The following is a 54685-nucleotide window of genomic DNA, read 5'->3' on the forward strand; positions in this document are numbered from 1 at the left end:
GCGCTGTACTCAAGTTCGGAGAAGGTGGCTTGCATGGTCGGTCACGAGCGTGAGGCAGGGCGTCATTATCTCAAAGAGCGGCTGCCGACGGCAGGCGTCGGCTGGTTTCGATTAAATCAGTGCTTCCCTAACGGATAGGAAGATGTTCCGTAAGCCACTGTTTTAAATTAATTAAGCGCTCATTGCATTTTGAGAAGCGCGGATTCGCCGGTATCGCCGATGCGAATACCCAGTGCCGCGGCTTGATGCGATACGGCAACGATCAAAGCCGTTCTCATGTCATCAAAGTTTCCGGCATTCACCAATGCACACGCATCGCCAGTTCGGTTGCAGGTTTCGATATTGATATAGCCGCAGGCAAGAAAGCCGTTCGGGGCCTTCATGATCAACAGGGGACGCTTGAAGTCAACGCGGACGGTTTCAAGGTTCATGCTTACCTCCTTAGCTGAAAAATGGCATGGGCCGACGGCCTTCTTGCTTGCGCCGGCCAGTCAGTTTAGCTCTTGCAGCTGCCGGGCCAACGCGCCGAGACTGCGTCGAGCGCGCGCCAGACTGGGCGAGCGCTCGGCTGCGCGCGCGGGGGACCAACTCATTCGCACCAGATCGGTCAGGCGGGCGTTGTAGCCGAGCCCCTGACGCGAGACGCTTCCAGCTTCCTGGACAAGATCGAGTCGGACATCCCTCGGCGCCCGCTTGGCCAAACCCAGCAGGTGCTGTTTCGGGTCGGGCAAGGCGTCCGGTGCCGGCGGCAGGCGGGCGCGATCACCAAGCAGGCCCTGCATGGCCACATGATCGGCGAGCAGCCAGGCTTCCACTTCGCGCACGGCGACACGCAGCAATAGATTCTCGGGACGAGCCTGGCCGCCCAGCCAGTCGTTCAAGAGCGCAGGCGGGCAGGCGATCTGGTCCAGGTCGGTAATCAAGACGACCGGCTGACGTTGGGCGAGCTCACGCCAGCGTTTGACATTGCTGCGCAGATAGCCGAATCCGGACTTCCGCAAGCGCAGGCCGGGTTGCAAGTATTGTTCGTGCTCGGCGAGCAGGCGAACGCCGACCGCCTCGCTCAATTCGTCCTCGGTGCCCAAGGCCACCAGCGCCATCACCACAGACCCAACTGGTTGACCGTTTCCGGCCGCGTCTTGGGCAACACCACTTCGGCGACGGAAAAGCCGGCGAGCAGCGCATTCTCTTCGTCGGCTTCGAGCGTGCGCGCGCTCGATCCTTCCTGGCTGCTGGCGAGCAGGATCACGCCGCGACCGTCGATCCCTGGATTGCTCAGCAAGGCTTCGCTATGCGTGCTCAGGATGACCTGCCGCCGGGTCTTCCGGTCGCGCTGGATGCGATTGATGATCAGGGGTATTTCCTTGACGATCGCATCGTTCAGCGAGATCTCGGGTTCTTCGAGCAAGAGCAGGGAATTGCCTTCGAGCAAGGCCCACAACAGGCCCAGCAGTCTCAGGGTACCGTCCGAGAAATGCTCTTCCGACTGCCACCCCGCGTTCGGTCGGTAATGCGCATACAAGGCTTCGAGATGCGGGTGGCCGAGATCGTCCTTGGCGAAACGCAACTCCTTGAACTGTGGCAGCGCGTGCTTGAGCGCCGCGTTGATCTTGCTCAGGCGGGCCGTGCGCGTGCGCTCCGGCGTCTTGGCCAGGCGTTCGAGAAAACCCTGTCCGAACGGATCGTCTTCGAGGCGCTGCCCGCCGATCTTGTCGGCGAACTTCAGCAGTTGCGGAACGAGGTGCAGGTAACTGGTCGCGCCGAAGAAGTCCACCAGATCGCGAAACTTCGTGTTGGCCTGAATCTGTTCGAGATGGGTTTGCGTGAGCAGCAGCGTGTCGCGCTTGTCCGCTTCGCCCGGCCGATCGAGAATCAACTCGCCTTGATGCCAGACCTGTTCGGTCGACACCATGATGCGCTGCCCCCCTTTCCCTTCAGGCTTGAAGCCGAGGACGTAACGCCACAGCACGGGCCCGTCGACCTGGTCGGAGAGTTCGACATCGAGCAGGATTTCATTGTCCTTGCGCGCATGCAGGCAGCGCAGTTTGCTGATTCCTCCGCGCTCATCGACCGCCGTTTGCAGCCCCCCACCCTTCGGCTTGCTCACATCCCGCAGGAAACGCAGCGCGTCGAGCAGGTTCGACTTTCCCGATGCGTTGGGGCCGAGCAGGTAGGAGACTTCGCGCAGGGGTACGTCGAGCGTCCGAAAGTTCCGCCAGTTCTTGAGCTTGAGTCGGGTAACCAGCATTGTCTCGTTCCTTTACAGCGCGGGAAGCGCTGCCAGCAGTCTCTTCAGGTTGCATCTGGTCGTGGCAAGCAAAGGGTTGTACCCGTTTTCCTCAGTGGGCGGCCCAAAAATTACCCCGGGTAAGACGATGTCCTGATACTTCGCTGATTTTAAGCAACTTTCCATGTCACAGGGAGCGCTGTCACGCGTATTTCGACAGCAGCATAGACAGGCGCTCGGCAGGCTCGCGGCGAGTCAGTCTTGGCTCTCTCTCGCTGTCGTAGCAAGCTGCGAATCCGTTCTTGGGTAGTTTCTTGGCTAGTTTCTTGGGTAGCACGGCCAACGATGCAACAATACGAGACCTGACCCCCACTGCACCTGGCGAAGTCCGTCCGGGCTGAACTCGGCGTAATGCGCTTCCTTCTGGCGGCTAGCGGATAAAAAAATATTCGTAAGTCTATGTTTTAAAAAACAAAATACGGAATGCAGTTCTTTATCCTGGATAGAAGATAACACTCATGGCGAAGCAGCCACCCCAGGACATGAAACGCATCCCGTCGCCTCAATTCCGTCATTGCGAGGCGCGCAACGCCGTGGCAATCCAGTGCGTTTTCTATCTCGGCGAACGTACCCGCTTCCACGGGAAATCCGATACCAGCCCTACGCGCTGGATCGCCACGCCCTGCGGGCTCGCGATGACCGGCTGCTACTCCGCGACAGTGCCTTTGATTCAGCCCCTCGCAGCTTCACACCCATACAGTGCGTAACCCTGGAGTTGGCCGGTCAGTAGGCAAGTTGCCAGACACCGCGTGGACGCACCTTGCGCAAGGACGGTAGCCCGGAGAAGCGGCCGATCCCGCCCCACAAGACTCACACGTCGATATTCCTCGCCGCCAGCGCGTTCGATTCGATGAAGGCCCTTCTCGGTTCGACCAGTTCGCCCATCAGCGTCGTGAACACCTCGTCGGCGGCGATGGCGTCCTCGATCTGCACGCGCAGGAGGCGGCGGACGTTCGGGTCCATGGTCGTTTCCCAGAGCTGGTCGGGGTTCATCTCGCCGAGACCCTTGTAGCGCTGCTTGCTGATGCCGCGTTCGACCTCGTTCAAGAGCCAGCGCATCGTTTCGGCGAAGCTCTTCACCGGCTGCTTCTTCTCGCTGCGGCTGATCGTCGCGCCCGGTCCGAACAGGCCGGCGAGCAGTTCGGCGGTCTTGCGCAGTTGCGCGTAGTCACCGCTGCCCAAGAGGTCGTCGTCGATGACGCCGACCTTCAGGTTGCCGTGCAGGATCTTTTCGAGGCGAAGCTGCCAGCGCTCCTCGGCCTCGTCGAAGCGGGCGACGATATTCACCGCGAGCTTCTTGCCGACCGCTTCCATCAGCGCGGCCGCGCTCGCTTCGGCGGCAGCCTGGCTGGACAGGTCGATCGAGAGGTTGGCATCGACCAGCGCGTGCAGCACTTCCGGGTTGATCAGGTGCGCGATGCGGTTGATCACCGCTTCGGCGAGCAGGTACTCGCGCGCCAGCGTCTCCAGCGCGCTGCCGCTGATCGGCTCGGCGCCGCTGCGCGGCGTGAGCGTCGAATCGTCGAGCGCCATGCGCAGCAGGAACTGGTTGTACTCGTGGTCGTCTTTCAGGTAGCGCTCGGTCTTGCCGTGCTTGACCTTGTACAGCGGCGGCTGCGCGATGTAGATGTGGCCGCGCTCGACCAGCTCGGGCATCTGCCGGTAGAAGAAGGTCAGCAGCAGGGTGCGGATGTGCGCGCCGTCGACGTCCGCGTCGGTCATGATGATGATGCGGTGGTAGCGCAGCTTCTCGGGCTTGTACTCTTCCTTGCCGATGCCGGTACCGAGTGCGGTGATCAGCGTCGCGATTTCCTGCGACGAGATCAGCTTGTCGAAGCGTGCCTTCTCGACGTTGAGGATCTTGCCCTTGAGCGGCAGGATCGCCTGGAACTTGCGGTCGCGGCCCTGCTTGGCCGAGCCGCCGGCGGAGTCACCCTCGACCAGGTACAGTTCGCACAGCGCCGGGTCCTTCTCCTGGCAGTCGGCGAGCTTGCCGGGCAGGCCGACGCCGTCGAGGACGCCCTTGCGGCGGGTCATCTCGCGCGCCTTGCGTGCGGCTTCGCGGGCACGCGCCGCTTCGACGATCTTGCCGGTGATCACCTTGGCGTCGGCGGGACGTTCGAGCAGGAATTCGGCGAGTTTCGCGGCGACGACTTCCTCGACCGCCGGGCGCGCCTCGCTGGAGACCAGCTTCATCTTCGTCTGCGAGGCGAACTTCGGGTCGGGCATCTTCACCGAGAGCACGCAGGCGAGGCCTTCGCGCATGTCGTCGCCGGTGATGTCGACCTTCGCCTTCTTGGCGATCTCGTTTTCCTCGATGTACTTGTTGATCACCCGCGTCATCGCCGTACGCAGGCCGGTCAGGTGGGTGCCGCCGTCGGCCTGCGGGATGTTGTTAGTGAAGCAGAGCACCTGTTCGGCATAGGAGTCGTTCCACTGCATCGCCACTTCGACGGCGATGCTACCGCCGCCGGGCAGCGGCGACTCGCCGGTCGAGTGGAAGACATTCGGGTGCAGCACCGACTTGCTGCGGTTGATGTACTCGACGAAGCCCTGGACGCCGCCGGCGAAGGCGAAGTCCTCCTCCTTGCCGCTGCGCTGGTCGATCAGGCGAATCCTGACGCCGTTGTTGAGGAAGGACAGCTCGCGCAGGCGCTTGGCGAGGATCTCGTAATGCCACTCGATGTGCTCGAAGATCTCGTCGTCGACCATGAAATGCACGCGCGTGCCGCGCTTCTCGGTCTCGCCGACGACGCGCAGCGGCGACACCTCGACGCCCTGCTGCACCTCGACCAGGCGATCGACGACCGCGCCGCGCGCGAAGTCGAGCTGGTACTTCTTGCCTTCGCGCGCGATCGTCAGCCTGAGCCACTTCGACAGCGCGTTCACGCAGGAAACGCCGACGCCGTGCAGGCCGCCCGAGACCTTGTACGAGTTCTGGTTGAACTTGCCGCCCGCATGCAGCACGCACATGACGATCTCGGCCGCCGAGCGCTTCGGCTCGTGCTTGTCGTCGAACTTGATCCCGGTCGGGATGCCGCGGCCGTTGTCGGCCACCGAGATCGAGTTGTCGGCGTGGATGGTGATCACGATGTCGTCGCAGTGCCCGGCCAGCGCCTCGTCGATCGCGTTGTCGAGGACCTCGAACACCATGTGATGCAGGCCGGTGCCGTCCGAGGTGTCGCCGATGTACATGCCGGGACGCTTGCGCACGGCCTCCAGTCCTTCGAGTTGCTGGATGCTGGATTCGTCGTAGGCGACTTGCGGGTTCTGCTCGATCATGAGGTATCCAATGTTCTTTCAGTGCCGGAGGAGGACCGGCGGCAATGCGGGACAGCGGGCCGGCGCTGGCGCCGGCGGGTCTGGCCTGGCGCTAGATGCGCATCGGCATGACGACGTACTTGAAGCGGTCGTCGCCCGGAATCGACAGCAGCGCGCTCGAACTGGAGTCGTTGAAGCCCCACTGCACCATCTCGGCCGACATGTTGTTGAGCACGTCGACGAGGTAGCTGACGTTGAAGCCGACGTCGAGCGGCTCGCCGATGTAATCGACCTCGATCTCTTCCTGTGCCTCTTCCTGGTCGGCGTTGGCAGCGATGATGCGCATCGTCCCGTCGGCGAGGACGAGGCGGACGCCGCGGAACTTCTCGTTGGTCAGGATGGCTGCGCGCAGCATCGACTGCAGCAGCGCCGTGCGGCTGAGCGTCACCGAGTAGCGCAGCGAGGTCGGGATGACGCGGTCGAAGTCGGGAAACTTGCCGTCGATCAGCTTGGAAACGAGCACCGTCGAGCCGAAGCTGAAGCGGACCTGGTTGGCGGTCATGGCGACCGTCATCGGCTCCTCGCTGTCGGCAAGCAGGCGGTTGAGTTCGAGCACCGTCTTGCGCGGCAGGATCATTTCCTGGCGCGGCAGTTCGGTTTCCAGCGCGAGGCTGGCGTAGGCGAGGCGGTGACCGTCGGTGGCGACCGCGCGCAGTTCGCTGCCCTGCACCAGCAAGAGGAGGCCGTTCAGGTAGTAGCGCACGTCCTGCGCCGCCATCGAATATTGCGTCTGGCCGAGCAGGCGGCGGAAGGCCTTCTGCGTCACCGTGAAGCTCTTCGTCTCACCCTCGGCCAGTGCCATGCGCGGGAAATCCTCGGCCGGCAGCGTCTGCAGGCTGAAGCGGCTCTTGCCGGCGCGCACCTGCAGGCGGCGGTCGTCGAGCACCAGGCTCACTTCGGCGCTTTCCGGCAGCGAGCGCAGGATGTCCTGCAGCTTGCGCGCGCCGACGGTGACCGCGCCGTCGCCTTCACCGAGCCCGGCCTGCGTCGTCGTCGTGATCTGGATCTCGATGTCGGTGGCGAGCAGGGTCAGCGCCTCGCCGTGCTTTTCGAGCAGCACGTTGGACAGGATCGGCAGCGTGTGCCGCCTCTCGACGATCCCCGAAACCGACTGGAGCGGGGTGAGCAGTGCATCGCGTTGGCTTTTAATGAGTAGCATGAATTAAAACCCTATAAAGACAATAGCCGTAACAACTCTGTGGACGATTCAAAAAAGTTGCGAAGTTTCAGCGTCTTGACGAACTTTTCCGGCACTGCATAAACCTTGTATCGCGCTGTGGACAGCTTTGGACAACTTATCCACAGGGGACGCTTGGGTAACTTGTCCACAAGGCGCCCACATCTTTCAAGCGGACTTGTTCACCCCTTGAGCACCTGCTGCAGCACGTGCAGGTCGTGGTTCAGCGAATTGTCCTTGGCACGCAGGCTCTCGATCGTGCGCACCGCGTGCAGGACGGTGGTGTGGTCGCGACCGCCGAAGGCTTCGCCGATCGACGGGTAGCTCTGCGCGGTGAGGTCCTTGGCGAGCCACATCGCCACCTGGCGCGGTCGCGCGATGACGCGCGTGCGTTTCTTCGAGAACAGGTCGGCGACCTTGATCTTGTAGTAGTCGGCGACGGTCTTCTGGATGTTTTCGAGCGTGACCTGGCGGTTGAAGGCGCCGATCATGTCCTTCAGCGCTTCCTTCGCCAGCTCGAGGTCGATCGGGCGGCCGTGGAACGAGGCGTAGGCGAGCACCTTCTTCAGCGCGCCTTCGAGCTCGCGCACGTTCGAGCGCAGGTGCTTGGCGATGATGAAGGCGACCTCGTCGTCGAGCGCGACGCCCTCGCTCTCGGCCTTCTTCTTGAGGATGGCGACGCGCATCTCGGTTTCCGGCGGCTCGATCTGCACCGTCAGCCCCCAGTCGAAGCGCGTGATCAGCCGGTCCTCGAGCCCGGAGATGTCCTTCGGGTAGGTATCGCAGCTGATGACGATCTGCTTCCTGGCTTCGATCAACGCGTTGAATACGTAGAAGAACTCCTCCTGCGTGCGGTTCTTGTTGTTGAAGAACTGCACATCGTCGAGCAGCAGCACGTCGAGCGAGCGGTAGTAGCGCTTGAAGACGTCGAAGGACTTCTGCTGGTAGGCGCGCACCACGTCCGAGTAGTAATCCTCGGCATGCACGTAGCGGACGACCTTGTCCGGATAGTTGGCGAGGATCTCGTTGCCGATCGCGTGCACCAGGTGGGTCTTGCCGAGGCCGGCAGCGCCGTAGATGAACAGCGGGTTGTACTGGGCGCCGCCCGGATCGCTGGCGACGCGGGTCGCCGCCGCACGCGCGAGGTCGTTGGCCTTGCCGACGACCAGGTTGTCGAAGGTGAAGCCGGCGATCAGGCGCGATTTCTCGTAGGCATTCGCCGCGCGCTGGTTGCGCAGCGGCTCGGCCGGAGTGCGTTCGACGCTGCGCTCGGGCGCCGTCCTCATCGGGGCGGGGTCCGCGGACCTGGGCTGAGCTGCCGACGGGCGCGCTTCGGGGGCGGCGCTGCTGCCGCGCGGCGCGGTGGCGGGCGCACGCGGCGCCGCACCGACGCCGAACTCGATCGCGACCGGATGGCCGAAGAAGGCCAGTGCCATCTCCTCGATGCGTACGACGTAACGCTCGCGCACCCATTTCTGGATGAAGCCATTGGGCGCCAGGATGCGCACCGACGACACTTCGTCGGCAACGGCGTCCTCGCCGTCGACACGGAGGGGCTTGATCCAGGTGTTGAACTGCTGCGAAGGCAGTTCGCTTTCAAGCTGGGCCAGACAGGAATTCCAGAAACTGCTCATTCGGGCTCGATCGATGTACAACGGTGGAGGGCGCGGTGGCGGCGGACTGATGCGAGCAGCGCGGCAAGACGCCCCCGCAGCCTGCCGCTGGTCGCGGCCTTGTCCTTGTTTTCAACCGGAATTTCGTGCGGCTGCCGGCGGCCGAAGGTCGTCAATTTTAACCCTTCGCCCGAATGTTATCCACAGGCTGTTGAAAATTCACGGCCGCGCCGCCCGCCCGGGCCGCGCCGACGGCGGCCGTGCGACCCGCGCTGGCGATGGCGATCGCATGCACTCCCCGGATTCGGGTATCTATCGGAATCTTCGGCAATTTACCCGATTTTTCTTGACAAGACCGGCGCCCAGCTAGTCTAATTGCGCGTTTACTTTTGCTCTAATCCAAAAAGGCTCGATCATGAAACGCACCTACCAACCCTCCGTCATCCGTCGCAAGCGCACGCACGGCTTCCTCGTCCGCATGCGCACCCGCGGTGGCCGTGCCGTCATCCGTGCCCGTCGCGCCAAGGGCCGTCATCGTCTGGCGGTTTGAAGCCGACGCCCGCTGCCGACACTGACTTGAGCTTCGACTCGGCATCCGCCGGTCCCGGCGCAGGCAGGCAGGCAGCACCGCAGGCGGCCTTCCCGAAGCGTTATCGACTCACCAAAACGGATGAATTTTCATCCGTTTTTGGTTTCAGGCGGGCGCTTAAGAGTCGTCACTTCCTGCTACATTACCGTCTGCGCGGTGCCGAGGAAGTTGCCGGCGCCCGGCTCGGGCTGGTGGTCGCCAAGCGCCTGCTGAAGCGTTCGGTCGATCGTAACCTGATCCGCCGGCTGGGGCGCGAGCAATTTCGGCTGCTCCGTTCGCAACTGCCCTCACGCGACCTGATCCTGCGGTTGTCGACGAAACCGACGCTGCCGCTGGACCGGAAAGCGCTGGCGCAGGAAATCGACGGCCTGCTGCGCAAGCTCATTTCACCTCGATCTTGAGACGATGCAAGCACTGCTCCTGGCACTGATCCGCTTCTATCGCTACGCGGTCAGCCCTTTCCTCGGGCAGCGCTGTCGTTTCTACCCGAGTTGTTCCGAGTACGCCGCCGAAGCCGTGCAGCGCTACGGCGCAGCCAAGGGCGCCTGGCTCGGACTGCGCCGTCTGTTGCGTTGCCACCCGTTCAACGCGGGCGGTTACGATCCGGTTCCCTGAACATCGCGCTGCCGCCGCTGCCGGACCGACCCGTCTCCGCCAAATCCTCCTGATTCACTCCGATCAATTTCGCCTGGGCCGTTCATGGACAACCGTCGCCTGATCCTGCTCTTCGTCTTCTTCTTCTCGCTGATCCTGTTGTGGGGTGAGTGGACGAAATACAGCAACCCGCAGCCGCCCGCGAGCGTCGCGACTTCAACCACCGACCCGGCCGCTGCCGCACCGCAGCCTTCGGTCAGCCTGCAGAAGGACGCCACGGCCGTGCCGACGGCCGGTGAACCGGCAAGCGTGGCCAAGGCCGAAACGATCACGATCAAGACCGACCTCTACACGGCCGAAGTGTCGACGCTCGGCGGCGACATCGTCGGCCTCGAGCTCAACAATTACAAGGCGGTCGAGGACAAGGCGAGCAACTTCAAGCTGTTCGGCGCCAAGCACCGCTACGCCGCGCAGAGCGGCCTGATCGGCGACGGACTGCCGACGCACAAGTCGCTGTTCACCGCCGTTCCCGGCGCGCGCGAACTCGGCGCAGGCAGCGACAAGCTGCAGCTGCGCCTCGAAGCGGCGGCGGTCGATGGCGTCAAGGTCGCGCGCATCTACACCTTCCACCGCGACAGCTACCTGATCGACGTCACCTTCGAGATCGACAACGGCAGCGAGAAGACGCTGGCGCCGCACGCCTACTACCAGCTGCAGCGCGACGCACACGTGCCCGAGGGCGAGAACTGGGCGGTGTCGACCTTCACCGGACCGGCGGTCTACACGACGCAGGACAAGTTCCAGAAGGTCGAATTCGCCGACATCGACAAGGGCAAGGCCAAGTTCAATGCCAAGGCCGACAACGGCTGGCTGGCGATGGTGCAGCACTACTTCGTCGCTGCCTGGGCGCCGGTTCCGGGAACGCAGCGCGAGTACTACGTGCGCAAGGTCGAGGGCAGCGGCGATCCGCTCTACTCGGCCGGGCTGATCCTTCCGGTCGCCGCCGCCGAGCCGGGTGGAAAGACGCAGATCTCGACGCCGCTCTACGCCGGCCCGCAGATCCAGAAGACGCTCGAACAACTCGCGCAGCCGGTCGCCGGCGGCGGCATCGGTGCCGAAGGCCTGCCGCTGGTCGTCGATTACGGCTGGCTGACCATCCTCGCCGCGCCGATCTTCTGGGCGCTCGAGAAGATCCACGACCTCATCGGCAACTGGGGCTGGGCGATCATCCTGCTGACGATCGGCATCAAGGCGATGTTCTTCCCGCTCTCCGCCGCCAGCTACAAGTCGATGGCCAAGATGCGCGCGGTCGCCCCGCGCCTGCAGCAGCTCAAGGAGCGCTTCGGCGACGACAAGCAGCGCCTCAACCAGGAGATGATGAAGCTGTACAGCTCCGAGAAGATCAACCCGCTCGGCGGCTGCCTGCCGGTGCTGGTGCAGATTCCGGTCTTCATCGCACTCTACTGGGCCCTGCTCGGCGCGGTCGAAATGCGCGACGCGCCGTGGGCGCTGTGGATCACCGACCTGTCGTCGGCCGACCCGTACTACGTGCTGCCGGTGATCATGGTCGTCACCATGCTGGTGCAGACCAAGCTCAATCCGACGCCGCCGGACCCGATGCAGGCGAAGATCATGATGGCGATGCCGTTCATCTTCGGCGCCATGTTTTTCTTCTTCCCGTCGGGCCTCGTCCTCTACTGGACGGTCAATAACCTCCTGTCGATCGCCCAGCAGTGGAAGATCACGCGCGACATCGAGGGCGGCGGCAAGTCGGGCGGCAAGCCCATCGCCAAGGCGGCCAACGACGCCAAGGCGTGATGCGCAACACCATCGCCGCCATCGCCACCGCCCCCGGGCGCGGCGGTGTCGGCGTCGTCCGCGTTTCGGGTGGCGATCTCGCCGGCTTCGCCGCAGAGATCGCCGGCAAGACACCCGCAGCACGGCACGCGACCCTGGCGAGCTTCCGTGCTGCCGACGGCAGCGTCATCGACAGCGGCCTCGTTCTCTACTTTCCGGGGCCCGCGTCCTTCACCGGTGAGGACGTGCTCGAACTGCACGGCCACGGCGGCCCGGTCGTCCTGCAACTCCTGCTCGGGCGCTGCCTCGAACTCGGCGCGCGGCTTGCCGAACCCGGCGAATTCACGCGTCGCGCCTTCGAGAACGGCAAGATCGACCTGGCCCAGGCCGAAGCCGTCGCCGACCTGATCGACGCGGCCACCGCGGCTGCGGCAAGGAGCGCGGTGCGCTCGCTGCAGGGTGAGTTCTCGCACGAAGTGCGCGCCCTGGTCGCCGAACTCACCGAACTGCGCGCGCTCACCGAAGCGACCCTCGACTTTCCCGACGAGGAGATCGACTTCCTGCAGGCCGCCGACGCCTTCGGCCGCCTCCAACGCCTGCGCGAGCGCCTCGCTCGTGTCTTCGACCGCGCACAGCAGGGCCGGCTGCTGCAGGGCGGCATCTCGGTCGTCCTCATCGGCCAGCCCAACGTCGGCAAGTCGAGCCTCCTGAACCGACTCGCCGGCGACGAACTGGCCATCGTCACCCCGATCGCCGGCACCACGCGCGACGCGGTGAAGACCCGCCTGCAGATCGAAGGCGTGCCGCTGCACGTGATCGACACCGCCGGCCTGCGCGAAACCAGCGACGAGGTCGAGCGCATCGGCATCGAGCGCACCTGGCGCGAGATCGAGCGCGCCGACCTGGCCGTGCTGCTGATCGACGCGCAGCACGGTCTCGGCGAGGCCGAACAGGCGATCCTCGCGCGCCTGCCGGCGGCGCTGCCGCGCCTGCTGGTCTTCAACAAGATCGACCTGGCCGGCGTGCCCGCCGGACGCATCGAGACGCCGGCGGACGATCAGGCATCTGACGCAGCGGCGCCCGTCCGCATCAGCCTGTCGGCGAAGAGCGGCGAGGGCGTCGACTTCCTGCGCGCCGAACTGCTGCGCATCGTCGGCTGGCACCCCGCCGAGGACGTCTTCATCGCCCGCGAACGCCACCTGCGCGCGCTGCGCGAGGCCGGCCTGCACATCGACACGGCCCGGGCGCAGTTGCCGCGCCTCGAACTCTTCGCCGAGGAACTCCGCCTCGCCCAGTCCGAACTTTCCAGCATCACCGGCGAAGTGAGTGCCGACGACCTGCTCGGCGAGATCTTCGGGCGCTTCTGCATCGGCAAGTAGCTGTTCCTGCCCATTCAGGCAGCGTCCCGCGATCTTCGTCACGCCGCTGCTGAACGCGGCGGAATCGGCCAGTGCCGTTCACGCACATCTGCTCACAAGTCTTCACGCTTCCTTGCGCGGCGGACGTCTCCCGCAAGCCCGGGCGCCGCGTTATCCGGGATGAGCGCCGCCGGCCGGCGGCGCGCAGAGCGGAGGAAGCAATGCGCAAGACGATGCGAGCGGTGCTGGCCCTGGTTGCCGCCTGTGTAGGGAGCGGGGCCAAAGCGCATCCGGGGCAGGGCGGATGGAACGGCGGTCGCGGCGCCCTGCGCGCGCTGGCCCCGGCGCTGATCGCCTGCGGCACGCTGGCCGGCTGCGCGGTCGTTCCCGCCTACCCCGGCGGCTACACAGCGCCATCGGCGCAGGTGGTCTATTACGGCGGCAGCTACGCGCCGCCGCCGCCCCCGCGTTATTTCCACGTCCCACGGCCCGCACCGCACTTCCATCCGCAGCATCGCGGCTGGCGTGGCGAGCCGCACGGGGGAGGCCCGAGGCACTGGTAGCCGTCGCCTTGCGTTCGCCCCGTGGCGCCCCGGCCTGACTTCTTCCAGGGGACTGGAAGGGGCGCGCTGCGGGCGCTTCAGAAATTCACAGCGGCGGCGAAAGGCACGAAGATGTAGCCGCCTTCTGCGTCCCCGTAGGCCTTCGCCTGCCCGAGCGACAGGTACTGCGCAGTCAGGGCACAGACAGCGGCGTCAATGTCATCGATGGATTTCAGCGAATGCGTGTCGATACCTGCCTTTTCCAGCAAGTCACGCCGCTGCTCGCGCTTCTTCCTGGCCGACGCGACACCAGCGCCTAGCATGGCCCAGGTGACGGCATGCGGAAAGGTCTCGAAGCAGGCCCTGCCGCCGGAATATTCCTCGCCCTCGAGCAATGGATGCGTGGCAGCCAGCGCCTGATAGACGCGCTCGCCGTTGAACATCCAGCCATAGAAACCGGAAGTGGACGCCAGGGCGCGCTCGCGCGTGGGGGTCACGAAGCAGGAGATCCGCTCGCGGGCGAGCTCCCTTTCGGCCAGGCGCCCCATTCCTGGCGCCCACCGACACGGCGAGTCGATGCCGACCAGCGTCGCGCCAAGCTGATTGCACTGTCGCGCGAGCTCGTGCGGGTCACCGCTCTGGATATTGCAGATCACCTCCCGGCCACGCAGCACCACCAGATGGCATCCCTTCCTGAGACCGCCGATGTCGATGCCGGCAACGATTGCGGGGGATTCAGCAGGCGCCACGGTTCGAATCTTCCTGAGGGGAGGTTGGCGAAGCGCGAGCGCGCGCCGCTTCCAGGCAGCCGGCGCGTGCTTGCCGGGATGGGGAGGGCATTTTATGCGCGACAGCAGGCCGCCGGGGAGGAATGGCCTGATCAACAGCTTGGGATACCCCTGATTCGGGCCTTACGGCCCCCCCACGAAAAGCGCTCCCGCCACATGGCAATCGTGGGAGGGGCGGCAGCCGCGAATGCCTTCCATGGCATCGGCTGGCGGAACCAGCCAGCATCTTCAGCGCAGCCTAACCCCGGCTGCGGGATAAACTGCCGCGAGCGGTTCCCGCCCTCTCATTGAGTCCATCCGCCAATGCCCGATCTCTCGCTGCTTTTCGTCCTCGCCGCTGCCGCCTTCGTCGCCGGGCTGATCGATTCGGTGGTCGGCGGCGGCGGGTTGATCCAGATTCCGGCCTTGTTCACCGCCTTGCCAGGTGAATCGCCGGCGACCTTGTTCGGGACCAACAAGACGGCCAGCGTCTTCGGCACCGCCAACGCGGCCTGGCGTTACGCGCGCAGCGTGCGCATCCCGTGGCGGACGACGCTGCCGGCGGCGCTGGCGGCTTTCGCCTGCTCCTATCTCGGCGCGCTGGCGGTCGCCTGGTTGCCGCGCGAAGCCTTGCGCCCGCTGATCCTCGTCCTGCTGATCGGCGCGGCGATCCACACCTTCCGCCAGAAGCATTTCGGCAGCGAGCACCGGCCGCAGCACGCGGGGCAGCGCGAGCTGGTACTCGCGCTGCTGCTCGGCGGCGTCATCGGCTTCTACGACGGTTTCTTCGGACCTGGAACCGGCAGCTTCCTGATCTTCCTCTTCGTCCGCGTCTTCGGGTTCGACTTCCTGCACGCCTCGGCGGCGGCCAAGATCGTGAACGTCGCGACCAACCTCGCTGCGCTGGCCTATTTCGTCCCCAACGGCTACCTGCTGCCGCAACTGGCTTTGTGGATGGTGGTGGCCAACGTCGCCGGTTCGCAGCTCGGCACGCGGCTGGCGCTGAAGAACGGCAGCGCTTTCGTGCGCCGCGTCTTCCTCTTCGTCGTCAGCGTCCTGATCGTCAAGTTCGCGCTCGATACCTGGCAAAACACGGTTTTCTGAGCCCTCCGGATCACTTTTCGGGCTGTGGACAAGCTGCCGCAAAGTCTGTGGGCGAGAAGTGGACAAGGCTGGAAAACTCTTCCTGTGGATAACTTGTGCAAAAATATCCACAGCGCGATACACGCCTTCTACAGCTCGAAAAAAACTTTCAAAGTATTATTTTTAAAAAGCTTTTAAGGCTTATCCACAGACTTGTCGACACTATTATGTTTACAGTCTTTGAATTCAAAACCTTTTAAGAACAGACGACGCAAACGCTCGCTGGCTCACTCCCGGAGGTGAGCCACTGACGAAATTTCGCCAAAAAACTGAAGAGGCTCACCACTCTGGCTGAGCCTCGCCGCAGGATCGTGCCGAACCCGCCGCCGGTGAGCCTGCTGACATCGAGTGAGCCTGTGCAGCGCCGTGCACAAGCATCCGGTTCCCTGAATCCTGTTATTTTTCAGCCCGCTGCCGTAAAATCGCAGGCCCCATCTCCGGCCTGCGCCGCTCCCTATCCATGCAGTATCCTGAACGTTTCGACGTGATCGTCGTCGGTGGCGGCCATGCCGGTACCGAGGCTGCGCTGGCCAGCGCGCGCATCGGTGCGCGCACGCTCCTGCTCACGCACAACCTGGAAACGCTGGGCGCGATGAGTTGCAATCCGTCGATCGGCGGCATCGGCAAGGGCCACCTGGTACGCGAAGTCGACGCGCTCGGCGGCGCCATGGCCGCGGCCACCGACGAAGCGGGGATCCAGTTCCGCACGCTCAATTCGAGCAAGGGGCCCGCGGTGCGCGCGACGCGCGCGCAGGCCGACCGCGTGCTCTACCGCCAGGCGATCCGCCGCCGTCTCGAGAATCAGCCGAACCTGACCCTGTTCGCCGACGCCGTCGACGACCTGATCGTCGACGGCGATCGCGTCGCCGGCGTGGTGACCATGCTCGGACTGCGTTTTTCCGCGCGCAGCGTTGTCCTCACCGCGGGCACCTTCCTCAACGGTCTGATCCACGTCGGTCTGACCCAGGCGGCTGCCGGGCGCATGGGCGATCCGCCGGCGATTTCGCTCGCCGCCCGCCTGCGCGAGCTGGCGCTGCCGGCCGGCCGCCTGAAGACCGGGACGCCGCCACGGCTCGACGGCAAGACGATCGATTTCTCGCAGATGGTCGAGCAGCATTCCGACGACCCGCTGCCGGTGTTCTCCTTCCTCGGTTCCGCCTCGCAGCACCCGCGGCAGTTGCCGTGCTGGGTCACCGAGACCAATCCGCGCACGCACGAAATCATCCGTTCCAACCTCGACCGCTCGCCGCTCTATGCCGGGATCATCGAGGGTGTCGGGCCACGCTACTGCCCGTCGATCGAGGACAAGATCCATCGCTTCGCCGGCAAGGACAGCCACAACATCTTCCTCGAACCCGAAGGCCTCGACACGTACGAGATCTATCCGAACGGGATTTCGACCAGCCTGCCCTTCGACGTGCAGCTGGCGCTGGTGCGCTCGATCCGCGGCCTGGAGAACTGCCACATCCTGCGCCCCGGCTACGCGATCGAGTACGATTTTTACGATCCGCGTGCCCTGCGCGACACCCTGGAGACGCGGGCGATCGGCGGCCTCTTCTTCGCCGGCCAGATCAACGGCACGACCGGCTATGAGGAGGCGGCGGCACAGGGACTGCTCGCCGGCGCCAACGCGGCGCTCGCCGCGCTCGAGCGCGAGGGCTGGTCGCCGCGCCGCGACGAGGCCTACCTCGGTGTCCTCGTCGACGACCTGATCACGCGCGGCGTTTCCGAACCGTACCGGATGTTCACCAGCCGCGCCGAGTACCGGCTGTCCCTGCGCGAGGACAACGCCGACCTGCGCCTGACCGAGACCGGCCGCCGCCTGGGGCTCGTCGACGACCGGCGCTGGGCAGCCTTCTGCGCCAAGCGCGAGGCGATCGAGCGCGAGGAAGCACGGCTGAAGGCGACCTGGGTGCTGCCCGCGCGCGTCGACCAGGCGGCGGCGAGTTCGCTGTTCGGCAAGCCGCTCGAACGCGAATACAACCTCTACGAACTGCTGCGCCGCCCGGAAGTCAGCTACGCAGCGCTGATGCGCCTGCCGGTCGAAGGCGTCGCCGTCGATGCCGGGGTCGATGATGCGCAGGTGATCGAGCAGGTCGACATCCAGGCCAAGTACCGCGGCTACATCGACCGGCAGATCGAGGAAGTCGCCCAGCGCGCGCAGTTCGATGCGCTACGCATCCCCGAGGACCTCGATTTTTCCGGCGTCGCCGGGCTGTCGCGCGAAGTCTGCCAGCGGCTGGCTGCGGCGCGTCCGCGCACGCTCGGCGAGGCTTCGCGCCTGCAGGGAATCACGCCGGCGGCGATCAGCATGCTGCTGGTGCATGTCAAGCGACTGGGAGCTACGCATGGCTGAACTGCCCACCCGCCAACTTGCCGACGGCCTCGCCGCGATGGGCATCGAACTGCCGGCTGCCGCGCAGGAGACCCTGCTCGCCTACGCGGGGCTGCTCGACAAGTGGAACCGCGCTTTCAACCTGACCGCGCTGCGCGACCCGAAGAAGGCGGTCAGCCACCACCTGCTCGACTCGCTGGCGGTCCTGCCCTACCTGCGCGGTGACACCTTGCTCGACGTCGGCAGCGGTGGTGGCATGCCGGGGATTCCGCTGGCGATCGCGCGTCCCGACCTGGCGGTGACGCTGCTCGACAGCAATTCGAAGAAGACCGCCTTCCTGCGCCAGGCAGTGATCGAGCTGAAGCTCGCCAATGTCAGCGTGCACTGCGGGCGGATCGAGGAATTCCGGCCAGAGCAGCCGTTCGCGAGCATCGTCTCGCGCGCCTTCGCCGAACTGGCCGACTTCGTCCGCCCGACGCGGTCGCTGCTGGCGGCGGACGGCTGCTGGCTGGCGATGAAGGGGCTCATTCCGCACGACGAGATCGCGCGTCTGCCGAGTGGAATCGTCGTCGCCGAGACCCTGCCGCTCGCCGTTCCCGGCGTCGATGGCGAACGGCATCTCTTGATCCTCAAGGATGGCGAAACTGCAGCGAAAGAGGGAGTCTGAATTGGCGAGCCTGCATCCTGAAGCGCCCGAGAACGTGGAGAAAGCGTCCGTGCGCAAGCAGAAGATCTTCGCGGTTACCAACCAGAAGGGCGGCGTCGGCAAGACGACGACTGCGGTGAACCTCTCCGCCAGCCTCGCCGCGCTCGGCCAGCGCGTGCTCATGATCGACCTCGATCCGCAGGGCAACGCGACCACCGGCTGCGGCGTGCACAAGCGCGAGGCGCTGCCGACCGTCTATCAGCTGCTGATCGGCCGCTCGACCTTCGCCGAGGTGCGCCTGCACACCGAGTTCGGCTTCGACATCCTGCCCGCCAACCGTGAGCTGGCCGGCGCCGAGGTCGAACTGATCCAGATGGAGCGTCGTGAATACCGGCTGCGCGACGCGCTCGCACCGGCGCTCGCCGACTACGATTTCATCCTCATGGACTGCCCGCCGGCGCTCAACTTGCTCACCGTCAACGGGCTGGCTGCTGCCGATTCGGTGATCATCCCGATGCAGTGCGAGTACTACGCGCTCGAGGGCTTGAGTGACCTCGTCGCGACGCTGAAGAAGGTGCGTTCGCACCTCAATTCGCGCCTGCAGATCGAGGGCCTGTTGCGCACCATGTACGACCCGCGCTCGACCCTGACGCAACAGGTGTCCGCCGAACTCGACAGTCACTTCGGCGACAAGGTCTATCGCACGATCATCCCGCGCAACGTGCGCCTCGCCGAGGCGCCTTCCTACGCCAAGCCGGTGACCTTCTTCGATCGCAATTCGCGCGGCGCGCAGGCCTACATGGCGCTGGCGCAGGAGGTGCTCGACCGCCGCGCCGCCACAGGGGAAAGTCAGCAATGAAACTCAAGGGACTGGGACGCGGGCTCGACGCCCTGCTTGCCGGCGACAGCAGCGAGCGCCGCGAGGAGCAGCGCTCGCTGCCGCCTGCGCGGCTGTCACCGGGGCGCTACCAGCCGCGTACCCGCATGGATCCCGTCTCGCTCGAAGAGCTCGCCGCGTCGATCCGCGCCCAGGGCCTGATGCAGCCGATCCTCGTCCGCCCGCTGCCCGGCGACCTCGGCGAGGAGCGCTACGAGATCATCGCCGGCGAGCGCCGCTGGCGCGCGGCCCAGCTCGCCGGCCTCACCGAAGTGCCGACGCTGATCCGCGACATCCCCGACGAAGCGGCGATGGCGATGGCGCTGATCGAGAACATCCAGCGCGAGAACCTCAATCCGCTCGAGGAAGCGCAGGGCCTGCAGCGCCTGGTCGACGAGTTCGGCATGACCCACCAGCAGGCTGCCGACGCGGTCGGCCGCTCGCGCCCGGCGGCGTCGAACCTCCTGCGCCTGCTGCAGCTGGCACCACCGGTGCAGGAACTGCTGATGCGCGGCTCGATCGAGATGGGGCACGCGCGCGCGCTGCTGCCGCTCGCCGGGGCCCAGCAGGTCCAGCTCGCCCAGCGCGCGGCGGCACGCGGACTGTCGGTGCGCGAGGTCGAGCGCGCCGCCCAGCGCGCGCTGAAGCCGCCCGCCTCCCCGGCCGAGCAACGCCCCGACCGCGACCTCCTGCGCCTGCAGGAGGAACTGTCCGACCTCTTCGGCGCGCGCGTCGAGATCCGCGCCAACCGCAAGGGCGCCGGCAAGGTGCTGGTCGATTTCGGCGATCTCGACCAGCTCGAAGGCATCCTCGATCGCCTGCGCGGGACGGCATGACCCCGAGCGAAGGGACCGTCTCGCTGATGACACACCGGTAAGAAGTCTTGACTCTTATATAAGACATTTGTTACCTTTCACACGCCTTAGCAGCAGAGCCGCGAAAACCTTGATTTAAGGCGGCGATTCGCTTACCATACTGCGGCCTTATTGCGGTAAGCGGTTGCCGATGAGTCGAATCAAGCGAGTTCTGGTTGCGCAACTGCTGGTCGCCGTAGTTGGCGGGCTGGCCGTTCTGGCGGTCGCCGGGAAGGATGCAGCGCTGGCAGGCGTTTTTGGCTGCCTGACAGCGACAGCCAATGCAGCACTGCTCTTCGTCAGGATGCGCAGCGACTGGCGGAAGCAGGGGGCCGATGCGGATCGGCACCTGAAGTTTTTCATCCGCTCGTCGTTCGAGCGGTTTGCAGTGGTGGTCTCGCTGCTCATCGTCGGTCTGGTGGGGTTGAAGTTGATGCCCCTTCATGTGATCGCAGGTTTCATTGTGGGTCAGGCAGTTTTCCTGGCCGCGTCGATTGGTGTTAAAGAACGCGAGTAAAACGATGTCCAGCGAAGCGATTTCCTCTACTGAATACATCAAGCACCACCTCCAGAACCTGACCTGGGGCCGTCTGCACGACGGTACGCTCGGTTTTGCGCACACGCCTGAAGAAGCCAAGGAAATGGGCTTCTGGGCGCTCAACGTGGATAGCTTCCTCGTGGCGCTGGTTCTCGGCGGTCTGTTCGTCTTCCTCTTCTCCCGCGTCGCCGCCAAGGCGACCGCCGGCGTGCCGAGCGGAATGCAGAACTTCGTCGAGTGGATCCTCGAATTCATCGACAACAGCGTGCGCAGCTCCTTCACCGCACGCAACCCGATCGTCGCGCCGCTGGCCCTGACGCTGTTCGTCTGGATCTTCCTGATGAACCTGATGGACCTGCTCCCGATCGACTTCATCCCGATGGCCGCGCAGGCGATGGGCATCCACTACTTCAAGGTCGTGCCGACCACCGACCCGAACGTCACCTTCGGCATGTCGATCGTCGTCTTCGCGATGATCCTGTACTACAGCATCAAGATGAAGGGTGCCGGTGGCTTCTTCGCCGAGCTGGCCTTCCAGCCGCTGCCGAAGGCCGCGATGCCCTTCAACCTGGTCCTCGAAGGCGTCAACCTGATCGCCAAGCCCGTCTCGCTGGCACTGCGGTTGTTCGGCAACATGTACGCCGGCGAAATGATCTTCATCCTGATCGCACTGATGGGCGCTACCTGGGTTTCCGCCAGCGTCGGCAGCACGGTCATGTTCGGCTCGCAGATTCTCCTGTCGCTTGGCTGGGGTATCTTCCACATCCTGATCATCACGCTGCAGGCGTTCATCTTCATGACCCTGACCGTGGTGTATCTGGACATGGCTCACCAAGAGCACCACTAAGCCTGCGTCACCAAGCCGTTTCCGGGCCTTTTCGATTCACCTACCGCTTCACTTTTACCTCGTTTTTACTGGAGATTTTCGATGGAACTCGTCAAACCTCTGATGTTCATTGCCGCCGCTCTGATGATGGGTCTGGGCGCTCTGGGCGCTTCCGTCGGCATCGGCATTCTGGGCGGCCGCTTCCTGGAAGGCGCTGCACGTCAACCGGAAATGATCCCGATGCTGCGCACGCAGTTCTTCATCGTCATGGGTCTGGTCGATGCGGTGCCGATGATCGCCGTCGGTCTGGCTCTCTACGTCCTCTTCGCCGTCGCCGGTTAAGCGTCTTGCCGCAGAACCGCAATAGACGAAAGGTTCGTCCATGAACATCAATGCAACCCTGATTGCGCAGGCCATCATGTTCGGCCTGTTCGTCTGGTTCTGCATGCGCTTCGTCTGGCCGCCGATTACGGCGGCCCTCGCCGCGCGGCAGAAGCAGATCGCCGACGGGCTCGCCTCGAGCGAGCGCGGCCGCAACGAACTGGAACTGGCGACCAAGCGCGCGTCCACGATCCTGCACGAGGCCAAGCAGCAGGCTGCCGACCTCGTCGCCCAAGCTGAAAAGCGCGGCGTCGCGATCATCGAGGAAGCCAAGGAACAGGCCCGTGTCGAAGGCGATCGCATCATCGTCGGCGCCAAGGCCGAAATCGAACAGGAAGTCAGCCGTGCGAAGGAGCAACTGCGTGACCAAGTCGCGCACCTGGCCGTCGCCGGTGCCGAGCAGATCCTGCGCCGCGAAGTCGATGCCAAGGCGCACGCCGACATGCTCGCCTCGCTGAAGGGTGGTCTCTGAGCCATGGCTGAACTCGTCACCATCGCGCGCCCCTACGCCGAGGCGGTCTTCCGCCTGGCGAAGGAAAAGCAGGCGCTGACGGTCTGGTCGGAACGGCTGTCACTGCTCTCGGCCATCGCCGCCGACGAGCGTGTGCGTACTTGCCTCAGCGATCCCGAAACCAACGCTTCCCAGAAAGGGGAACTGGTTTCGTCGCTGGCAGGCAAGGCGCTCGGTGACGACGAGATCAACCTGATCCGCATCCTCGCCGAAAACGGCCGTCTGCTCCTGCTGCCTGAAATCGCCACCCTGTTCGAGGAGCTCAAGGGCGCCGAAGAGGGGGTCAAGGAAGCGACCATCCACAGCGCCTATCCGCTCGACGACGCGCAACTCGCCACCCTGCTGGTGGAACTCGAGGCGCGTTTCGCAAGCAAGCTCAAGGCCGAAGTAGTCGTCGATCAGTCCCTGATCGGCGGCGTCAAGATCGTGGTTGGCGACCAGGTGCTCGACATGTCCGTACGCGGCAAGCTCGAGGCCCTCGAGTCGGCGCTCAAGAATTAGGAGAACTCCATGCAGCAGTTGAACCCTTCCGAAATCAGCGAACTGATCAAGACGAAGATCCAGAATCTTCAGTCGGGCGCTGATCTGCGCACGCAGGGCACGGTCGTCTCCGTGACCGACGGCATCTGCCGTGTGCATGGCCTGACCGACGTCATGCAAGGTGAAATGCTCGAATTCCCGGGCAACACCTTCGGCATGGCGCTGAACCTCGAGCGCGACTCCGTCGGCGCCGTCGTTCTCGGTGAATACGAACACATCTCCGAAGGCGATACGGTCAAGACGACCGGTCGCATTCTCGAAGTCCCGGTCGGCCCCGAGCTGATCGGCCGCGTGGTCAACTCGCTCGGCCAGCCGATCGACGGCAAGGGCCCGCTCGGCAACAAGATCACCGACAAGATCGAGAAGGTCGCGCCTGGCGTCATCTGGCGTAAGTCGGTTTCGCAGCCGGTGCAGACCGGTCTGAAGTCGGTCGACTCGATGGTGCCGGTCGGCCGCGGCCAGCGCGAACTGATCATCGGCGACCGCCAGACCGGCAAGACCGCGGTGGCGATCGACACGATCATCAACCAGAAGGGTCAGAACATGACCTGTATCTACGTTGCCGTCGGTCAGAAGGCCTCGACCATCGCCAACGTGGTACGCAAGCTCGAAGAAAACGGCGCGATGGAATACACCATCGTCGTCGCTGCCTCGGCCTCCGAATCGGCTGCGCTGCAGTTCATCGCGCCGTACGCCGGCTGCACGATGGGCGAGTACTTCCGCGACCGCGGCCAGGACGCCCTGATCATTTACGACGATCTGACCAAGCAGGCCTGGGCCTACCGTCAGGTGTCGCTGCTGCTGCGCCGTCCGCCGGGCCGTGAAGCCTACCCGGGCGACGTCTTCTACCTGCACTCGCGTCTGCTCGAGCGCGCCGCGCGCGTCTCGGAAGAGTGGGTCGAGCGCTTCACCAACGGTGAAGTCAAGGGCAAGACCGGTTCGCTGACCGCGCTGCCGATCATCGAAACACAGGCCGGCGACGTTTCCGCGTTCGTTCCGACCAACGTCATCTCGATTACCGACGGCCAGATCTTCCTGGAAACCGACCTCTTCAACGCCGGCATCCGTCCCGCCATCAACGCGGGTATCTCGGTGTCCCGCGTCGGTGGTGCCGCGCAGACCAAGATCATCAAAAAGCTCGGCGGCGGTGTCCGTCTGGCGCTGGCGCAGTACCGCGAACTCGCGGCCTTCGCCCAGTTCGCTTCCGACCTCGACGAAGCCACGCGCAAGCAGCTCGAACGCGGCCGTCTGGTCACGGAACTGATGAAGCAGCCGCAGTACGCGCCGCTGTCGGTGTCCGAAATGGGCATCACGCTGCTGGCGGTGAACAAGGGCTTCTTCGACAGCGTCGAAGTCAAGCGCGCGCTCGACATCGAACGCCATCTGCACGCCTACGTGAAGCAGAAGCATCCGGACCTGATCACCAAGATCGAGACGAGCAAGGATCTTGACGCCGACGCCGAGCAGCAGCTCAGCAAGGCGCTCGAGGAGTTCAAGGCCACTCTGGTCTGACGGTCGGGAGAGCGCCATGCCGAGCGGCAAGGAAATTCGTAACAAGATCAAGAGCGTAGAAAACACGCGCAAGATCACCAAGGCCATGGAGATGGTGGCCGCATCCAAGATGCGCAAGGCGCAGGACCGGATGCGTGCTGCCCGTCCCTACGGCGAGAAGATCCGGCGAGTCGCCGGCCACCTGTCGCATGCCTTGTCCGAGTACCGCCACCCGTTCCTCAACGCACGCGAGTCGGTAAAGAACGTCGGCCTGATCTGCGTCACTTCCGACAAGGGTCTGTGCGGCGGTCTGAACAGCAACGTCCTGCGTCTCGCCCTGGCGAACATGAAGGACTGGCAGGCTGCCGGGCAGGGCCTGCAGGTGACGGCGATCGGCAACAAGGGTCTTGGCTTCATGCAGCGGGCCGGTGCCGACATCGTCTCGCAGGTCACCGGTCTCGGTGACCGTCCGCACCTGGAAAAGCTGATCGGTCCGGTGAAGGTCCAGCTCGACGCGTACATCAAGGGCGAGATCGACGTTCTGTACATCTGCTACACGCGCTTCGTCAATACGATGAAGCAGGAGCCGGTGATCGAGCAGTTGCTGCCGCTGTCGGACGACAAGATCGTCAAGGGCAGCAACAAGTGGGACTACATCTACGAGCCGGATGCCAAGTCCGTCGTCGATAACCTGCTGGTTCGTTACGTCGAAGCGTTGATCTACCAGTCGGTCGCCGAGAACATGGCGTCCGAGCAGAGCGCGCGGATGGTGGCGATGAAGTCGGCGTCCGACAACGCGAAGAACGTGATCGGCGAACTGAAGCTGGTGTACAACAAGGCTCGTCAGGCTGCGATCACCAAGGAACTCTCGGAAATCGTCAGCGGCGCCGCGGCAGTCTAAGCGCGCGGACAAGAATTTATTGATTGGGGAAACGACGATGAGTCAAGGAAGCATTGTTCAGTGCATCGGCGCCGTGGTGGACATCCAGTTCCCGCGCGACGCGATGCCCAAGGTCTACGACGCGCTCAAGCTCGACGCCGCCGAAGAGTCCGCGATGGTCGAGACTGGCCTCACCTTCGAGGTCCAGCAGCAGCTCGGTGACGGCGTGGTCCGTACCATTGCCATGGGTTCGTCCGACGGCCTGCGCCGCGGCATGAAGGTCAACAACACCGGCAAGGGCATCGCAGTCCCGGTCGGCCACGGCACGCTCGGCCGCATCATGGACGTCCTCGGCCGTCCGATCGACGAAGCCGGTCCGATCGAAACCGACGAAACGCGCGAAATTCACCAGAAGGCCCCGCGCTTCGACGAGCTGTCGCCTTCGGTCGACCTGCTCGAAACCGGCATCAAGGTTATCGACCTGGTCTGCCCGTTCGCCAAGGGCGGTAAGGTCGGTCTGTTCGGCGGTGCCGGCGTCGGCAAGACCGTCAACATGATGGAACTGATCAACAACATCGCCAAGGCCCACTCCGGCTTGTCGGTGTTCGCAGGCGTCGGTGAGCGTACCCGTGAGGGCAACGACTTCTACCACGAAATGAAGGACTCGAACGTTCTCGACAAGGTCGGCATGGTCTTCGGCCAGATGAACGAGCCTCCCGGCAACCGTCTGCGCGTCGCGCTGACCGGTCTGACCATGGCCGAGCGCTTCCGTGACGAAGGTCGTGACATCCTCTTCTTCGTCGACAACATCTACCGCTACACGCTGGCCGGTACCGAAGTCTCGGCGCTGCTCGGCCGCATGCCTTCCGCGGTGGGCTACCAGCCGACGCTGGCCGAAGAAATGGGCCGTCTGCAGGAGCGCATCACCTCGACCAAGGTCGGCTCGATCACCTCGATCCAGGCCGTCTACGTTCCCGCGGATGACTTGACCGACCCGTCGCCGGCAACGACCTTCCTCCACCTCGACTCGACCGTCGTTCTCTCGCGTGACATCGCCGCGCTCGGTATCTACCCGGCCGTCGATCCGCTCGACTCGACCTCGCGTCAGCTCGACCCGCAGATCGTCGGCGAAGAGCACTACAGCGTCGCCCGCCAGGTGCAGATGACGCTGCAGCGCTACAAGGAATTGCGCGACATCATCGCGATTCTGGGCATGGACGAACTGTCGCCGGAAGACAAGCTGGCCGTGGCCCGTGCCCGCAAGCTGCAGCGCTTCCTGTCGCAGCCCTTCCACGTCGCCGAAGTGTTCACCGGCTCGCCCGGCAAGTACGTTTCGCTGAAGGACACGATCCGCGGCTTCAAGATGATCGTCAACGGCGAGTGCGACGCGCTCCCCGAGCAGGCCTTCTACATGGTCGGCGCGATCGAGGAAGCCTTCGAGAAGGCCAAGACGCTTTAAGTCTAGCCGCGCGCAAGCGCTACGCGCCGGCCCCGGAAGCACTCCGCAGGCCGGCGCGTTGTCAGCGAGCCTCAGCTAATTGCCAACGCGCTCCTGCGTCTCGCTCCCGGTCGGGAGCGACGGCATGGAGCGGCGGAGAAAGTCATGTCACTCAGAGTTCATGTCGACATCGTCAGCGCCGAAGAGGAAATCTTCTCGGGTGAAACCGAGTTCGGCGTATTCCCCGGCGAAGCCGGCGAGCTGGGCATCTATCCCCAGCATTCGCAACTGATCACTCGTCTCAAGCCCGGCACCGTTCGTCTGAAGGTGCCCGATTCGGACGATCACGAGATGATCTATGTCTCGGGTGGCATTCTCGAAGTGCAACCGAGCATGATCACCGTCCTCGCCGACACGGCGATCCGTGCCGCCGATCTCGACGAAGCCAAGGCTGTCGAAGCCAAGCGTTCCGCCGAGGAAGCGCTGAAGAACCGTAGTGCGCTGGCCGATTACGCCACCGCCGAAGCCGAACTGGCGCAGGCGATCGCGCAGCTGCAGGCGATCAAGAAGCTGCGCAACCGTGGCAGCATCGCCGCCTCGTAAGTCGAGTTGAAGATTGCGCCGTCCGCGGACGGATGATCTGCGAAAAGGCCGGACATCGAAAGATGCTCCGGCCTTTTTGCATCGAACGAAGGCCCGAATTGATCATGAAGAAGAAACTGCTCATTGCTAGCGCGCTCGCCCTGATCGCGAGCGGAGGCATTCAAGGCGCCGAGGAAAACCACGCTCACTGGAGCTATAGCGGCACGACCGACCCCCGCCACTGGGGTGAGTTGCAGCAAGGCTTCGCCACGTGCAAGATCGGCAAGGAGCAGTCGCCGATCGACATCCGTGACGCGAAGAAGGGCGACCTGCCGGCGATCGGCTTCGCCTACAAGCCCGGTCCAGCCGAGATCGTGAACAACGGCCACACGATCCAGGTCAATCCGGCCGCCGGCGGCACCCTGACGCTGGCCTCGGGCGAGTACGAGCTCTTGCAGTTCCACTTCCACGCGCCTGGCGAGGAAAGGATCAAAGGCAAGGCCTATCCGCTGGGGGCCCACCTCGTGCATCGTGACGAAGAGGGCAAGCTCGCGGTAGTCGGCATCCTCTTCAAGGTCGGCAAGGAAAACCCGGTCCTCGCGCGGATCTTCGACGCAATGCCGACGCAGCCCGGCAGCAAGGCGGTGCTGCCCGGCGATCTGAACGTCGCCGACTTGTTGCCCGCCAGCCGCGGCTACTATGCCTTCACCGGTTCGCTGACGACCCCCCCCTGCAGTGAAGGCGTCCGTTGGCAGATCCTGGGTCAGCCCCTTGAACTCTCCAAGGCACAGCTCGCTGCGTTCAGGAAGATCTATCCGATGAATGCGCGCCCGGTACAGCCGCTCAACGGACGCAGGGTCGAGAAGAGCTGAAGCGCCCCTTGAAGCGGGAGACGCCGGAAAATCGCTTCCGGCGCTCCGTCAGCGCTGCAGCGGGCGCGCCTGTTCGATCCGCTGCAGGCGCTTTTCCAGCCGCGCCAGATCGCCATCCAGGGCATCGATTTCGCTGCAGAATGCGCCGAAGGCCTCGCGTGAGGTGACGGCCTGCTTCTCGAACACGAGATACTCGCCGAGGTTGCGCGCACCACGGTTCATCGCCTCGCGCTGCCAGGCGCCGAAGCGGCGGGCGCCGTCGACGATGCGGCGGGCGGCGATGTCACCGAAGGTCGTCCCGCCGAAGATGCGTGCCAGATCGTCCTCGACGTCCCAGCGCAGGTTGCGCGCGATGAAACCGAGCGCCTCGGCGAACTCGATCGATCCCGAGATGCGCGTTGCGCCGACAATCGACGCACGGTCGCTGAGCGCGCGCGACAGGGTGTCGTCGGGCAGGCGCAGTGTCACCAGCGCTTCGGTGCCGGCCGGCGCCTCGACGAACAGTCCTTCCGGGGTAACCGCGACCGTCATCGACCAGTCGCGGAATTCGACGCGCGCCGCCTGCCCGGCGAAGGGCGTGAGCCGCGTCGTCGCCCAGCGCTCGTTGCCGAGCAGGCGATTGACGAAACGCAGGGCGGGGGCGGCGAGCAGCGACACGATCAGGCGACCTGCTGGATGCCGGCGACGGTCCAGCCGCGATCGCCGGTGACGGGCTTGGCGAGGTTCCACACCTCGCTGAAGGGCTCGGCGGCGGCACCGGCTTGCTCACGGATGGTCCCGGAGAAATGCACGCTGGCGATGTGGCGGTCGCCTTCGGTGACGACTTCGAGCAGTTGCGCTTCGAGCGTGACGACGTCGGTCTGCTGCGTCGCACCCTGGCGCTCGTCGAGCTGCATCTTGACCTCGGCGAAGACCTCGGGGCTCAGGAACTCGCGCAGGTCGGCGACATCGCCGCGGTCGTTGGCAGCCTGCAGGCGGACGAAGTTGAGCTTGGCGACGCGCAGGAAGCCCTCGGCGTCGAAGTCGGCCGGGATCGACGGCGCTGCCTTGAAGTCGGCGCCGAGCAGTTCGCCCGGAGTGCCGGCGGCCGGCGCGGCCTGGCTGCCCGTGGTATCGGCCAGCGAGGAGCGCAGCGAGCCGACCGAAGTGGCCGGAGTCGGTGCAGGAGTCGCCACGGAGTGTGCTGCAGCGCCAGTACCCGCGCCGGCGTAGCCGAGCTGCGGCGCCTTCGCCTTGCCGCGGTTCATGAGCATGCGCACGACGAAGATCGCGACCATCGCCAGCAGCGCGATGAGCAGGAAGTTGGCCAGTTCTTCACCGAAGCCGAAGTGCGAGGCGAGGGCGGCCAGTCCGAGACCGGCGGCAAGGCCGGCGAGCGGGCCCATCCAGTTGCGCTTGGGCGTTGCGGCAGCCGGGGTGGTGGGGGCGGGGGCGGCACGCTGTGCAGCCGGGGCCTGCGGTGCCGGCGTCGCCGAACGCTGCATGCCGACCGACTTGCCGCCGCCGACACGCGCGGCTTCGGCGTTGCCGACCAGCATGCCGAGGCTGAACACCGAGAGGCAAAGGGCGATCAGGAATTTACGCATGGGGACTCCTCCTCAGAACTTGAAACCACGGTGCAGGGCGACGACACCGAAGGTCATGTTGAAGTAATCGACACGCTCGAAGCCGACTTGTTCCATCATCGCCTTCAGCGTCTCCTGGTCCGGGTGCACGCGGATCGATTCGGACAGGTACTGGTAGCTCGCCGCATCCTGCGTCACCAGCTGGCCGATGCGCGGGATGATCTTGAACGAATAGAAATCGTAGAACGGCGCCAGCGGCTTCCACACCTGCGAGAACTCCAGCACCAGCAGGCGGCCGCCCGGACGCAGCACGCGGTACATCTCGGCCAGCGCGACGTCCTTGTGCGTCATGTTGCGCAGGCCGAAGGCGACGGTGACGCAGTCGAAGTGGTCGTCGGGGAAGGGCAGCTTCTCGGCGTCGCACTGTGCCGCGGCGATGGCCACGCCCTTGTCGATCAGGCGGTCGCGGCCGTGCGTCAGCATCGAGTTGTTGATGTCGGTGAGGATGACCTGGCCGGTCGGGCCGACCTTCCTGGCGAAGGCCAGCGACAGGTCGCCGGTACCGCCGGCGACGTCGAGGACGCGCGAGCCGGTGGTGACGCCGCTCTGCGCGATCGTGAAGTTTTTCCACAGCCGGTGCAGGCCGCCGGACATGAGGTCGTTCATCAGGTCGTAGCGGCTGGCGACTGAGTCGAAAACGTCGGCGACGCGACGGGCCTTCTCGGCTTCGGCGACGCTCTGGTAGCCGAAATGGGTGGTTTTCTGATCGTTCATCGTGCAGGAGTAAGTAGGGTCTCGAAAGTTCGCCGGATCGGTGGTCGAGCCGGGCTCAAGCCGGGTCGCGACTGGCGCCGGCGGCGGCAAGCTGGTCCAGATAGCTCTGCCACAGCTCGTCGTGGTGTTTGCCGAAGTTGTACAGCAAGTCCCAGGAGTAGATCCCGCTATCGTGCCCGTCCGAAAAGACCGGCCGGATCGCGTACTGGCCGACCGGCTCGATGGCGACGATATTGACCTCGCGCTTGCCGGTCTGCAGCGTTTCCTGCCCCGGGCCGTGGCCGCGCGCCTCCGCCGAGGGAGTCCATACCCTCAGGAATTCACAGGACAGCGAAAAACGTTCGCCGTTGTCGAAAGCGATTTCAAGCCGACGCGACTGCTGGTGCAGCGTGATCTCCGTCGGCAGCGGTGCTGCTCGGTCCAGACCGGCCATGCGACCCCCGGGAAGAATTTGGACGCGCTATCATAACAGAAGCGCTGGCGGCATCAGCCGCAGCGCGGCCGGGAAGCGCTGGCTTTCGGTGCGGGCGCGGCGGGCGCGCTGGCCGGAAAGTTCGCGAGCGGCGCCGACCACCAGCTTGCTGCCAAAATTCGTCATCAATTTGTAACGGCAGTTTCATAAAGTGGGCAACAGTGAGTGATTGCCAGGAGCTTCTCCATGCCCGCCAACATCCTCGTCGTCGAAGACGAGCCCGCCATCCAGGAACTGATCGCCGCCAACCTGCAGCACGGTGGACACCACGTGCTGCGCGCCAGCGACGTCGAGGAAGCGACACGCCTCGTGCGCGAGACGCTTCCCGACCTCGTCCTGCTCGACTGGATGCTGCCCGGAACGCCGGGAATCCAGTTCGCCCGCCGTCTGCGCGCCGATGAGCGCACGCGCCAGTTGCCGATCATCATGCTCACCGCGCGTGGCGAGGAGCAGGACAAGGTTTCCGGACTCGATGCCGGTGCCGACGACTATCTGACCAAGCCCTTCTCACCGCGCGAACTGATGGCGCGCATCAACGCCGTCCTGCGTCGGCGTGCGCCGCAGATGACCGACGAGGCGATCGAAGTCGGCGGCCTGCGCCTCGACCCGGCGACGCATCGTGTTTTCACCGACGGCAAGCCTGCCGACCTCGGGCCGACCGAGTTCCGCCTGCTGCACTTCTTCATGACCCACGCCGAGCGCGTGCACAGCCGCACGCAACTGCTCGACCAGGTGTGGGGCGACCACGTCTTCGTCGAGGAGCGCACGGTCGACGTGCATATCCGCCGTCTGCGCAGCGCGCTGGAGGCGAGCGGCCACGACCGCCTGATCCAGACGGTCCGCGGTGCCGGCTACCGCTTCTCGGCCTTGAGCGAGTAGGTTCGCCGTGAATCAGGTCTGGGGCTCGCTGGTCTGGGCGGTGCTGCTGGTGTCGCTACTGGCCGGCGCGCCGCTCGGGTTCTTCTGGGGACGCGAGGCGGCACTGGAGGGGATCATCGGTGGACTCGTCCTGCTGCTCGGCTGGCATCATTTCCAGCTCGGGCGACTGCTCGACTGGCTGGCCGGTCCGATGGAGGCACGGGTACCCGAGACCGTCGGGCTGTGGGACGCCGCCTTCGCCGGGCTGCATCGGCGTACCCGCATCCGCGTCGGCGAGCAGCAGACCCTGAGCGCGGCGCTGGCGAACTTCAGCCGTGCCGCGCAGGCGCTTCCCGACGGCATCATCGTCTTCGACCAGCACCGTCGCATCGACTGGATGAATCACTCGGCCATCAAGCATTTCTCGCTCAAGCCTGAAGACCGCGGGCAGGTGATGACACACCTGATCCGGCAGCCGGACTTCATCGCCTACCTCGACTCGGCCAGGTACGACGACCCGCTCGTCTATCGCAGCGAGCACTCGCCCGGATTGACGCTGCTGCTGAAGGTGATTCCCTACGGTGAAGACCGGACGCTGCTGCTCTCGCACGACATCGGCCATCAGGAGCGCCTCGAACGCGTGCGCAGCGACTTCATCGCCAACGTCTCGCACGAGCTGAAGACACCGCTGACTGTCGTCGCCGGCTTTGCCGAAATGCTCGCCGACGACCCCACCGGCTACAGCGACGAGGAAGTCAGGCGCTACCTGACGCTGATCAACGAACAGTCGCTGCGCATGCGCCGCCTGATCGAGGACCTGCTGACCCTGTCGGGTCTGGAAACCGACGGCCACAAAGCGGCCGAGGAGCCCGTCGAGGTCGAGCCGCTGTTGCAGACGATCCTGACCGAGGCACAGGCGCTTTCGGCGGGTCGGCATCAAATCTCGCTGTCGATCGACGCGCCGGCCGTCCTGCGCGGCTGCAGCAACGAATTGCGCAGCGCCTTCGGCAACCTCGCCAGCAATGCCGTCCGCTACACGCCGGAAGGCGGACGCATAGAACTCACCTGGCAGCGCACTGCCGATGGCGGCGCGCGTTTCGTCGTCGCCGACACCGGCATCGGCGTTTCGCCGCAGCACCTGCCGCGCCTGACCGAGCGCTTCTACCGCGTCGACCGCAGCCGTTCGCGCGAAACCGGCGGCACCGGACTCGGCCTGGCGATCGTCAAGCACGTGCTCACCCACCACCAGGCAACGCTCGAAATCAGCAGCGAACTCGGCAGCGGCAGCCGCTTCGCAGCCCGCTTCCCCGCGCAGCGGCTGATCGACTGAACACTTCTCTCGTGGGAGCGCCGCAAGGCCCGAACGGCTTGTTCACGATTCGTGGCTGACGCCACTCCCACAAGATGACCGACGCCGGGTGCTTCTCTTGTGGGAGGGCCGTGAGGCCCGAATGCATGGGCGTCGGCAGTCACAACCAGACCGCGTCCCAGTGCGGGTAGTCGCCGATCCGGCTGACTATTCCTGCGCGCAAAGGGTTGGCGACGATGTAGCGCGCGCTGGCAGCAAGATCCTCTTCCATGCGCAGCGCGTGGTCGAAAAAACCATCCTGCCAGCGTTTCATTCCTTTGGCTCCACAAACCTCGTTGATCAGTCTGGCGGCATTGGCCTTGACCGTCCCCACCAACTCGGAGAGCTCTGCGTCCTCGAGTTGCAACAGCCAGTGCAGGTGATCCGGCATCAGCACATAAGCGAGGGTTTTACAGCGACCGAGGCCGTCGGACTCGCGCAATTGCGAGATCACGAGGCGGGCGAGCTGGAAATCAACGAACAAGGGCTGACGGCCATGCGTTACCGTCGTCACGAGATAGATGCGACCAGGCTCGGAATGCCTGCCGCGACGCAAAGATGAAGAGTGGAACATGATGACCTGAGCGTAAATCGTCAGGCTTGAGAATGCACGGGTTCGTGGCTGACGCCACTCCCACCAGATGGCCGACAGCCGTGTGCTTCTCTTGTGGGAGGGTCGGAAGGCCCGAAGGCTTGTTCACGATTCGTGGCTGACGCCACTGCCACGAGATGCCCGACGCCGCGAGTTTCTCTCGTGGGAGGGCCGTGAGGCCCGAATGTCAGGCGCCGAGCGCCGTGGCCAGGCTGGCGCGCAGGCGCTCGCGGTCGACCGGCGCACGGGCGGCGCCGGCCCGCTGCCGTGGCGCCCAGATCGCCTCGGGGAAGTTGCAGTCGTCCTGCCAGCGCGGGATCACGTGCCAGTGCAGGTGCGGGACCATGTTGCCGAAGCTCGCCAGGTTGATCTTGTCGGCACCCGTGCATTCCCGGACCACCTGCTCGACGGCGCAGACGATGCGCATCAGCCGCAGCTGCTCGTCCTCAGGCAAGTCGCTCATCTCGCGCACGTGGCGCGCGAGGATGACGCGGCAGAAGCCCGGATAGTCGGCGTCGTCGACCGCGATCACGCGGCAGAAATCGTCCTGCCAGAGCAGGCTCGCGGCTGTCTGCGGCGCACAAAGCGGGCAGTCAGGGACAGTATGTTTCATGCTGTCCCCTTAAAGCAGCACGCGCTCGATGCCGCCGTCCTTGGCGCTGGCGACGTAGTCGCTCATCCAGTTTTCGCCGAGCAGGCGCTTGGCCATCTCGACGACGATGTAGTCGGCCTTGACGTCGGTGTCGCCCTCGTAGCGCGACAGGCCCTGCAGGCAGGACGGGCACGAGGTGAGCAGTTTCACCTCGCCGGCGAAGCGCGTTTCGCGGCCCTGCGCGTCGACGTCGCGGCGCAGGATCTCGTTGCCGCGGACGATTTCATCCTGCTTGCGGAAGCGCACCTGCGTCGACACGTCGGGGCGGGTCACGGCGAGCGTCCCCGATTCGCCACAGCAGCGGTCGGAGAGGTCGACGCGCTGGCCGAGCAGCTGATTCGCCGCCTTGACGCCGGAGATCGTCTTCATCGGCGTATGGCAGGGGTCGTGGTAGAGGTAGCGCGTTCCCGTGGTGCCTTCGAGGCGCACGCCCTTTTCGAGCAGGTATTCGTGGATGTCGAGCAGGCGGCAGCCCGGGAAGATGCGGTCGAACTCGTACTTGGCGAGCTGGTCGATGCAGGTGCCGCAGGAGACGATCACCGTCTTGATGTCGAGGTAGTTGAGCGTGTTGGCGACGCGGTGGAAGAGCACGCGGTTGTCGGTGACGATCTTCTGCGCTGCGTCGGCGTTGCCCGAAGCGTTCTGCGGGTAGCCGCAGCACAGGTAGCCGGGCGGGAGCACCGTCGTCGCGCCGACATGGTAAAGCATCGCCTGCGTCGCCAGTCCGACCTGCGAGAACAGCCGCTCCGAGCCGCAACCGGGGAAGTAGAAGACGGCATCGCTGTCCTCGCCGTTCTTCTTCGGGTCGTGGATGATCGGGACGATCGTGTTGTCCTCGATCTCGAGCAGCGCGCGCGACATGCGCTTGGGCAGCCCGCCGGGCATCGGCTTGTTGATGAAGTGGATCACCTGTTCCTTGATCTTCGGTGCTCCGAGCGTCGCCGGCGGGTGCTCGACCTGGCGCTGGATCAGCCCGAGCGACTTGGCCGTGCGGTGCGCGAGGCGCTGCGCCTGGTAGCCCCACTCGATCATTCCCTTGCGCGCGGCCTTGATCCGCGCCGGGTCCTTCATGGTCAGGAAGGCCATCGCCGCTGCCGAGGCCGGACGGAACTTCTTCTTGCCTTCGACGCGCAGGAAGTTGCGCATCGCCACCGAGACGTTGCCGAAGTCGATATCGACCGGGCAGGGGGTGACGCACTTGTGGCAGACCGTGCAGTGGTCGGCGACGTCGTTGAACTCGTCGAAGTGCTTGAGCGAGATGCCGCGCCGCGTCTGCTCCTCGTAGAGGAAAGCCTCGATCAAGAGCGAGGTGGCGAGGATCTTGTTGCGCGGGCTGTAGAGCAGGTTGGCGCGCGGCACGTGCGTCGAGCACACCGGCTTGCACTTGCCGCAACGCAGGCAGTCCTTGATCGACGCGGAAATTCCGCCGATCTCGGACTGCTCCATGATCAGGCTCTCGGCGCCGAGCAGCGAGAACGAGGGCGTGTAGGCCTTGCTGAGGTCGCCGCCGGGAAGCAGCTTGCCCTTGTTGAAATGGCCCTTCGGGTCGATCCGTGCCTTGTAGTCGCGGAAGGGCTGCATCTCGGCGTCGGTGAGGAATTCGAGCTTGGTGATGCCGATCCCGTGCTCGCCCGAGATCACGCCGCCGAGCGAGCGCGCCAGTGCCATGATGCGTTCGACCGCGCGGTTGGCGGTCTGCAGCATCTCGTAGTTGTCCGAATTGACCGGGATGTTGGTATGCACGTTGCCGTCACCGGCGTGCATGTGCAGCGCGACGAAGACGCGGCCGCGCAGCACCTCGCGGTGGATCGCCTCGATGCGGTCGACGATCGGTACGTAGAAGTTGCCGTCGAAGACCGTTTCCAGGTCGGGCTTCAGTTCGCCCTTCCACGACACGCGCACCGAGTAGTCCTGCAGGCGGTGGAAGAGACGCGGGTCGGCGGCGCGGTTGGAGAGCGGGCCGGCTGCGATGCCGTACTCGGCGAACTGCGCTTCGGCCTCGGCCAGCGGCAGGTCGAGGTTGTCGAGCAGCCACTGCCAGCGCCGGCGCACGTTGGCGACGATGTCGAGCCCGCTCTGGCGGCGATCGCCGATCATCACTTCCTTGTCGAGCGCGGCGTCGCCACGGTGCAGCGGCAGGTCGCCGGCGAGGAACTCGGCGAGCGCGTCGCACAGCGCCAGCTTGTTCCTGATCGACAGCTCGATGTTGATGCGCTCTATGCCGTCGCAGTAGTCACCCATGCGCGGCAGCGGGATGACCACGTCCTCGTTGACCTTGAACGCGTTGGTGTGGCGCGAGATCGCCGCGGTGCGCGAGCGGTCGAGCCAGAACTTCTTGCGCAGCTCGGGAGCGACAGCGATGAAGCCTTCGGCGCTGCGCGCGTGGCACATGCGCACCACGGCCTCGGCCGCAGCCGCGACCGCGTCCTCGTCGTGGCCGACGATGTCGCCGACCAGCACCATCTTCGGCCGGCCGTGGCGCGTCGTCTTGGTCGCGTAGCCGACCGCCTTGACGTAGCGTTCGTCGAGGTGTTCGAGGCCGGCCAGCAGCACGCCGGCCGCGTGGCCTGCGCCGCCCGGCTTGAAGTAGTCGGTGATCTCGACGATCGCCGGCACCGCCTCGCGCACCTGGCCGAAGAATTCGAGGCAGACGGTGCGCGTGTGCGGCGGCATCTTGTGCAGCACCCAGCGCGCGGCGACGATCAGCCCGTCGCAGCCTTCCTTCTGCACGCCGGGGATGCCGGCGAGGAACTTGTCGGTGACGTCCTTGCCGAGTCCGACCTTGCGGAAGGTCGTGCCGGGAACGTCGATCCGTTCCTCGTCGAGCAACTGGTAGGTTCCCGGGCTGTAGCGGCGCAGGCGGAACGACACCGTTTCCTGTTCGTGGATCTTGCCCAAGTTGTGGTTGAGGCGTTCGATCTCCAGCCAGTCGCCGTCCGGCGTGACCATCTTCCACCAAGCCAGGTTGTCGAGCGCGGTTCCCCAGAGCACGGCCTTCTTGCCACCGGCGTTCATCGCCACGTTGCCGCCGACGCAGGACGAGTCGGCCGAGGTCGGGTCGACCGCGAAGACGAGTCCCTTCGCCTCGGCCGCTTCGGCGACGCGCCGTGTGACGACGCCGGAACCGGTGCGGATCGTCGCCACGCGCCGGTCGACCCCGGGTAGTTCGCTTTCCTCGACCGGTCCGATGTCGATCAGCTTTTCCGTGTTGATCACGGCCGACATCGCCGTCAGCGGCACGGCGCCGCCGGTGTAGCCGGTGCCGCCGCTACGCGGGATGATTGTCAGCCCGAGTTCGATGCAGCCCTTCACCAGCGGCGCGATTTCCTCCTCGGTGTCGGGGGTGAGCACGACGAAGGGGTATTCGACGCGCCAGTCGGTAGCGTCGGTGACGTGGGCGACGCGGGCCAGTCCGTCGAAGGCGATGTTGTCGCGGTTGGTGTGCCGCGCCAGCAGCTTGAGCGCGCGTGCGCGCAACTGCGCGGTCTGCTCGAAGTGGCGGGCGAAGGCGTCGACCGCCTGATGCCCCGCCGAGACCAGGCGGGCAACCGAGGCGTTGCCGTCGCGCCGCTTGTCGACCTCGGTCAGCCGGTGGCGCAGCGCGCCGATCAGCGCCTCGCGCCGCTGCGGGCTGGCGAGCAGGTCGTCCTCGAGGTAGGGGTTGCGCTGGACGACCCAGATGTCGCCGAGCACCTCGTAGAGCATCCGCGCCGAGCGACCGGTGACGCGTTGCGTACGCAGTTGGTCGAGCAGCGCCCAGTTGTCTTCGCCGAGCAGGCGGATGGCGATCTCGCGGTCGGAGAACGAGGTGTAGTTGTAGGGGATTTCGCGCAGGCGAGCGGACATGGTGGATCCGGGATGCACTAAAGGCAGGATTCTAGCGTAGAAAGGACACCCTCGCGGGGCAGCGCACGCCCGTGATGACGCGGTCGTCATGTCGTACGCGTTCCCGGGGCGGCGCTCGGCGGGCGGCGGCGACCATCGCTGTCGCCGCAATCGCGACTCAGACCCGAAAATCCCCTCCCGGTTCCGGGTGCTAGAATCCTCCTTTGCCGACCGAAAGAAGCTTGCCATGCACCCGGATTATCTGCAGAAGATCCTCAACGCCCACGTGTACGACGTCGCCGTCGAGACGCCGCTCGACCCGGCGCCGACGCTCTCGGCGCGCATCGGCAACCGCATCCTGTTGAAGCGCGAGGACATGCAGCCGGTGTTCTCGTTCAAGCTGCGTGGTGCCTACAACAAGATCGCCAAACTCTCGCCCGAGAAGCTGAAGCGCGGTGTCATCTGCGCCTCGGCCGGCAACCACGCGCAGGGGGTGGCGCTGTCGGCGGCGAAGATCGGTTGCCGCGCGGTGATCGTGATGCCGACGACGACGCCGCAGATCAAGGTGCAGGCGGTCGCCGCGCGCGGCGGCGAGGTGGTGCTCGCCGGCGACTCCTACGACGAGGCCTACGCGCACTCGCTGCTGCTGGAGAAGGAGCAGAAGCTGACCTTCGTCCATCCCTTCGACGATCCGGACGTGATCGCCGGGCAGGGGACGATCGGCATGGAAATCCTGCACCAGCACCCGAAGCCGATCCACGCGGTGTTCGTCGCCATCGGCGGCGGCGGGCTGGCGGCCGGGGTCGGTGCCTACATCAAGCGCGTCCGTCCCGAGGTCAAGGTGATCGGCGTCGAGACCTTCGACGCTGACGCGATGGACCGCTCGCTGAAGGCCGGCCACCGCGTCCGCCTCGACACGGTCGGCCTCTTTGCCGACGGCACCGCGGTCAAGTACGTCGGCGAGGAAACCTTCCGCGTCTGCAGGGAAGTCGTCGATGAGGTGATCCTCGTCGATACCGACGCCATCTGCGCGGCGATCAAGGATGTCTTCGAGGACACGCGCTCGATCCTCGAGCCCTCGGGCGCGCTGGCCATCGCCGGTGCCAAGGAATACGCGCGCCAGCACAAGCTGAAGGACAAGACGCTCGTCGCCGTCGCTTCCGGTGCCAACACCAACTTCGACCGCCTGCGCTTCGTCGCCGAGCGCGCCGAAATCGGCGAACGGCGCGAGGCGGTGCTTGCGGTGACGCTGCCCGAGAAGCCTGGTGCCTACAAGAAGTTCGTCTCGCTGATCGGCTCGCGCAGCATCACCGAGTTCAACTACCGTTACAACGACCAGCGGGAAGCGCACGTCTATGTCGGCGTCCAGGTCGCCTCGCGCGCCGAGTCGCTGAAGCTGGTCGAGCAGTTGAGGAAGCACGGTTACGCGACGCTCGACCTGACCGACGACGAGATGGCCAAGCTGCACATCCGCCACATGGTCGGCGGCCACGCGCCGCAGATCGACAACGAGCTCGTCTATCGTTTCGAGTTTCCCGAGCGCCCCGGCGCGCTGATGAACTTCCTCAACCACATGAGTGCCGGCTGGAACATCAGCCTCTTCCACTACCGCAACCACGGTGCCGACTACGGCCGCGTCCTCGTCGGCATGCAGGTGCCGCCTGACGAGATGGGCAAGTTCGAGGAATTCCTCGAAAGCCTCGGCTACGCGCACTGGAACGAGACCGCCAATCCGGCTTACCGGCTATTTCTCGGCTAGTCTTGGCAGCGATCATGCTCCGTTCCGCTGCTCCATGCCATGAAACGCCAGCATTCGCCTTGATTCCGTCATTGCGAGGCGTGCAGCGCCGTGGCAATCCAGTTCGTGCTTCCATTTTCGCCCCGTCACCCGATGTCCGCGGGCACACCAGCCCTACGCGCTGGATCGCCACGCCCCGCGGGCTCGCGATGACCGGCTGCTGCTCAGGGACAGCGTCTTTGCGCAATCCCTTCGCCGTTTCACGCTGACTCTTCTTGCCTTTCACTGGCGCGTGGCTCAGGGCCGCGCCGCTTGACCCTTTTCAGGATGCTCCGATGCAGCAGAACGATCCCGTCTTCGATTTCGACCGTGTCATCGAGCGCCGCGACGGCGACTCGCTCAAGTGGAACCGCTACGCCGGCCGCGACGTGCTGCCGCTGTGGGTCGCCGACATGGATTTTGCTTCGCCGCCGGCGGTGCTCGCCGCGGTGCAGCAGCGGCTCGACCACGGCATCCTCGGCTACAGCGTGCCGACGCAGGAAGTCACGGACGCGGTCGTCGCCTATCTCGACCGCCGCTACGGCTGGCAGATCGAGTCCGACTGGATCGTCTGGCTGCCGGGGCTGGTCACCGGGCTCAACGTCGCCTGCCGCGCGGTCGACGGCGGCGTGCTGACGGCGACGCCGGTCTATCCGCCCTTCCTGTCGGCGCCGAAGCTTTCCGGGCGCGCGCTGACGACGGTGCCGCTGGTCGAGCGCAATGGCCGCTGGGTGTTCGACTTCGCCGCCATGGCCGCTGCCTGCGCTCAGGGCGGCGACAAGGCGCCGGCGCTCCTGCTGCTCTGCCACCCGCACAACCCGGTCGGCCGCGCCTGGAGCGCCGACGAACTCGCCGAACTGGCCGACTTCTGCCGCTGCCACGACCTCGTCGTCTGTTCCGACGAGATCCACTGCGACCTGGTCCTCGACGGCGGGGGCAGGCACCAGCCCTTCGCGACGATCGACGAGGACGCCGCAGCGCGCAGCATCACGCTGATGGCGCCGTCGAAGACCTACAACATCCCCGGTCTCGGCTGCGCCTGGGCGGTGATCCCCGACGCGAGCCTGCGCCGGCGCTTCAGCGGGGTCATGAACGGCATCGTCCCGCACGTGAACCTCTTCGGCTACGTCGCCTGCGCGGCCGCGCTGCGCGACTGCGAGGACTGGCGGCTGGCGCTGCTCGACTACCTGCGCGGTAACCGCGACCGCGTCGAGGCGGCGGTGGCAGAGATGCCGGGCCTGTCGATGACCCACGTCGAGGCCGGCTACCTGGCCTGGATCGACGCGCGCGGCTTGCCCGGCGTGGCCGAGCCGGCGGCTTTCTTCGAGGCGGCCGGGGTCGGCCTCAACAACGGCGCCGACTTCGGTCTGCCGGGCTGGGTGCGCCTCAACTATGGCTGCCCGCGCGCGACGCTCGATGCGGCGCTGGCGCGCATGCAGGCAGCCTGCGCAGCGGTGGCGCAGTAACAAACCCTTACAGGGGTGCCGGCGGGCGGCGGCTATAATTTTCCGTTTGCCGTCGTCCTCGCGGGACTGCATCGCCATGGCCCCCCTGTACAGTTTCCGTCGCTTCCTTGCCGCTGTCCTCGTGCTGCTGACCTGCGCCTCGGCGCCGGCTGCTGCCGAGCCGGGCCCGGCGTCGCCTGCGCTGGCCGCCAAGGCCTGGCTGCTGATCGAGTTCGCTTCCGGACAGACGCTCTCCGAGCAGGGCGCCGACGAACGGCTCGAGCCGGCATCGCTGACCAAGCTGATGACCGCCTACCTCAGCTTCGCGGCGCTGAAGGACGGCACGCTCAAGCGCGATCAGGCGATCAAGGTGTCCGAGAATGCCTGGCGTGCTCCCGGATCGCGCATGTTCCTGCTGCCCGGCAAACCGGTCGTCGTCGAGGACCTGATCAAGGGCATGATCGTCCATTCCGGCAACGACGCGACCCTCGCGCTTGCCGAGCAGATCGGCGGCAGCGAGGAAGGCTTCGTGCAGATGATGAACCGCCAGGCGCAGCGACTGGGCATGAAGGCGTCGAGCTTCCGCAACCCGACCGGCCTGCCCGACCCGCAGCACTACTCGACGGCGCGTGACCTGGCGACGCTGACCAGCGCGCTGATCCGCGACTTCCCCGACGAGTACGCGCGCTACTACGCGCTCAAGGAATTCCGCCACAACGACATCACCCAGCCCAACCGCAACCGGCTCCTGTGGATGGACCCGAGCGTCGATGGCGTCAAGACCGGCCATACCCAGGCTGCCGGCTACTGCCTGATCTCGTCGGCCAAGCGCGGGCAGCGCCGGCTGCTGGCGGTGGTGCTCGGCACGGCCAGCGAAGCGGCGCGTGCACAGGAATCGCAGAAGCTGCTCGACCACGGTTTCCAGTCCTTCGATGCGGTGCAGCTCTACGCCAGGGGCCAGCCCGTTTCCCGACTGAAGGTGGCCGAGGGCGCCGAAGAGAGCGTCGGCGCCGGCTTCACCAGCGGCCTGGTCGTCGCCGTGCCGAAGGGCGCCGCGTCGCGCATCAAGGCCGAACTGGTCGCGCCGCAGTCGCTGACGGCGCCTGTCAGCCTCGGCCAGACGGTCGGCCGGGTGCGCCTGCAGGTGGACGGCAAGTCCTGGGGCGAATTCCCGGTACAGGCGCTCGAACCCGTCGCCGTCGCCGGGATGGTGGACAAGCTGCGCCACGCGGTGCGGCAGTGGTTCAATCGATAGCGAGCTTGGGGAGAAGACGATGACGGTCTATCTGAACGGGCAATACCTGCCACTGGCCGAGGCGAAGATTTCGCCGCTCGACCGCGGTTTCCTCTTCGGCGACGGTGCCTACGAGGTGATTCCGGTCTATTCGCGCCGGCCCTTCCGCCTCGACGAGCATCTGGCACGGCTGCAGAAGACGCTCGACGCGATCCGCCTGCCCAATCCGCTGGCCGACGCCGAATGGCGCGAGGTGATCGCGCGCATCGTCGCCGCCGGCGAGAGCGAGGACCAGTCGGTGCTCCTGCAGGTGACGCGCGGCGCCGACGTGATGCGTGACCACGCCTTCCCGGTCGGCGTGCCGCCGACGGTGTTCGTGTTCACCGCGCCGCTGGTGACGCCGGGACCCGTCCAGCGCGCTGCCGGCGCCGCCGCGATCACCGTCGCCGATGCGCGCTGGGCGCGCTGCGACCTGAAGGTGATCTCGCTGGTCGCCAACGTGCTGGCGCGGCAGCAGGCGGTCGATGTCGGCAGCGTCGAGGCGATCATGCTGCGCGACGGCCTTCTGAGCGAGGGCGCCGCGTCGAACATCTTCGTCGTCAAGGACGGGGTCCTGCTGGCGCCGCCGAAGGACTGGCGCATGCTGCCGGGGATCACCTACGACGTGGTGCTCGAACTCGCCGCCCGCCACGGCATGAAGTTCGAGGTACGCGACATCGCCGAGGCCGAGCTGCGCGCTGCCGACGAGCTGTGGATGACCTCGTCGACCAAGGAAGTGCTGGCGATCGTCACGCTCGACGGCCAGCCGGTCGGTGACGGCCGCCCCGGGCCGGCGGCCCAGCAGATGTACGCGTGGTACAGCGCCTTTCGTGACCAAGTGATGAGGAACAGCGATGCCTGATCGTCCCTCCCCCCTGCCTGCCGCGAACGCCACGTCGGGCGACGCGCTGTTCGACTTTCCCTGTGCGTTCCCGCTGAAGATCATGGGCCGTTCCGACGGCGCGCTGGCGCAGGCGGTGCTGGACATCGTGCTGCGCCACGACCCCGGTTTCGACGGCAGGACGATGGAAATGCGCGCTTCCAGCGGCGGCAAGTACGTGAGCCTCACCTGCACGGTGACGGCCGTCTCGCGCGCACAGCTCGACGCGCTCTACCGCGAGCTGACCGCGCACCCGCTGGTCAAGGTCGTGCTGTGAGTGGTGGCGTGGTGGCTGCCGCCTCTTCCGACTCTCCCGCGCAAAACGCTCCCGCAGCAAGCTGCTGTGGGAGGGCCGGCAGTCCCGAATCAACGCTATCCTGCGCTGCCGTCTCACACTGACGTGAATCCTCCCGCCCTTCCGCTGCTGCGCGAACTCGGCCGCGTCGACTACGAGCCGACCTGGCACGCGATGATGGCGTTCACCGCCGCGCGCGGTCCCGACACCGCCGACGAGCTGTGGCTGTGCGAGCATCCGCCGGTGTTCACACTCGGCCAGGCCGGCCGCCCCGAACACCTGCTCGCCGACATCGGCGTGCCGCTGGTGAAGATCGACCGCGGCGGGCAGATCACCTACCACGGCCCCGGGCAGGTGGTGGTCTACCTGCTCGTCGACCTCAACCGTCGCCGGCTGAAGGTGCGCGAACTGGTCACCCGCATCGAGCAGGCGGTGATCGACCTGCTCGCCGAGCACGGCGTCGCCGCCGGGCGGATCGACGGCGCGCCGGGAGTCTATGTCGGCCTGGCGGACGGCACGGGCAGGCCGGCGTCGCCGGCCAAGATCGCCGCGCTCGGGCTGCGCATCCGCAACGGCTGCAGCTACCACGGCGTCTCGCTCAACGTGGACATGGATCTATCGCCGTTCGCCGCGATCAATCCCTGCGGCTACGCCGGACTCGCCGTGACGCAGACGCGCGTGCTCGGCGTCCCGCTGACGCCGCACGCCGCCGGGCTGGCGCTGGTGCGGCACCTGTCCGCGCAACTGACGGCCGCCGGCCCGGCCGGTCTGGAACAATGAAAGGAAGCATGAGCATGTCCGAACCCGTCAGCGGCACCCCCGAGGCGAGCGCCGGGACCGATTCCATGACCGCCGGCGCTGCTGCATCTGCCGACGGCGCGGTCGCGGCCGCCCCGGTCCGGCTCGTTCCCGGCGAAAAGCAGAAGCGCGAGGCGAAGACCGCGCGCATCCCGATCAAGGTCGTTCCCGCCGAGCCGCTGCGCAAGCCGTCGTGGATCCGCGTCAAGCTCGGCGGCGACAGCACCCGCTTCAACGAGATCAAGCGCCTCTTGCGCGAGCAGCACCTGCACACCGTCTGCGAGGAAGCGACCTGCCCGAACATCGGCGAGTGCTTCAGCCGCGGCACCGCGACCTTCATGATCCTCGGCGACATCTGCACGCGCCGCTGCCCGTTCTGCGACGTCGGCCACGGCAAGCCGCTGCCCCCCGACGCGGCCGAACCGGCGAAGATCGCCGCCAGTGTCGCCGCGCTCAAGCTGCGCTACGTCGTCATCACTAGCGTCGACCGCGACGACCTGCGCGACGGCGGCGCCGCCCACTTCGTCGAGGTCATCCGTGCCGTGCGTGCCGCGTCGCCGACGACGGTGATCGAGGCGCTGGTCCCCGATTTCCGTGGCCGCCTCGACGTCGCGCTCGACATCCTCTGCGCCGATCCGCCCGACGTGCTCAACCACAACCTCGAAACGGTGCCGCGCCTGTACAAGCAGGCGCGTCCCGGTGCCGACTACGCGCACTCGCTGGCGCTCTTGAAGGCCTTCAAGGCGCGTTGTCCTGCGGTCGCGACCAAGTCCGGGCTGATGGTCGGTCTGGGCGAAACCGACGAGGAAATCCTCGAAGTGCTGCGCGACCTGCGCGAGCACGACACCGAGATGCTCACCATCGGCCAGTACCTCGCCCCCTCGGCACACCACCTGCCGGTAACGCGCTACGTGCACCCCGACGTCTTCGTCGACTACCAGCGCGCCGCGCTGCAGATGGGCTTCACCGCCGCCGCCTGCGGCCCGCTGGTGCGTTCGAGCTACTGGGCCGACCGGCAGGCGGGCGTCGAACTGCGGGAGTGAGTCGAAAGCCCCAGGTTTTCTGTTCCGATGCCGAACTCGCCAGACACGGTGGAGCGGGCGCCGGGTGCGACGACTTTTTGACAGCCATGAGGAGCGCCCGGCGCCCGCTCCGCCGTGCGCAATTGCGCTGACGGTAACGTCAATTGGCGTGAGGCAAGGGGGCTGCGGGGGACCTGCCACGATCCTGAAACAAGCCCTTGTTTTCGTTGCGCGCAACTGTTCTCGGTACCCGCCAAATCATTGAGAAATAATGGTTCAGTCGCTACCATTCGTTGCATGATTCGTTGCGCGCCATGACCAGTGTCCTTCCTGAAACCCTGCTGCGCATCCTGCGCGCGCACCCGCGTGCCGGCAGCGCCGAGCTTTGTCGCCTGCTCGGCGGCGTGAACCGCTCGACGCTGGCGCGCGCGCTGCGTTCGCTCGAAGGCCGCGTCGTCAGCCGCGGCGGCTCGCGGCGCATCCGCTACGCGCTGCGGCGCGAACTGCGCGGCAGCGCAGCGGGGCTGCCCGTCTATCGCATCGACGCTGCGGGGAGGGGACACGGGGAGTCGCCGGCTCTTCAGCGGGCGGCGAGTTTCCGAAATTCACCGTGCGCTGGATGCGCCAGGGGCAGGTCGTCGACCTGATCGTCAAGTTCTCGGGTGCCGACGGCTCGCCGGCGGTACAACGCTGGTCCGACCTGCTCGTCTGCGAGCATCTTGGCCTTGAATCCTTCAGCCAGCTGGGTGTTCTGGCGGCGACAAGCGCCATCGTCCGGGCTTGCGGTCGGACTTTTTTTGAAGTCGAGCGCTTCGACCGGCACGGCGAATCCGGGTGCTCGCCGGTGTGCACGCTGGCGAGCATCAACGCCGCACTGATCGGCAGCGCGGCTGCGCCGTGGCCGCGTACGGCGCGCCGCTTGCACGCGCGCGGCTGGCTGACGGCCGAAGACCTTGCCCGGATCGACCTGGTCTGGTCCTTCAGAAGGCTGATCGGCAACACCGACATGCACGAGGGCAATCTCGCTTTCCGTCCCGGTCTGCGCCTGGCGCCGGTTTACGACATGCTGCCGATGCTCTATGCGCCCTTGCGTGGCGGCGAACTGCCGGCCCGTGCCTTCTCCGTCGAGCCGCCGCTTCCCGGAGAAGCGGCGACCTGGCGGCGGGCGGCGCCTGCTGCTGCCGACTACTGGCGCAACTGCGCCGAAGACACGCGCATCAGCGACGATTTCCGGCGAATCTGCGCCGAAAACGCGGGCAGGATCGAGCGTTTTTTAGACAGCTGCCACGCCAGCTGCTGAAAATCGCCTATTGCTCGACGAAGGCGCGTTCGATCAGGTAGTCGCCGGCGACGCCGATGTGCGGCGAGATGTGGAAACCGTAGCCGTCGAGCAGCGCCGAGATTTCCTTGAGCATCGACGGGCTGCCGCAGATCATCGCGCGGTCGGTCGCCGGGTCGAGCGGCGTCTCGCCGATGTCAGCGAACAGCTTGCCCGAGCGGATCAGGTCAGTCTGCCGTCCCTGGTTGCGGAAGGCTTCGCGGGTGACGGTCGGGTAGTAGACCAGCTGTTCGCTGACCATCTCGCCGAGGAACTCGTGCTGCGGTAGTTCTTCTTCGATGTAGTCGTGATAGGCGAGCTCGTTCTGCCAGCGCACGCCGTGCACCAGGATGACCTTCTCGAAGCGCTCGTAGGTTTCCGGGTCGTGGATCAGGCTCATGAACGGCGCGAGGCCCGTGCCGGTGGCGAACAGGAACAGCCGGCGTCCCGGCTTCAGGTCGCGCAGGACCAGCGTCCCGGTCGGCTTGCGGCTCAGCAGCAGCGGGTCGCCCGGGCGCAGGTGCTGCAGGCGCGAGGTCAGCGGACCGTCGGGGACCTTGATGCTGAAGAATTCGAGATGTTCCTCGTGGTTGGCGCTGGCGATGCTGTACGCGCGCATCAGCGGCCGGCCATTCACCTCCAACCCGAGCATCACGAACTGGCCGTTGGTGAAGCGCAGGCCGGGGTTGCGCGTGGTGCGGAAGCTGAACAGGTTGTCGTTCCAGTGATGGACCGAGAGGACGGTTTCGGCGGCGATAGTGCTCATGAGCAAGGCTCTTGGGGAATTGACGATGGACGCAGTCTAGTCCTCGACACTCAATTGAAAAAGCGGATAATTTCTCTATCCGTTATCTGCTAAGCCGATATGCGAATCACCCTGCGCCAGCTCGAAATCTTCGCCGAGGTCGCCAAGACCGAGAACGTCTCGCGCGCCGCCGAACGCCTCGCCATGTCGCAATCGGCGGCGAGCAGTGCGCTGGTCGAACTCGAGCGACAGTTCGACAGCCCGCTGTTCGACCGCATCGGCAAGTCGCTGCACCTCAATGCGACCGGCGCCGGCTTGCTGCCGCTGGCCGAGTCGCTGCTCGGCCAGGCGCGCGACCTCGAGGCCTACCTCGCCGGCGGCAGGCTCGGGCCGCTCAACGTCGGCGCGACGCTGACCATCGGCAACTACTTGGCGACGCTGGTGCTCGCCGACTACCTGCGCCAGCACCCCGATGCACCGGCGCAGTTGCACGTCGCCAACACCGAACTCGTCATCGCGCGCCTCTTGCGCTTCGAGTGCGACTTGGCGCTGGTCGAGGGCGAGGTCAGCCACCCGGATCTACAGGTCGAACCCTGGCTCAAGGACGAGCTGGTGGTCTTCTGTGCGCCGCAGCATCCGCTCGCCGCGATCCGGACCGCCGACAACGCGCTGCTGGCGGCGCAGTCGTGGATCCTGCGCGAACGCGGCTCGGGGACGCGCGGCCTGTTCGACCGCGTCATCGCCTCGCAGCTTGCCCGCTTGAATCTGCGCCTCGAACTCGAGCATACCGAGGGTATCAAGCGCGCCGTCGAATCGGGGCTCGGTATCGGCTGCCTGTCGCGGCTGGCGCTGCGCGAAGCGTTCCGCCGTGGCAGCCTGGTCGAGGTCGCCACGCCGCAGTTCGACCTCGGCCGTAATTTCTACTTCGTCCGCCACCGTCAGCGCCACGAAAGCGCCGCGATGCGCCGGTTTCGCGATCTCTGCCAGGCGATCACGGAGGGCGCGAGCAGCGCAGCGACGGTGCGGACGCCGTTCATCCCGTAGCAGTGCGACGAAGCGTGATGCTCAGTCACGCATCGGATAAATTCCCGCCGTCGCGATGAGGTGACGCGGTTCGCCTTCCTGCCTGTCACGTTTCGTCTGCTGGACGAGGCACGCTTCACTCACTGTTGCATCGGCGCAACAGCCTGTCCCCCGCTACGCGCGTTTGCTGATTGCTGCTTATTGACTCGGGATAGCTCAAATGAATAGATTGGCGGTGCTGTTGCTGTGAATTGATGACAAACGCCAACCTCGGGAGTCCTGAACATGAAATTCAAGAAACTTGCAATGCTTGCCGCGCTGAGCGCTGCTTCGTCCTTCGCCGTCGCCGCCCCCGCCGCCTTCGACGGCCCCTTCGTGCAGGCCGGTGTCGGCTTCGCGAATTCGCAGTCGGATTACAGCGAGACTTGGAATGGCAATTCACTCAGCACCAAACTGAACGACACCAGCTTTGTCGGTCAGGTCGCCGGTGGCTGGTCGCAGTCCTTCGGCCAATGGAACTTGGCTGCAAGCGCTTATTACACGATCGGCGACCAGAAGGCCGGCAAGGTAACTTTCAATGGTGACAGCGCCGAGTTCAAACTCAAGGACACCTGGGGAGTCAGCATCGATCCGGGTTACTACATCAATCCTCAGACTCTCGCCTACTTGAAGCTCGGCTACGTTGCAACGAAGGGTGAGTTGAGCGCAACGGGGGCCGGTTCTGATAGCGAAACGTTCAACGGTTATACCTACGGAGTCGGCCTGAAGTATGCCTTCACCCCGAACCTCTACGGTGTCGCCGAAATCCAGCAGGCCAACTTCGAGAGTAAGAGCGCAACGGACGGTGCTGACCGCGTCTCCCTCAAGCCCAATTCGCTCACGGGTATCATCGGCGTCGGCTACAAGTTCTAAGCCAGCCGCAGATAAAAAACCCGCCGGAAGGCGGGTTTTTCATGAGCGGGCTTCCGGATCAGGCCACCGCAGCCTGCCGGACGACCGGTGCCTCCCGGATCGGCAGGTTCACCAGCGCCGCCAGGGCCGCCAGCACCATGTCGGCGTACCACATCCAGCCGTAGTCGCCGAAGCGGCTGATCGCCAGCCCGCCGAGCCAGGCGCCGAAGAAGGCGCCGATCTGGTGCGACAGGAGCGTCAGTCCGAACAGCGTGGCGAGGTAGCGCACTCCGAACAGCTTGCCGACGATGGCCGCGGTCGGCGGCACGGTCGCCAGCCAGGTGAAGCCGAGTCCGGCGGCGAACAGGTAGAAGGTCAGGTCGGTGCGCGGCGCCAGCAGGTAGGCGCCGATCAGGAGCGCACGCGACGCGTACATCGCCGCCAGCACGTACTTGCTGCGATAGCGCGCGACGCAGGAGCCCGCGTAGAGGCTGCCGAAGATGTTGGCGAGACCGATGATCGCCAGCGACCAGCTCGCGACCGAAGCCGGCAGTCCGCACAGGTTCACTTCGCCGGGCAGGTGCGTGACCAGGAAGGCGACGTGGAAGCCGCAGGTGAAGAAACCGGCGTGCAGCAGCAGGTAGCTGCGGTCGCGCATCGCACTGCGCACGGCCTGCATCAGTCCCTGCTCCTCGCCGGCGTGCCTCACCGGCGCCTGCTGTCCCTGCGTCAGCTTGCCGACCAGCGGTAGCGCGGCGAGCGTCATCACGGCCAGGGCCCACAGCGACCCCATCCAGCCGACCGTCTGGATCAGCTTCTGCAGGATCGGCGCGAAGACGAACTGGCCGAATGAGCCGCCGGCGTTGATCACGCCCGACGCCGGTCCGCGCGCCTCGAGCGGGAGGCGTTGCGCGGCGGCGCCGATCAGCACCGAGAAGCTGCCGGCGCCCGAGCCGATCGCGGTGAGCAGGCCGAAGCAGACGATCAGCCCGAGGCCTGAAGTCATCAGCGGCGTCAGCGCACAGCCGGCCGCCAGCACGAACAGTCCGCCGATCAGCACCGCGCGCGGCCCGAAGCGGTCGGCGACCGCGCCGACCAGCGGCTGCACCGCACCCCAGGCGAACTGACCGATCGCCAGCGCCAGGCTCAAGGTCGCGATGCCGACGCCGGTGTCGGCGTCGATCGGCGCGATGAACAACCCGAGCGCCTGCCGCGGCCCCATCGTGACCATGAAGATTCCGGCGGCCGCAAGGGTCGTGATCAGGACGTCGGGTCGGCGTAGCGAGGCGAACATGGGCGGTTTCCCGGAAAGTCGCGCCCGGGCGGGCAGCGTGGCGTCAGAGGCTGGACTATAGAGCGAGTTCGTCTTCGCGCGAAATCCTTGCGCGCCATCCTGTGGGAGCGGCGGCAGCCGCGAATGCATCGAATCGACAAGTTTCGGCCCTTCCGGTCCTCCCACGGGAGAACCGCCTGCCCGGGTGCCTTGCCTGGGAGCGTCAGCCGCCGCGAACTGGAGTGGGGTGACGTCGTTGCTCCCCCACAGTTCGCTGCGTTATGCTGAACGATAGTTGCAGCGCACGCTTCCCTGGAAACGGGTGACATGGCGTGCATGCGGCCAACCTCATCGACTCAAGCCAAGGAGCGATCATGTCGAAGAACTTCTTCTCCCGCCTCCACGCCCTGCTGGCGCCGGCCGTCTGCGCGCTCGCCTTCCTCGCCGCCGCACCGGCGCAAGCCGTCGGCCTCGCCGACCTCTCCAGCAAGGAGAGCGCGTCCGGCCTCAAGGAAGCGCTCTCGCGCGGCGCAGCAGTCGCCGTCGAGCAACTCGGCCAGCGCGACGGTTTCCTTGGCGACGCGCGCGTGAAGATTCCGCTGCCCGACTCGCTGCGTCAGGTCGAGGGCGCGATGCGCACCTTCGGCATGGGCAAGCAGGCCGACGAACTGGTCGAGGCGATGAACCGCGCCGCCGAGGCGGCGGTCGTCGAAGCCAAGCCGATCCTGCTCAATGCCGTCAAGTCGATGAGCATCGACGACGCCAAGGGAATCCTCGCCGGCGGCGACGACGCGGCGACGCAGTACTTCCGTCGCACGACCTCGACCCCGCTCGGCGAGAAGTTCCTGCCGATCGTCAGGAAGGCGACCGAGCGCGTCAAGCTCGCCGAATCCTACGACCGCTTCGCCGGCAAGGCCCAGCGTTTCGGCCTGGTCAGCGAGGAAGACGCCAAGCTCGACCAGTACGTCACGCGCAAGGCCCTGGACGGCCTCTACCTGATGATCGCGGAGCAGGAAAAGGCGATCCGCCAGGACCCGGTCGGCACCGGCTCGAAGCTCCTGTCCAGGGTCTTCGGCGCGATCAAATAACAAATACGGGGACGGTTCTCGAAATGTGGGAGGGGCGGTAGCCCCGAATTCGTAAGCCAAACGATTCGGGCCTGCCTGCCCTCCCACGAGACTCGCACCACGGCAGGAGCGGCAGCCGCGAAAACCCCGCGTGCTAGAATCCGGCCCCTTCCGTTGTCTGTCCGCCGCCGATGTCCGCTTCCCCTTCCGCCGGTCTCAATCCCCCGCAACGCGAGGCGATCCGTTATCTCGACGGTCCGCTGCTCGTGCTCGCCGGTGCCGGTTCCGGCAAGACGCGGGTGATCACGCAGAAGATCGCCTACCTGATCCAGGACTGCGGCTTCAACCCTGCCAACATCGCCGCGATCACCTTCACCAACAAGGCGGCGCGCGAGATGCAGGAGCGCATCGACAAGCTGCTCGGTGGTTCGGCGAAGGGTCTGTCGATCTCGACCTTCCACTCGCTCGGCGTGCGCATCCTGCGCGAGGAAGCCGCCGCGCTCGGCTACAAGCCGAAGTTCTCGATCTTCGACTCGACCGACTGCCAGAGCATCATCACCGACTTGGCCGGCACCGTCGACAAGCAGACCATCCGCCGCCTGCAGTCGATCATCTCGCGCTGGAAGAACGCGCGCGTCTCGCCCGACGCGGCCAAAAAGGATGCGCAGGACGAGCACGAGGTGCTCGCCGCGCGCGTTTTCGATAGCTACGCGGCGACCCTGCGTGCCTACCAGGCGGTCGACTTCGACGACCTGATCGCGCTGCCGGTCGAGCTGTTCGAGAAGCACCCGGAAATCCTCTCCAAATGGCAGAACCGGCTGCGCTACCTGCTCGTCGACGAGTACCAGGACACCAACGCCTGCCAGTACGCGATGCTCAAGCTGATCGCCGGCCCGCGCGCCGCCTTTACCGCGGTTGGCGACGACGACCAGGCGATCTACGGCTGGCGCGGCGCCGACATCGAGAACCTGCGCGGACTGCCGCGCGACTACCCGAACCTGAAGGTGATCATGCTCGAGCAGAACTACCGCTCGACCGTGCGCATCCTCAAGGCCGCCAACGCGCTGATCGCCAACAACGAAAAGCTGTTCGACAAGAAGCTGTGGTCCGACCTGGGCTACGGTGACCCGATCACGCTCACCGTCTGCCCGCACGAGGAAGCCGAGGCCGAGTCGGTGGTGATGAAGCTCCTGGCGCACAAGTTCGAGAACCGCGGCCAGTTCCGCGACTACGCGATCCTCTACCGCGGCAACTACCAGGCGCGTCTCCTCGAACAGCAGCTGCGCAACCACAAGGTTCCCTACCTGCTCTCGGGCGGCCAGTCCTTCTTCGACAAGGCCGAGATCAAGGACATCACCTCCTGGCTGCGCCTGCTGGCCAACAGCGACGACGACCCGGCCTTCATCCGCGCCGTGACCACGCCGAAGCGCGGCATCGGCGGGCAGACGCTCGCCGCGCTCGGCACCTACGCCGGCGAACGCCACCTCTCGCTTTTTGCCGCCGCTACCGAGGAAGGCTTCGCGCACCGCGTCCCGGCGCGCCAGGCGGCACCGCTGCACGAGTTCTGCACCTTCATCAACCGCTTCGAGTGGCGCGCGAACAAGGAGCCCCCGGCCCAGGTGCTGCCCGACCTGCTCACCGCGATCGGCTACGAAGCCTTCCTCTACGACCACGAGGAGCCGCGCGCCGCGCAGACGAAGTGGGGCAACGTGACGGAGTTGTGCAACTGGCTGTCGAGCAAGGGCGAGGAAGAGGGCAAGACGCTGATCGATCTGACGCAGACGATCGCGCTGATCAACCTGCTCGACAAGGGTGAGACCGACGTCGATGCCGTCCAGCTATCGACGCTGCACGCGGCCAAGGGCCTCGAATTCCCGCACGTCTTCCTGATCGGCGTCGAGGAAGGCATCCTGCCGCACCGTGAATCGCAGTCGCCGGAAAAGATCGAGGAAGAGCGCCGCCTGATGTACGTCGGCATCACCCGCGCGCAGCGCTCGCTGCACCTCTCGCACTGCGAGAAGCGCAAGCAGGCACGCGAACTGATCAGTTGCGAGCCGTCGCGCTTCATCCGCGAGATGAGCGACAGCGAGATGCGCATCTCCGGAGGCAAGGCCGCGACGCCGCCCGACAAGGCGACCGGGTCGGCCAGGCTGTCGGCGCTGAAGGCGATGCTCGGCAGCAAGCAGAAGTAGCCGCCGTCCCCAGTTCAGCCCTTTGTCGCCTTGAGCGCCTTCTTGAAGACCTTGAGGTCCGCCACTGCGAACATCTGATTGCGGCCGACGGTCGAACTCGATGTCAGCTTGCCGTTCGCGACAAAGCGGCGGAAGGTCGACATCGAGACCTCCAGATATTCGGCCGCTTCCTTGGCGGTGAACTCGTCGTCGGCCAAGTGGCCGAACAGTTGTTCATGGCTCAGATCCTCGTCACGGAATGCATTCGTGGATAGGATGGCGAAAAACCTCTGCCGCTCAGTGGCCGGCATTTGCCTGAGATTCTGATACAGATCGTCAGCAGTCAGCGCATGGCCCATCTTTCTATTCCTCCGATCTCAGGTAGCGCTTGAGTTCGTCATAGAAATTTTCGTGCGAACCCACTTTGTAGAAATCAATCAACAGCAATTCCACATCGGCTTCTTGCCGTTCGTCCTCCGGAGACGGTGGCCGATAGGCCATGAGGTATTCCTGGCGATTGAATTTGAACTTGTAGACCCAGATCCCGGCCAAGTCGCCGACCTTGGCTTCCCCGATCTCGGGCTTCTGGCAAACCTCCTCTGTGGCATCCTCGATCGCAAGTTGCAGAGGCTTGTGTGCCTTCTTCACAAACTTGCTGAACG

Annotated in this window: 55 protein-coding genes (1 of these 55 cut by a window edge); 36 read left to right on the top strand and 19 right to left on the bottom strand. The window is 65.6% G+C overall.

The genetic code is table 11. The annotated features are described in order from the left end of the window. Positions 1–179 precede the first annotated feature (179 nt). The 6 genes from CCR84_RS07435 to dnaA form a co-directional block, all read right to left on the bottom strand. Positions 180–431: a DUF1805 domain-containing protein gene (locus tag CCR84_RS07435; protein ID WP_201210997.1), complete on the bottom strand. Its 252-nt coding sequence runs from the start codon at positions 429–431 to the stop codon at positions 180–182. A 60-nt stretch (positions 432–491) separates the two neighbouring features. Next, positions 492–1100 (bottom strand): DUF4276 family protein, encoded by a 609-nt coding sequence (locus tag CCR84_RS07440; protein WP_201210998.1) that lies wholly within the window; start codon positions 1098–1100, stop codon positions 492–494. Continuing rightward, on the bottom strand, positions 1100–2248 hold the full coding sequence (locus tag CCR84_RS07445) for an AAA family ATPase (RefSeq protein ID WP_201210999.1): 1149 nt from the start codon (positions 2246–2248) through the stop codon (positions 1100–1102). Before CCR84_RS07445 ends, CCR84_RS07440 begins: the two co-directional genes overlap by 1 nt. A gap of 849 nt (positions 2249–3097) precedes the next feature. Beyond that, the gene (gene gyrB, locus CCR84_RS07450) at positions 3098–5569 is read right to left on the bottom strand and encodes a DNA topoisomerase (ATP-hydrolyzing) subunit B (protein ID WP_201211001.1); all 2472 of its coding nucleotides are present in this window, start codon (positions 5567–5569) and stop codon (positions 3098–3100) included. A 91-nt stretch (positions 5570–5660) separates the two neighbouring features. Beyond that, positions 5661–6767 carry a DNA polymerase III subunit beta gene (gene dnaN, locus CCR84_RS07455; protein ID WP_201211002.1) on the bottom strand — a complete coding sequence of 369 codons (1107 nt, stop codon included), beginning with the start codon at positions 6765–6767 and terminating at the stop codon, positions 5661–5663. Between the two features lie 200 nt (positions 6768–6967). Next, entirely contained in the window at positions 6968–8419 is a 1452-nt protein-coding gene (gene dnaA, locus CCR84_RS07460) for a chromosomal replication initiator protein DnaA (RefSeq protein ID WP_201211003.1), read from the bottom strand. Between the two features lie 394 nt (positions 8420–8813). Here dnaA and rpmH point away from each other — a divergent pair, with 394 nt between their 5' ends. From rpmH to CCR84_RS07490, 6 genes are all read left to right on the top strand, one after another. Beyond that, a complete protein-coding gene (gene rpmH, locus CCR84_RS07465; protein WP_153117784.1) occupies positions 8814–8948 on the top strand; it encodes a 50S ribosomal protein L34 in 135 nt (44 codons plus the stop codon). A 26-nt stretch (positions 8949–8974) separates the two neighbouring features. Further along, on the top strand, positions 8975–9388 hold the full coding sequence (gene rnpA, locus CCR84_RS07470; RefSeq protein WP_201211004.1) for a ribonuclease P protein component: 414 nt from the start codon (positions 8975–8977) through the stop codon (positions 9386–9388). Positions 9389–9392: 4 nt separating this feature from the next. Further along, positions 9393–9602 (top strand): membrane protein insertion efficiency factor YidD, encoded by a 210-nt coding sequence (gene yidD / locus CCR84_RS07475; protein ID WP_201211005.1) that lies wholly within the window; start codon positions 9393–9395, stop codon positions 9600–9602. Positions 9603–9686: 84 nt separating this feature from the next. Beyond that, the gene (yidC, locus tag CCR84_RS07480) at positions 9687–11399 is read left to right on the top strand and encodes a membrane protein insertase YidC (RefSeq protein WP_201211006.1); all 1713 of its coding nucleotides are present in this window, start codon (positions 9687–9689) and stop codon (positions 11397–11399) included. Next, the gene (gene mnmE, locus CCR84_RS07485) at positions 11399–12757 is read left to right on the top strand and encodes a tRNA uridine-5-carboxymethylaminomethyl(34) synthesis GTPase MnmE (protein ID WP_201211008.1); all 1359 of its coding nucleotides are present in this window, start codon (positions 11399–11401) and stop codon (positions 12755–12757) included. The genes yidC and mnmE overlap by 1 nt, the downstream gene beginning before the upstream one ends. A 200-nt stretch (positions 12758–12957) precedes the next feature. After that, positions 12958–13299: a hypothetical protein gene (locus CCR84_RS07490; protein ID WP_201211009.1), complete on the top strand. Its 342-nt coding sequence runs from the start codon at positions 12958–12960 to the stop codon at positions 13297–13299. Positions 13300–13376: 77 nt separating this feature from the next. Here CCR84_RS07490 and CCR84_RS07495 read toward each other — a convergent pair whose 3' ends face one another. Beyond that, positions 13377–14027: a DUF429 domain-containing protein gene (locus CCR84_RS07495; RefSeq protein WP_201211011.1), complete on the bottom strand. Its 651-nt coding sequence runs from the start codon at positions 14025–14027 to the stop codon at positions 13377–13379. 342 nt (positions 14028–14369) lie between these two features. Between CCR84_RS07495 and CCR84_RS07500 the strand changes: the two genes are divergently transcribed. The 15 genes from CCR84_RS07500 (at position 14370) to CCR84_RS07570 (ending at position 27959) form a co-directional block, all read left to right on the top strand. Continuing rightward, on the top strand, positions 14370–15149 hold the full coding sequence (locus CCR84_RS07500; RefSeq protein ID WP_201211013.1) for a sulfite exporter TauE/SafE family protein: 780 nt from the start codon (positions 14370–14372) through the stop codon (positions 15147–15149). 499 nt (positions 15150–15648) lie between these two features. Continuing rightward, positions 15649–17544, top strand: coding sequence for a tRNA uridine-5-carboxymethylaminomethyl(34) synthesis enzyme MnmG (mnmG, locus tag CCR84_RS07505; RefSeq protein WP_201211015.1), 1896 nt, complete (start codon positions 15649–15651; stop codon positions 17542–17544). Next, positions 17537–18190 carry a 16S rRNA (guanine(527)-N(7))-methyltransferase RsmG gene (gene rsmG / locus CCR84_RS07510; RefSeq protein ID WP_201211017.1) on the top strand — a complete coding sequence of 218 codons (654 nt, stop codon included), beginning with the start codon at positions 17537–17539 and terminating at the stop codon, positions 18188–18190. The genes mnmG and rsmG overlap by 8 nt, the downstream gene beginning before the upstream one ends. A 49-nt stretch (positions 18191–18239) precedes the next feature. Beyond that, the gene (locus tag CCR84_RS07515) at positions 18240–19028 is read left to right on the top strand and encodes a ParA family protein (RefSeq protein ID WP_338052583.1); all 789 of its coding nucleotides are present in this window, start codon (positions 18240–18242) and stop codon (positions 19026–19028) included. Continuing rightward, positions 19025–19882 carry a ParB/RepB/Spo0J family partition protein gene (locus CCR84_RS07520; protein WP_201211023.1) on the top strand — a complete coding sequence of 286 codons (858 nt, stop codon included), beginning with the start codon at positions 19025–19027 and terminating at the stop codon, positions 19880–19882. Before CCR84_RS07515 ends, CCR84_RS07520 begins: the two co-directional genes overlap by 4 nt. Positions 19883–20051: 169 nt before the next feature. Continuing rightward, entirely contained in the window at positions 20052–20417 is a 366-nt protein-coding gene (locus tag CCR84_RS07525) for an ATP synthase subunit I (RefSeq protein WP_201211027.1), read from the top strand. 4 nt (positions 20418–20421) lie between these two features. Continuing rightward, on the top strand, positions 20422–21285 hold the full coding sequence (gene atpB / locus CCR84_RS07530; protein WP_201211029.1) for a F0F1 ATP synthase subunit A: 864 nt from the start codon (positions 20422–20424) through the stop codon (positions 21283–21285). A gap of 81 nt (positions 21286–21366) precedes the next feature. Next, on the top strand, positions 21367–21606 hold the full coding sequence (gene atpE / locus CCR84_RS07535) for a F0F1 ATP synthase subunit C (protein ID WP_153117812.1): 240 nt from the start codon (positions 21367–21369) through the stop codon (positions 21604–21606). Between the two features lie 40 nt (positions 21607–21646). Beyond that, complete coding sequence (locus CCR84_RS07540) at positions 21647–22117, top strand: F0F1 ATP synthase subunit B (protein ID WP_201211030.1); 471 nt, start codon at positions 21647–21649, stop codon at positions 22115–22117. Positions 22118–22120: 3 nt separating this feature from the next. Further along, complete coding sequence (locus CCR84_RS07545; RefSeq protein WP_201211031.1) at positions 22121–22657, top strand: F0F1 ATP synthase subunit delta; 537 nt, start codon at positions 22121–22123, stop codon at positions 22655–22657. Positions 22658–22666: 9 nt separating this feature from the next. Then, on the top strand, positions 22667–24208 hold the full coding sequence (gene atpA, locus CCR84_RS07550; protein ID WP_201211032.1) for a F0F1 ATP synthase subunit alpha: 1542 nt from the start codon (positions 22667–22669) through the stop codon (positions 24206–24208). Between the two features lie 16 nt (positions 24209–24224). Continuing rightward, positions 24225–25088, top strand: coding sequence for a F0F1 ATP synthase subunit gamma (atpG, locus tag CCR84_RS07555; RefSeq protein WP_201211033.1), 864 nt, complete (start codon positions 24225–24227; stop codon positions 25086–25088). 37 nt (positions 25089–25125) lie between these two features. After that, the gene (gene atpD / locus CCR84_RS07560) at positions 25126–26526 is read left to right on the top strand and encodes a F0F1 ATP synthase subunit beta (RefSeq protein ID WP_201211034.1); all 1401 of its coding nucleotides are present in this window, start codon (positions 25126–25128) and stop codon (positions 26524–26526) included. A 144-nt stretch (positions 26527–26670) separates the two neighbouring features. Continuing rightward, positions 26671–27108, top strand: coding sequence for a F0F1 ATP synthase subunit epsilon (locus tag CCR84_RS07565; RefSeq protein ID WP_201211036.1), 438 nt, complete (start codon positions 26671–26673; stop codon positions 27106–27108). 104 nt (positions 27109–27212) lie between these two features. Beyond that, positions 27213–27959 (top strand): carbonic anhydrase, encoded by a 747-nt coding sequence (locus CCR84_RS07570; RefSeq protein WP_201211039.1) that lies wholly within the window; start codon positions 27213–27215, stop codon positions 27957–27959. 48 nt (positions 27960–28007) lie between these two features. On the opposite strand, the gene CCR84_RS07575 is transcribed toward CCR84_RS07570, so the two are convergent. From CCR84_RS07575 to CCR84_RS07595, 5 genes are read right to left on the bottom strand one after another with little or no spacing between them, the layout of a single operon-like run. After that, positions 28008–28616 (bottom strand): ubiquinone biosynthesis accessory factor UbiJ, encoded by a 609-nt coding sequence (locus tag CCR84_RS07575; RefSeq protein ID WP_201211042.1) that lies wholly within the window; start codon positions 28614–28616, stop codon positions 28008–28010. Between the two features lie 2 nt (positions 28617–28618). Further along, the gene (locus CCR84_RS07580; protein WP_201211043.1) at positions 28619–29545 is read right to left on the bottom strand and encodes a Tim44 domain-containing protein; all 927 of its coding nucleotides are present in this window, start codon (positions 29543–29545) and stop codon (positions 28619–28621) included. Positions 29546–29557: 12 nt separating this feature from the next. Continuing rightward, positions 29558–30298: a bifunctional demethylmenaquinone methyltransferase/2-methoxy-6-polyprenyl-1,4-benzoquinol methylase UbiE gene (gene ubiE / locus CCR84_RS07585; protein WP_201211045.1), complete on the bottom strand. Its 741-nt coding sequence runs from the start codon at positions 30296–30298 to the stop codon at positions 29558–29560. 55 nt (positions 30299–30353) lie between these two features. Then, positions 30354–30731, bottom strand: coding sequence for a gamma-butyrobetaine hydroxylase family protein (locus CCR84_RS07590; protein WP_201211047.1), 378 nt, complete (start codon positions 30729–30731; stop codon positions 30354–30356). Between the two features lie 30 nt (positions 30732–30761). Beyond that, positions 30762–30899, bottom strand: a complete 138-nt coding sequence (locus CCR84_RS07595; RefSeq protein ID WP_201211049.1) for a hypothetical protein — start codon at positions 30897–30899, stop codon at positions 30762–30764. A gap of 57 nt (positions 30900–30956) precedes the next feature. Here CCR84_RS07595 and phoB point away from each other — a divergent pair, with 57 nt between their 5' ends. Together phoB and phoR are read left to right on the top strand one after the other, a co-directional pair. Continuing rightward, positions 30957–31649, top strand: a complete 693-nt coding sequence (gene phoB, locus CCR84_RS07600; protein ID WP_201211051.1) for a phosphate regulon transcriptional regulator PhoB — start codon at positions 30957–30959, stop codon at positions 31647–31649. Positions 31650–31656: 7 nt separating this feature from the next. Continuing rightward, on the top strand, positions 31657–32958 hold the full coding sequence (gene phoR, locus CCR84_RS07605; RefSeq protein ID WP_338052584.1) for a phosphate regulon sensor histidine kinase PhoR: 1302 nt from the start codon (positions 31657–31659) through the stop codon (positions 32956–32958). Between the two features lie 139 nt (positions 32959–33097). Here phoR and CCR84_RS07610 read toward each other — a convergent pair whose 3' ends face one another. From CCR84_RS07610 to CCR84_RS07620, 3 genes are all read right to left on the bottom strand, one after another. Continuing rightward, positions 33098–33550 (bottom strand): REP-associated tyrosine transposase, encoded by a 453-nt coding sequence (locus tag CCR84_RS07610; protein WP_207186251.1) that lies wholly within the window; start codon positions 33548–33550, stop codon positions 33098–33100. A 205-nt stretch (positions 33551–33755) separates the two neighbouring features. Next, positions 33756–34181 (bottom strand): HIT family protein, encoded by a 426-nt coding sequence (locus CCR84_RS07615; RefSeq protein WP_201211054.1) that lies wholly within the window; start codon positions 34179–34181, stop codon positions 33756–33758. Between the two features lie 9 nt (positions 34182–34190). After that, a complete protein-coding gene (locus tag CCR84_RS07620; RefSeq protein WP_201211058.1) occupies positions 34191–38066 on the bottom strand; it encodes a DUF3683 domain-containing protein in 3876 nt (1291 codons plus the stop codon). A 226-nt stretch (positions 38067–38292) separates the two neighbouring features. On the opposite strand from CCR84_RS07620, the gene ilvA reads away from it, so the two are divergent. The 9 genes from ilvA (at position 38293) to CCR84_RS07665 (ending at position 46835) form a co-directional block, all read left to right on the top strand. Further along, entirely contained in the window at positions 38293–39804 is a 1512-nt protein-coding gene (gene ilvA, locus CCR84_RS07625) for a threonine ammonia-lyase, biosynthetic (protein WP_201211060.1), read from the top strand. Positions 39805–40118: 314 nt separating this feature from the next. Continuing rightward, complete coding sequence (locus CCR84_RS07630; protein WP_201211075.1) at positions 40119–41288, top strand: MalY/PatB family protein; 1170 nt, start codon at positions 40119–40121, stop codon at positions 41286–41288. A gap of 76 nt (positions 41289–41364) precedes the next feature. Next, on the top strand, positions 41365–42522 hold the full coding sequence (locus CCR84_RS07635) for a D-alanyl-D-alanine carboxypeptidase family protein (RefSeq protein ID WP_201211078.1): 1158 nt from the start codon (positions 41365–41367) through the stop codon (positions 42520–42522). Positions 42523–42541: 19 nt separating this feature from the next. Continuing rightward, positions 42542–43402 carry a D-amino acid aminotransferase gene (locus tag CCR84_RS07640; RefSeq protein WP_201211081.1) on the top strand — a complete coding sequence of 287 codons (861 nt, stop codon included), beginning with the start codon at positions 42542–42544 and terminating at the stop codon, positions 43400–43402. Beyond that, positions 43395–43697 carry a YbeD family protein gene (locus tag CCR84_RS07645; protein ID WP_201211084.1) on the top strand — a complete coding sequence of 101 codons (303 nt, stop codon included), beginning with the start codon at positions 43395–43397 and terminating at the stop codon, positions 43695–43697. The genes CCR84_RS07640 and CCR84_RS07645 overlap by 8 nt, the downstream gene beginning before the upstream one ends. Positions 43698–43820: 123 nt before the next feature. Beyond that, positions 43821–44495, top strand: coding sequence for a lipoyl(octanoyl) transferase LipB (gene lipB, locus CCR84_RS07650; RefSeq protein WP_201211086.1), 675 nt, complete (start codon positions 43821–43823; stop codon positions 44493–44495). Positions 44496–44509: 14 nt separating this feature from the next. Next, the gene (gene lipA, locus CCR84_RS07655; protein WP_242508602.1) at positions 44510–45556 is read left to right on the top strand and encodes a lipoyl synthase; all 1047 of its coding nucleotides are present in this window, start codon (positions 44510–44512) and stop codon (positions 45554–45556) included. A 293-nt stretch (positions 45557–45849) separates the two neighbouring features. After that, positions 45850–46182 (top strand): hypothetical protein, encoded by a 333-nt coding sequence (locus CCR84_RS07660; protein ID WP_201211088.1) that lies wholly within the window; start codon positions 45850–45852, stop codon positions 46180–46182. Continuing rightward, positions 46155–46835 (top strand): HipA domain-containing protein, encoded by a 681-nt coding sequence (locus tag CCR84_RS07665; protein WP_242508612.1) that lies wholly within the window; start codon positions 46155–46157, stop codon positions 46833–46835. The genes CCR84_RS07660 and CCR84_RS07665 overlap by 28 nt, the downstream gene beginning before the upstream one ends. A 7-nt stretch (positions 46836–46842) precedes the next feature. Here the strand turns inward: CCR84_RS07665 and CCR84_RS07670 are convergent, their stop codons facing one another. Next, complete coding sequence (locus tag CCR84_RS07670; RefSeq protein WP_201211092.1) at positions 46843–47619, bottom strand: ferredoxin--NADP reductase; 777 nt, start codon at positions 47617–47619, stop codon at positions 46843–46845. A gap of 99 nt (positions 47620–47718) precedes the next feature. On the opposite strand from CCR84_RS07670, the gene CCR84_RS07675 reads away from it, so the two are divergent. Further along, on the top strand, positions 47719–48642 hold the full coding sequence (locus CCR84_RS07675; RefSeq protein WP_201211094.1) for a LysR family transcriptional regulator: 924 nt from the start codon (positions 47719–47721) through the stop codon (positions 48640–48642). Positions 48643–48906: 264 nt separating this feature from the next. Continuing rightward, a complete protein-coding gene (locus CCR84_RS07680) occupies positions 48907–49533 on the top strand; it encodes an outer membrane protein (protein WP_201211097.1) in 627 nt (208 codons plus the stop codon). A gap of 58 nt (positions 49534–49591) precedes the next feature. Here CCR84_RS07680 and CCR84_RS07685 read toward each other — a convergent pair whose 3' ends face one another. Next, positions 49592–50806: an MFS transporter gene (locus CCR84_RS07685; RefSeq protein ID WP_201211100.1), complete on the bottom strand. Its 1215-nt coding sequence runs from the start codon at positions 50804–50806 to the stop codon at positions 49592–49594. A gap of 353 nt (positions 50807–51159) precedes the next feature. On the opposite strand from CCR84_RS07685, the gene CCR84_RS07690 reads away from it, so the two are divergent. Both CCR84_RS07690 and CCR84_RS07695 read left to right on the top strand, forming a co-directional pair. Then, on the top strand, positions 51160–51873 hold the full coding sequence (locus CCR84_RS07690; protein WP_201211102.1) for a DUF4197 domain-containing protein: 714 nt from the start codon (positions 51160–51162) through the stop codon (positions 51871–51873). 170 nt (positions 51874–52043) lie between these two features. After that, the gene (locus CCR84_RS07695) at positions 52044–54044 is read left to right on the top strand and encodes a UvrD-helicase domain-containing protein (protein WP_201211104.1); all 2001 of its coding nucleotides are present in this window, start codon (positions 52044–52046) and stop codon (positions 54042–54044) included. Between the two features lie 14 nt (positions 54045–54058). Here the strand turns inward: CCR84_RS07695 and CCR84_RS07700 are convergent, their stop codons facing one another. Together CCR84_RS07700 and CCR84_RS07705 are read right to left on the bottom strand one after the other, a co-directional pair. Next, the gene (locus CCR84_RS07700; protein WP_201211106.1) at positions 54059–54382 is read right to left on the bottom strand and encodes an excisionase family DNA-binding protein; all 324 of its coding nucleotides are present in this window, start codon (positions 54380–54382) and stop codon (positions 54059–54061) included. 4 nt (positions 54383–54386) lie between these two features. Then, on the bottom strand, positions 54387–54685 hold the 3' portion of the coding sequence (locus tag CCR84_RS07705) for a type II toxin-antitoxin system RelE/ParE family toxin (RefSeq protein WP_242508603.1). 25 nt of this gene lie beyond the right edge of the window; the window shows 299 of its 324 coding nt (coding positions 26–324); its start codon lies off the right edge, out of view; its stop codon occupies positions 54387–54389.

Origin of the sequence: Rhodocyclus purpureus, from assembly GCF_016653115.1 — a bacterium.
In the GTDB taxonomy this organism is placed as follows: Bacteria; Pseudomonadota; Gammaproteobacteria; order Burkholderiales; family Rhodocyclaceae; genus Rhodocyclus; species Rhodocyclus purpureus.

Excerpts from the sequence above, each read along its gene's own strand:
- lipA (WP_242508602.1), top strand. The coding sequence starts at position 44,510 with ATGTCCGAACCCGTCAGCGGCACCCCCGAGGCGAGCGCCGGGACCGAT.
- atpG (WP_201211033.1), top strand. The coding sequence starts at position 24,225 with ATGCCGAGCGGCAAGGAAATTCGTAACAAGATCAAGAGCGTAGAAAAC.
- gyrB (WP_201211001.1), bottom strand. The coding sequence starts at position 5,569 with ATGATCGAGCAGAACCCGCAAGTCGCCTACGACGAATCCAGCATCCAG.
- dnaN (WP_201211002.1), bottom strand. The coding sequence starts at position 6,767 with ATGCTACTCATTAAAAGCCAACGCGATGCACTGCTCACCCCGCTCCAG.
- CCR84_RS07545 (WP_201211031.1), top strand. The coding sequence starts at position 22,121 with ATGGCTGAACTCGTCACCATCGCGCGCCCCTACGCCGAGGCGGTCTTC.
- CCR84_RS07440 (WP_201210998.1), bottom strand. The coding sequence starts at position 1,100 with ATGGCGCTGGTGGCCTTGGGCACCGAGGACGAATTGAGCGAGGCGGTC.
- atpE (WP_153117812.1), top strand. The coding sequence starts at position 21,367 with ATGGAACTCGTCAAACCTCTGATGTTCATTGCCGCCGCTCTGATGATG.
- CCR84_RS07695 (WP_201211104.1), top strand. The coding sequence starts at position 52,044 with ATGTCCGCTTCCCCTTCCGCCGGTCTCAATCCCCCGCAACGCGAGGCG.
- mnmE (WP_201211008.1), top strand. The coding sequence starts at position 11,399 with ATGCGCAACACCATCGCCGCCATCGCCACCGCCCCCGGGCGCGGCGGT.
- CCR84_RS07445 (WP_201210999.1), bottom strand. The coding sequence starts at position 2,248 with ATGCTGGTTACCCGACTCAAGCTCAAGAACTGGCGGAACTTTCGGACG.
- CCR84_RS07500 (WP_201211013.1), top strand. The coding sequence starts at position 14,370 with ATGCCCGATCTCTCGCTGCTTTTCGTCCTCGCCGCTGCCGCCTTCGTC.
- CCR84_RS07640 (WP_201211081.1), top strand. The coding sequence starts at position 42,542 with ATGACGGTCTATCTGAACGGGCAATACCTGCCACTGGCCGAGGCGAAG.
- CCR84_RS07670 (WP_201211092.1), bottom strand. The coding sequence starts at position 47,619 with ATGAGCACTATCGCCGCCGAAACCGTCCTCTCGGTCCATCACTGGAAC.
- CCR84_RS07630 (WP_201211075.1), top strand. The coding sequence starts at position 40,119 with ATGCAGCAGAACGATCCCGTCTTCGATTTCGACCGTGTCATCGAGCGC.
- CCR84_RS07690 (WP_201211102.1), top strand. The coding sequence starts at position 51,160 with ATGTCGAAGAACTTCTTCTCCCGCCTCCACGCCCTGCTGGCGCCGGCC.
- CCR84_RS07435 (WP_201210997.1), bottom strand. The coding sequence starts at position 431 with ATGAACCTTGAAACCGTCCGCGTTGACTTCAAGCGTCCCCTGTTGATC.
- CCR84_RS07490 (WP_201211009.1), top strand. The coding sequence starts at position 12,958 with ATGCGCAAGACGATGCGAGCGGTGCTGGCCCTGGTTGCCGCCTGTGTA.
- CCR84_RS07680 (WP_201211097.1), top strand. The coding sequence starts at position 48,907 with ATGAAATTCAAGAAACTTGCAATGCTTGCCGCGCTGAGCGCTGCTTCG.
- CCR84_RS07610 (WP_207186251.1), bottom strand. The coding sequence starts at position 33,550 with ATGTTCCACTCTTCATCTTTGCGTCGCGGCAGGCATTCCGAGCCTGGT.
- CCR84_RS07615 (WP_201211054.1), bottom strand. The coding sequence starts at position 34,181 with ATGAAACATACTGTCCCTGACTGCCCGCTTTGTGCGCCGCAGACAGCC.
- ilvA (WP_201211060.1), top strand. The coding sequence starts at position 38,293 with ATGCACCCGGATTATCTGCAGAAGATCCTCAACGCCCACGTGTACGAC.
- CCR84_RS07590 (WP_201211047.1), bottom strand. The coding sequence starts at position 30,731 with ATGGCCGGTCTGGACCGAGCAGCACCGCTGCCGACGGAGATCACGCTG.
- CCR84_RS07665 (WP_242508612.1), top strand. The coding sequence starts at position 46,155 with ATGCGCCAGGGGCAGGTCGTCGACCTGATCGTCAAGTTCTCGGGTGCC.
- CCR84_RS07565 (WP_201211036.1), top strand. The coding sequence starts at position 26,671 with ATGTCACTCAGAGTTCATGTCGACATCGTCAGCGCCGAAGAGGAAATC.
- CCR84_RS07700 (WP_201211106.1), bottom strand. The coding sequence starts at position 54,382 with ATGGGCCATGCGCTGACTGCTGACGATCTGTATCAGAATCTCAGGCAA.
- CCR84_RS07645 (WP_201211084.1), top strand. The coding sequence starts at position 43,395 with ATGCCTGATCGTCCCTCCCCCCTGCCTGCCGCGAACGCCACGTCGGGC.
- mnmG (WP_201211015.1), top strand. The coding sequence starts at position 15,649 with ATGCAGTATCCTGAACGTTTCGACGTGATCGTCGTCGGTGGCGGCCAT.
- CCR84_RS07525 (WP_201211027.1), top strand. The coding sequence starts at position 20,052 with ATGAGTCGAATCAAGCGAGTTCTGGTTGCGCAACTGCTGGTCGCCGTA.
- CCR84_RS07580 (WP_201211043.1), bottom strand. The coding sequence starts at position 29,545 with ATGCGTAAATTCCTGATCGCCCTTTGCCTCTCGGTGTTCAGCCTCGGC.
- CCR84_RS07660 (WP_201211088.1), top strand. The coding sequence starts at position 45,850 with ATGACCAGTGTCCTTCCTGAAACCCTGCTGCGCATCCTGCGCGCGCAC.
- atpA (WP_201211032.1), top strand. The coding sequence starts at position 22,667 with ATGCAGCAGTTGAACCCTTCCGAAATCAGCGAACTGATCAAGACGAAG.
- CCR84_RS07685 (WP_201211100.1), bottom strand. The coding sequence starts at position 50,806 with ATGTTCGCCTCGCTACGCCGACCCGACGTCCTGATCACGACCCTTGCG.
- CCR84_RS07675 (WP_201211094.1), top strand. The coding sequence starts at position 47,719 with ATGCGAATCACCCTGCGCCAGCTCGAAATCTTCGCCGAGGTCGCCAAG.
- dnaA (WP_201211003.1), bottom strand. The coding sequence starts at position 8,419 with ATGAGCAGTTTCTGGAATTCCTGTCTGGCCCAGCTTGAAAGCGAACTG.
- ubiE (WP_201211045.1), bottom strand. The coding sequence starts at position 30,298 with ATGAACGATCAGAAAACCACCCATTTCGGCTACCAGAGCGTCGCCGAA.
- CCR84_RS07620 (WP_201211058.1), bottom strand. The coding sequence starts at position 38,066 with ATGTCCGCTCGCCTGCGCGAAATCCCCTACAACTACACCTCGTTCTCC.
- rsmG (WP_201211017.1), top strand. The coding sequence starts at position 17,537 with ATGGCTGAACTGCCCACCCGCCAACTTGCCGACGGCCTCGCCGCGATG.
- atpD (WP_201211034.1), top strand. The coding sequence starts at position 25,126 with ATGAGTCAAGGAAGCATTGTTCAGTGCATCGGCGCCGTGGTGGACATC.
- yidC (WP_201211006.1), top strand. The coding sequence starts at position 9,687 with ATGGACAACCGTCGCCTGATCCTGCTCTTCGTCTTCTTCTTCTCGCTG.
- CCR84_RS07540 (WP_201211030.1), top strand. The coding sequence starts at position 21,647 with ATGAACATCAATGCAACCCTGATTGCGCAGGCCATCATGTTCGGCCTG.
- CCR84_RS07570 (WP_201211039.1), top strand. The coding sequence starts at position 27,213 with ATGAAGAAGAAACTGCTCATTGCTAGCGCGCTCGCCCTGATCGCGAGC.
- phoB (WP_201211051.1), top strand. The coding sequence starts at position 30,957 with ATGCCCGCCAACATCCTCGTCGTCGAAGACGAGCCCGCCATCCAGGAA.
- CCR84_RS07520 (WP_201211023.1), top strand. The coding sequence starts at position 19,025 with ATGAAACTCAAGGGACTGGGACGCGGGCTCGACGCCCTGCTTGCCGGC.
- atpB (WP_201211029.1), top strand. The coding sequence starts at position 20,422 with ATGTCCAGCGAAGCGATTTCCTCTACTGAATACATCAAGCACCACCTC.
- rpmH (WP_153117784.1), top strand. The coding sequence starts at position 8,814 with ATGAAACGCACCTACCAACCCTCCGTCATCCGTCGCAAGCGCACGCAC.
- yidD (WP_201211005.1), top strand. The coding sequence starts at position 9,393 with ATGCAAGCACTGCTCCTGGCACTGATCCGCTTCTATCGCTACGCGGTC.
- CCR84_RS07635 (WP_201211078.1), top strand. The coding sequence starts at position 41,365 with ATGGCCCCCCTGTACAGTTTCCGTCGCTTCCTTGCCGCTGTCCTCGTG.